The following is a 55285-nucleotide window of genomic DNA, read 5'->3' as shown; positions in this document are numbered from 1 at the left end:
TAGCCATGGTTCTTCGCCGCCGAACGCACCATGGACGGGCCGCCGATATCAATATTCTCGATGATCTCGGGCCGCTCGGCCCCCTTCGCCACGGTCTGCTGGAAGGGGTAGAGGTTGACGACGACCAGGTCGATCGCGCCGATGCCATGCTCGGTCATCGCGGCGGCATGGGCGGGATCGTCGCGCACCGCGAGCAGGCCACCATGGACCATCGGGTGCAGCGTCTTGACCCGGCCGTCCATCATCTCGGGGAAGTTCGTGACCTCCGAGATGTCGCGCACCGGCAGCCCGGCCTCGCGGATCGCCTTGGCGGTGCCGCCGGTCGAGACGAGGTCGACCCCGCGCTCCGCCAGCGCACGGGCCAGTTCGATGACGCCGGTCTTGTCGGATACCGACAACAGCGCGCGGCGGACCGGCACGGTATCGACGGAGGGAGCGGTGGGAAGCGAAACGGCCATCGGTGCAGCGGTCCTGAAACTGGGAGAAGAGTTCGCCGCCCCGATAGACTCCGATTCGCCGAAGCGCAAAATGTGATTCGGACAGGCCCGCTCCCCAAAGGGGAGAAGCGGAGGTCAGTTCGCCACCGCCACGGGTCCGCGTGGCGGGCCGGCGGCATCGGCGACCGCCGCCGCGACATTCTGGATCAGCAACTGGCGCTTGCGGATATCCTCGGTCGTGTCGCCGATCATCACCGCGATCGCGAAGCGGCGGCCATCGGGGGCGGTCAGCAGGCCGACATCGTTGAAGCCCGCATTGCGACGGCCGAGATCCTGCCCCGTGCCGGTCTTGTGCGCGATCTGCCAGCCCGAGGGCACCGCGGCGCGCAGGCGGGCATGGCCGGTGCGCGAGGCCTGCATCGTATCGATCAGGATGCGGGTCGAGGTTTCCGACAGCAACTCCCCGCGCGCCAGCCGGGCGAGCGCATCGGCGATGGCGATCGGCGCGGCGCCGTCGGGTGGATCGCCGACATAGGCATCGAGCGCCGCCGTCCGCGCCGCCGGGTCGAGCCGTGCCCGCGCCGCCTGGAACGCGCCCGCCATGGCGAAGGCCGGTTGCCAGCTCAGCCCGGCGGTCTTCGCCTGGAGCAGCCGCTCGCCCGGGCCGAAGCGGATATCGCCCAGCCGCTTGTTCGCGATCATCGCGCGCACCGCCGGCGGCCCGCCGACATAGGTCAACAGCCGGTCGTTCGCGGTATTGTCGCTCTGGGTCAGCGCCCGGGTGAGGAGTTCGCCGACCGTGGTGTGGTATCCGTCGCCCTTGACCAGCATCGCGATCGGCTGATGGAACAGAGTCAGGTCCTCGCGGCGGACGACGATCGGTTCGTCGAGGCGCGCGCGCCCCTGGTCGCGCAGGTCGAGCAGGGTGATCGCGACCCATAGTTTCGACACCGATTGCTGGGGCAGGCGCTGGCGCCCCCCGACCTCGACCGTCCAGCCGTCATCGACCGCGCGGACCGCGATGCCCTTCTTGCCGGAAAAACCGGCGGACAGGTTGTTGATCGCGCTGACGAGCCCGGCGGGTGCGGCCGGCGCGCGGCTGGGGCGGGGTGGGGGGAGCGGCATCGACACGGCGATCTGGGGTTCGGGCGCGCTGGGCACGCGGGCGGTGGACCCCGGCCGCGTATCGGCCCCGCAAGCCGCCAGGGCCACGAGAAGAAAACCAGCCGACAGAATACGCAGCCCGCCGCTCGATACCCGTTTCGTCACCGCCATACCCCGCTCAACCCGGATATCCTTACGCGTTGACCTCATGGGGGAAATCCCCCCCAACATGCCTTGCGACGAAAGGTCGCAAGGGCACGATAAAACGCGAAACCCTTTACGGGATCAAGATCGTATCGGCCGCCTCGGCCAGCGTGTCGGGATAGTCGAGCGTATAATGGAGCCCCCGGCTCTCCTTGCGATGGAGGGCGCAGCGGACGATCAGTTCGGCGGTCTGGAGCAGGTTGCGCAGCTCGATCAGGTCGGGCGTGACGCGGAAATGGCCGTAATAGTCGTTGATCTCCTCGGTCAGCATGCGGATGCGGTGCTGCGCGCGTTCCAGCCGCTTGGTGGTGCGCACGATGCCGACATAATTCCACATGAAGCGGCGGATTTCGGTCCAGTTCTGCTTGATGACCACCTCTTCGTCCGAATCGGTGACGCGGCTTTCGTCCCAGGGGCGGATCGCGGGGGGCGGGGGCAGTTCGTCCCAATGCGCCTTGATATGGTTGGCGCACGCCTCGCCATAGACGAAGCATTCCAGCAGCGAGTTGGAGGCGAGGCGGTTGGCACCGTGCAGTCCCGACTGGGACACCTCTCCCGCCGCATAGAGGCCGGGCAGGTCGGTGCGCCCGTCGCGGTCCACGATGACGCCGCCACAGGTATAATGCTGCGCGGGCACGACCGGGATCGGCTGCACCGTCATGTCGATGCCCAGGCTCAGCAGCTTTTCGTGGATGTTGGGAAAATGCTCGCGGATGAAGGCGGGCGGCTGGTGGCTGATGTCGAGATGGACATAATCCAGGCCCAGCCGCTTGATCTCATGGTCGATCGCGCGCGCCACGATGTCGCGCGGCGCCAGTTCGGCGCGGGGGTCGAGGTCGGGCATGAAGCGATGGCCGGTCTCCGGGATCTTCAGATGCCCGCCTTCGCCGCGAACCGCCTCGGTGATCAGGAAATTCTTGACCTGGGTGTTGTAGAGGCAGGTCGGGTGGAATTGCATGAACTCCATGTTCGACACCCGCGCGCCCGCGCGCCACGCCATCGCGATGCCGTCCCCCGTCGCCCCCTTGGGCGCGGTGGAGAATTGATAGGTGCGGCCCGCGCCGCCCGTCGCCAGGATCGTCGCGCGCGCCGTGTGCACGACAACGCGCCCCGTCCGCCGGTTGACCGCATAGATGCCCCAGACATGGCCCGCGCCCGAATAGCGCATTTCGTGGCGGCTGGTGGCCAGATCGATCGCGACCTGATCGGGGACCAGGGTGATGTTGGGATGCGCCTCCGCCGCGCGCAGCAGCGCGTCGAGCACGGCCCAGCCGGTCGCGTCGGCGACATGCACGATCCGGCGATGCGAATGCCCGCCCTCGCGCGTCAGATGGAGCATATTGCCCTCGGTCGCGAAGGGGACGCCCAGCTTTTGCAGCCGCTCGATCGCGGCGGGGGCGTTCTCGACCACGAACTCGACGGTGGCGCGGTCGTTCAGGCCCGCGCCCGCGACCATCGTATCCTCGATATGGCTCTCGAACGTATCGCCGGGTTCGAGCACGGCGGCGATCCCGCCCTGCGCCCACGCGGTCGAGCCTTCGTTCAGCTTGCCCTTGGCCAGCACCGTCACCTTGAACCGGTCGGCCAGGTTGAGCGCCGCGGTCAGCCCGGCCGCGCCCGATCCGACGATCAGGATATCGGATTCGGTCATGCGCGGACTCCTTCGGGCGCGGTGGCGGGATACATTGCGCACCCTGTGGCACGGACGGCGTGCGGGGGACAGGGGGTAAGCGTCTTGCCTTGGATAAGCGGGCTTCCCACCTCTGGGCGATGACGTTGGCCCGGCCCGATTGGCGCGACCGTCTTCGCGCCGCGATCCCCACGGGGCTGATCGTGGGCGGCCTGGGCTATGCGCTCATCCTGGGGCTGGGCTTCGCGCCGAGCCTGCCGGTCCCGTCGCCGGCGCTCGACAGCTTCGACGTGGTGCCCCCGGCCCCGCCGCCACCGCCCCGGATCCAGCCCAGAAAGGTCCAAACCCACCGCCCGCGCGGCGCCGCCGCGCCGCCCAATATCCGGTCGCAGGCGACCGAGGTCGTCGCCCCCCCGCCGGTGGTCGTCCTGCCGCCCGTCTCGCCCGTCATCGCCGCGCCCGTCGCCGGGACGGGCGCGGACCCCAGTCAGGGCGCCTCCGACAAGCCCGGCCCCGGTACCGGCGCGGGCGGGATCGGCAATGGCACGGGCAGCGGCGGTTCGGGCGACGGCGACGGTTATGGCGAGGAAACCCCGCCGCGCCGGATCAAGGGGCGCATCAAGGACTCCGACTATCCCGAGGCCGCCGCCGATGCGGGGGCGAGCGGGACGGTGCAGGTGCGCTACTTTGTCAATGTCGATGGCCGGGTCAGCGGTTGCGTCGTCACGCGCAGCAGCGGCAATGCCGCGCTCGACGAGACGACCTGCCGGTTGATCGAGCAGCGTTACCGCTACGACCCCTCGCGCGACGCCGATGGGCGGCCGGTGCGATCGATCATCGTGGTCAACCAGGACTGGGTGCTGGAGCGGATTCCCGCCGAGCGATGAGGGTGGGGCCGGGGGCACGATGCCGCTTCCACTTCCACGCATCTGACATCCCTGCGTCCTCCGCGCCTCCGCGCGAACCACTTTCTTCTGACCCTATGCCTCGTTCCGCCCGCGCGCAGCCGAAGGAGAAAGCTAGGCCTCCACGCTCCGCGTCAGCGACAGGAACACGTCTTCCAGATCGGCTTCCTTGGTCGAGACATCGACGATCCCGAATCCGTCCGCCTGCACCGCCGCGAGGACCTGGCCCGCATTCACCTTGTCCTTGGCATAGGTGATTTCCAGCGTGCGGCTGCCCTTCAGGACGATCTTGCCGAAGCTGGCATGGTCGGGCACCGAGGCGACATCGCGATCGACCGTCACCGCGACCACTTTCTCCTGCGCCTTACCGACCAGCTCGCGGGTCGGTTCGTTGGCGACCAGGCGACCATGGTTGATGATCGCGATCCGGTCGCACAGCTCCTCGGCCTCTTCGAGATAATGGGTGGTCAGCACCACCGTCACGCCCTGCTCATTCAACTGGCGGACATAGGCCCAGAGCTGCTGGCGTAGTTCGATGTCCACGCCCGCCGTCGGTTCGTCGAGGACGAGGACGGGCGGCGAATGGACCATGGCTTTCGCGACCATCAGGCGGCGCTTCATGCCGCCCGACAAGGTGCGGGAATAGGCGTTCGCCTTGTCCTCCAGATGCACCGCGCGCAGCAGCTCCATCGATCGCCGCTCGGCCTTGGGGACGCCGTAAAGCCCGCCCTGGATCTCCAGCGTCTCGAGCGGCGTGAAGAACGGGTCGAACAGGATCTCCTGGTTGACGATGCCGATCGACGCCTTGGCGTTGCGCGGATGCCTGTCGATGTCGAAGCCCCAGATCGACGCCGACCCTTCGGTCTTCATGACCAGGCCGGCCAGGATGTTGATCAGCGTCGACTTGCCCGCGCCATTGGGGCCGAGCAGCCCGAAGATCTGCCCCCTCGGCACATCGAAGCTGACCCCGTCGAGCGCGCGCTTGCCGCCCTGATAGGTCTTGGCGATGCCCTGGATCGAAATGGCGGCTTCGGAGGATACGGTCATGGGGCCAGCGATAGGCGCGCGGGGCGGACAGGCCAAGCCGGTTTCGCCCGTGTTTCGGCAATTGCACGCACGCACGCGCCTTGCTATCGCGAGGGCATTATGTTGCCGCCGCCCGAAACCACCCGCGTCACCCAGACCCGCGTCGCTTGCGACGGTGCCACCGACATTCCGGGCGGCGCCGCGCTCGGCCATCCGCGCGTCTGGTTGCAGATCGACGAGACCGGTTATGTCGATTGCGGCTATTGCGACCGTCGCTTCGTGCTGATCGGCGGTCCGGCGGACGGTGCGGACCAGTCGAAGCTGGTCGACCATGGGGATGGCGCCGGCCGCTGAGCCGCCTATATCGGTGGCATGACCTCCGCCACCGATCCCCGCTCGTTCCTCTATCGTGACACGCTCGATCCCGAAGCGGCGCTGCGGCTGACCGCCAACGCGCTGTCGCGCGCCGATGATGGCGAGCTGTATCTGCAATATAAGCGGTCGGAGGCGTTCGGCTTCGACGACGGGCGGCTGAAGACGGCCAGTTACGACACGCATTCGGGTTTCGGCCTGCGCGCGGTGTCGGGCGAAATGACCGCCTTTGCCCACGCCAATGAACTGTCCGAGGCCGCGATCAAGCGCGCCGCCGAGACGATGGCGCTGATCGATCCCGCCAAGGGCGCCGCCGCGCCGCCGCCACAGGGCACCAATCGCCACCTTTATACCGCGACCGATCCGCTGGACCTGATCCCCTTCGCCGAGAAGGTGTCGCTGTGCCAGACGATCGACGCCGCCGCCCGTGCGCGCGATCCCCGCGTCGTACAGGTGTCGGTCGGCCTGTCGGGAAGCTGGAGCGTGGTCGAGCTCGTCCGCGCCGACGGCTTCGTCGCCACCGATGTCCGGCCGCTGGTGCGGCTCAACATCTCGGTCGTGGTCGAACAGAATGGACGACGCGAGACGGGCGGTTTCGGGATCGGCGGACGCTATCTTTATGACCGGCTGGTCGCGCGCGAGACCTGGGAGCGGGGCATCGACGTCGCGCTGACCCAGGCGCTCGTCAATCTCGATTCGGTGGCCGCCCCGGCGGGCGAGATGACGGTGCTGCTCGGGCCGGGCTGGCCGGGCGTGTTGTTGCACGAGGCGATCGGGCATGGGCTGGAGGGCGACTTCAACCGCAAGGGCACCTCGGCCTTTTCGGGACGGATCGGCGAGCGGGTCGCGGCGCCGGGCGTCACCGTGGTCGATGACGGGAGCCTCGCCGACCGGCGCGGCTCGCTGTCGATCGATGACGAGGGCACGCCCACGCGCGAGGTCGTTCTGATCGAGGACGGCATCCTGAAGGGCTATATGCAGGACCGGCTCAACGCGCGCCTGATGGGGGTTGCGCCGACCGGCAATGGCCGTCGCGAGAGCTTCGCCCATGCGCCGATGCCGCGCATGACCAACACCTTCATGAAGGGTGGGCAGGACGATCCCGCCGAACTGCTGTCGCGGGTGAAGAACGGCATCTTCGCCAAGTCGTTCGGCGGCGGACAGGTCGATATCGTGTCGGGCAAGTTCGTCTTCTCCTGCACCGAGGCGTACCGGATCGAAAACGGCCGCCTAGGTGCGCCGATCAAGGGTGCGACGCTGATCGGCGACGGGCCGAGCGTGCTGACCAAGGTGACGGGCATCGGCAACGACTTCGCACTGGACGAAGGGATTGGCGTCTGCGGCAAGGGCGGGCAGAGCGTTCCCGCGGGCGTGGGGCAGCCGACGCTGCTGGTCGAGGGATTGACCGTCGGCGGCACCGCCCTGGCGGCGTAACCGGCTTTCCGGCCATGAGGGGCTGCCTAAAATTCGGGCAGTTCGGGGTGGTTGCTTAAATTTTGACCGAAGCTGGCGTGCCATTGCCCCCGGTGGCACGCCATTTCCCCAACAAAAGTCACAAAACGTAAACTGGCACACCCCTTGCTAGGCTTGGCCCAGGAAACGCTAAAGGGGGCGCAGGTGAAGCTGATCATCGCTATCATCAAGCCGTTCAAGCTCGACGAGGTGCGCGAGGCGCTCACGACTCTGGGCGTGGCTGGCATGACGGTGACCGAGGTGAAGGGGTTCGGGCGGCAGAAGGGCCAGACCGAAATCTATCGGGGGGCCGAGTACAGCACCAACATGGTGCCCAAGATCAAGGTAGAGGTCGTCTGCGCGTCCGAGATCGCCGACCGCGTCGTCGAAGCGATCCAGTCCGCCGCCAACACCGGCGCGATCGGTGATGGCAAGATCTTCATGCTCGATGTCGGCCAGGCCGTGCGCATCCGCACCGGCGAAACCGACGAATCGGCACTCTGAGCGAGGGGGGGATTTCGATGAAGCATGTCACCAAATTGGCGACCGGCGCGGCGGGCCTCGGCCTGACGCTCTTCGCCGCTCTGCCCGCCTGGGCCCAGGACGTCGCCGCGCTCCAGTCGCCGGCCACCGCCGCGCCGGCGGCGACCGTGAACAAGGGCGACACCGCCTGGATGCTCACCTCGACCGTGCTGGTCATGATGATGATCCTGCCGGGCCTGGCGCTGTTCTATGGCGGTCTGACCCGCGCCAAGAACATGCTGTCGACCATGACCCAGATCGGCGCGGCTGCCTGTCTCGCGATGCTGATCTGGGTGATGTACGGCTATAGCCTGGCCTTCGGGCCGGACGTGTCGGGGGGCGCGTCCAACTTCATCTCCGGGCTCGGCAAGGCGTTCCTGAAGGGCGTCACGCCCGCCAGCCAGGCCGCGACCTTCACCGCGGGCGTCGAAATCCCCGAATATGTCTTCATCTGTTTCCAGATGACCTTCGCCGCGATCACCGCCGCGCTGGTGCTGGGCTCGGTCGTCGAGCGGATGAAGTTCTCGGCGGTCATGGCGTTTACCGCGGTGTGGCTGACCATTGTCTACTTCCCGATCGCGCATATGGTGTGGGCATCGTCGGGCCTGTTCTTCAAGGCGGGCGCGCTCGATTTCGCGGGCGGTACGGTGGTGCACATCAACGCCGGTGTCTCGGCGCTGGTCGCCGCGCTGATCCTGGGCAAGCGCATGGGCTATCCGACGACCCCGATGCCGCCGCACTCGCTGACGCTGACGGGTGTCGGCACCGGCCTGCTGTGGGTCGGCTGGTTCGGGTTCAACGCCGGGTCCGCGCTTGAGGCCAATGGTTCGGCCGGTCTGGCGATGATCAACACCTTCGTCGCGACCGCTTCGGGTGGCCTGTTCTGGATGCTCGCCGAGCGTCTGGCGGGGCATAAGGGTTCGGCGCTGGGCTTCTGCTCGGGCATCGTCGCCGGTCTGGTCGCGGTGACGCCGGCGGCGGGCAACTCGGGCCCGTTCGGCGCGATCGTGCTGGGCGCCATCGCCAGCGTGGTCTGCTTCTACGCCGTGTCGGTCCTGAAGCCCAAGCTCGGCTATGACGACGCGCTCGACGCCTTCGGCGTGCACGGCATCGGCGGCATGATCGGCGCGATCGGTACCGCCGTGGTCTATGCCCCGTCGCTCGGCGGTCCGGGTGCGGCAGATTACGTCATGAGCTCGAAGCTGCTGGTCCAGCTCGGCGCGGTCGCCACGACCATCGTCTGGGCCACCATCGGCACCGTCATCGCCATGTACATCGCCAAGGCGGTCACTGGCCTGCGTGTCTCGAAGGAAGTCGAGCAGGAAGGCCTCGACCTCGGCGAACACGGCGAGCGCGCCTACAACTGATCGGGAGCGGGGGCGACAGACCCCCGCACCCCACGACGTTCCTCCTGCGGACGACCTAAGCCCGGTGCGGCAACGCACCGGGCCTTTTTTGTGTCTGTTGCTGAGGCGGGACTGCATCACGTCCGCGAAGGCGGGGAGGCGATCCGTTTGAGCAGGCTCGCACAGGCGATCGAGCTTCGCCAGAGCGGGAGGAGCAAGTCCCATCTTCCGTTCGCACGGAGTGAAGTAAATGCACCGGACTCGCCCGCGGACAAGGCGGGGCGAGGCTGTTGATTTCGTTCAGGCTGAACGGAGGCGAGTGGGGGGCGTTTACCGCCCCTTAGGCCCTGCCGCCGGGCCTGCCGGTTGCTGCGACCGTTGGGCCGCCTTGGCTGCCTCATATTCGTCGAAGGTCCGCGACAGCAGTGCCTGCGCCTCCTTTTCGGTTACCTTGCCGTCCTGGTTGGCATCCGCCTTCGCGAACCACAGATCCGCCAGGCGTCCGGCATGGACCGCGTCGATCTGCTTCTGGCCATTGCCCATGCGCATGATCGCGGCCTTGACCTCGGCCTTGGTCAGCACGCCGTCATGATTGGTGTCGCGCGCCTTGAACTCGCGCGAGAATTTGGCGGCGGCCGAGGCACGGGTATCCTGCGCCATGGCGGGCATGGCGAGGGTCGCGGCGACCAGGCCGGTGACGAGGAAACGGGTCATGGCGCAAACTCCTGAACGGGACATCATCGCCGCTCCTGACGGCCTCTGGCTGTCGCCGCAATGAACAAGAGGGGGAACGACCCCAACCGAAGGTTGCGTGAGGGGCGTCGAGCGCATAGGGGCCGGGGCAAATCCATCCCCTCTTCCGAAGGACTTTGCCGTGAGCGAAGATATCAAGCGCGTCGTCCTCGCCTATTCGGGCGGCCTCGACACCAGCGTCATCCTCAAGTGGCTGCAGCAGCATTATGGCTGCGAGGTCGTGACCTTCACCGCCGATCTGGGCCAGGGCGAAGAGCTGGAGCCCGCGCGCAAGAAGGCGGAGATGGCGGGCGTGAAGCCCGAGCACATTTTCATCGACGATCTGCGCGAGGAGTTCGTCAAGGATTATGTCTTCCCGATGATGCGCGCCAATGCGCTCTATGAGGGGCTGTACCTGCTCGGCACCTCGATCGCGCGGCCGCTGATCGCCAAGCGCCAGATCGAGATCGCCAAGATGGTCAATGCCGACGCGGTCAGCCATGGCGCGACCGGCAAGGGCAACGACCAGGTCCGTTTCGAGCTGGGCTATTATGCGCTGAACCCCGACATCAAGGTCATCGCGCCGTGGCGCGAATGGGACCTGACCAGCCGCACCAAGCTGATCGAATTCGCCGAGGCGCATCAGATCCCGGTGTCGAAGGACAAGCGCGGCGAAGCGCCCTTCTCGACCGACGCGAACCTGCTGCACACCTCGTCCGAGGGCAAGGTGCTGGAGGATCCGTGGGATGAGGTCCCCGATTATGTCTATTCGCGCACCGTTAACCCGGAGGACGCGCCCGACGTCCCCGAGACGATCACCATCGATTTCGAACGTGGCGACGGCGTCGCGCTGAACGGCGAGGCGTGCTCGCCCGCGACGCTGCTGACCAAGTTGAACGATCTGGGCCGCAAGCACGGCATCGGTCGCCTCGACCTGGTCGAGAACCGCTTCGTCGGCATGAAGAGCCGCGGCATGTACGAGACGCCGGGCGGCACCATCTATGCGCTCGCACACCGCGGCATCGAGCAGATCACGCTCGACCGGGGTGCCGCGCACCTGAAGGACGAACTGGCGCCGCGCTATGCCGAGCTGGTCTATAACGGCTTCTGGTTCTCGCCCGAGCGCGAGATGCTGCAGGCCGCGGTCAACCACAGCCAGGAGAAGGTGACCGGCACCGTCCGCCTGAAGCTGTACAAGGGCCAGGCGATCGTCACCGGCCGCAAGTCGCCCTACAGCCTGTATTCGGAAAAGGTCGTCACCTTCGAGGACGACCAGGGCGCCTATGACCAGCGCGACGCGGCGGGCTTCATCAAGCTCAACGCGCTGCGCCTGCGCCTGCTGGGCCGCCGCGACCGGATCTGATCTGGGTTCGGTACGGAATGTCGAAAGGGCGGATGGGGAAACCTGTCCGCCTTTTTTCATGGGTAAGGTCCTGAGGCTAGGCAAAGGCCGCCCGCTCGCGGCGATCTTCCCCGCCGGGCCCCTCCGAACATGGGTGAGCCTGTCACCGCCGCCCCAACAACTTGCCGCACCGCACCAAGGCGGATGCTTGTCCAATCCCCCTTCGATCCGCTAGGCCGGACGGCATGAATGGGGGAAATCTCAACTGGTGGCAGACGCGATGGTTCGTGGCGGCCATGGCACTGCTCGCCGCCCTGCCGCTGATCTGGCCGACCGTGCCGCCGCTGGTCGACCTGCCGGGCCATATGGGGCGCTACCGCGTCCAGCTTGAATATGCCCATCAGCCCTGGCTGGCGAACTGGTATCATTTCGAATGGCAGTTGATCGGCAATCTCGGCATTGACCTGCTGATCGAGCCGCTGGCCCCGATCTTCGGGCTGGAACTGGCGGTCAAGCTGATCGTCATCGCGATTCCCGTACTGACCGTCACCGGCCTGCTCTGGATCGCGCGCGAGGTGCAGGGACGGATCCCCGCCACCGCACTGTTCGCGCTGCCGCTGGCCTATAGCTATCCCATCCAGTTCGGCTTCGTGAACTTCGCGCTGTCCATGGCGCTGGCGCTGAACCTGTTCGCGTTGTGGCTGCGCATGGGGCGGCTGGGCGCGGTCAGGCTGCGCGCGGGGCTTTTCGTGCCGCTGTCCTGCATCCTGTGGGTCGCGCATACCTTTGGCTGGGGCGTGCTGGGCGTGCTGGCCTTCTCGGCCGAGCTGATCCGCCAGCATGATATCCGCCGCGCCAAGGGGGCTCGGGGCGTCAAGGGCTGGGCGGAAGCCGCCTTCCGGGCCGGGATCGGCTGTATCCCGCTCGCGCTGCCGATGGTGATGATGGTGCTGTGGCGCTCGGGCGATCATGTCACCGGCCAGACCACCGACTGGTTCAACTGGCGGTGGAAGATCAACTGGGTGACGATGGTGCTGCGTGATCGCTGGATGGCGTTCGACCTCGCCTCGGTCACGGTGCTGTTCCTCGTGCTGCTGAAGGGCGTGCGCGACGAGCGGGTCGAATATTCGCGCAATCTGGTGCTGACGGCGGCGTTCCTGGCGGTCGTCTATCTGCTGTTGCCGCGCATCGTGTTCGGATCGGCCTATGCCGATATGCGGCTGGCGCCCTATGTGCTGGCCATCGCGCTGATCGCGCTCCGTCCTCGCCGTGGGTTGTCGCTGCGTGGCGCGTCGACGCTGGCGGTGGTCGGGCTGCTCTTCTTCGTCGTGCGCATCGGCGTGACGACGGTCAGCTTCGTGATGTACAGCAATGATTATGACCGGGTGCTGGCCGCGCTGGATCATGTGCCGCCGCGCGCGCGGTTGCTGACCTTTGTCGGCCGTCCCTATTGCGCCGATGTCTGGCCCTCCAGCCGGCTGGAGCATGTCGCCGGCCTCGCGCTGGAGCGCAAGCTCGCCTATGCCAATGACCAATGGTCGATGGCCGGTGGCCAGTTGCTGACCGCCCGCTACGCCCCTGCCAAGCGTTTCGCGCATGATCCCTCGGAGATCGTGACCCCGCGACGCTGCCGGGGCCAGTGGTGGCGGCCGATCGACACCGCGCTGAAGCTGTTGCCGCGCGATGCCTTCGACTATGTCTGGCTGGTCCATCCGCCGCGCTATGACGAGGCGTTGACGCGGGGCATGACGCCGATCTGGCGATCGGGTCGCGATGTGCTCTACCGGATCGACGATCGCCGCCCGATCATCGACCCGGCCGCCTATGAACTGCTGAGCCGCCCGCTGCCCAGCGACGATCTGCGGCCGCCCCCCGCGCGGCGCAGCACCCCGCCCGACAAGGACGGGAATTAAGAACCCATCCTTGTCTGAAACCCGCTCGTTCGCGGGTTTCCGACAGGGCCCCTAACCCCGGCGGAACGGGGTCAGCTCACCCAGATGGTCGCTCTCCGCCGCGATCGCCGCCCGCTCGCGGGTCAGGAATTCCGCCACGGCGCGGCGAAAGGCGGGGTGGGGGATGTAATGCGCCGAGAAGGTCGGCACGGGCGCATAGCCGCGCGCCAGCTTGTGCTCGCCCTGCGCCCCGGCCTCCACGGTGGAGAGGCCGCGCGCGATGGCGGCATCGATCGCCTGATAGTAACAGAGTTCGAAATGGAGGAACGGCACCTCCTCGATCGCCCCCCAATAGCGGCCATAGAGCGTGTCCGCACCGATCAGGTTGAGCGCGCCCGCGATCGGCACGCCGTCGCGCTCGGCGAGGATCAGGAGGACCTTGTCGCCCAGTCGCTCGCCGATCCGGTCGAACGCCGCGCGGGTCAGATAGGGTTGGCCCCATTTGCGGCTGCCGGTGTCCTGGTAGAAGATCCAGAAGGCGTCCCAATGCGCTGGCCGGATGTCGGCGCCGCTCAGGTGGCGGATGGTCAGCCCCTCCACGGCGGCGGCGCGTTCCTTGCGGATCGCCTTGCGCTTGCGGCTGGCAAGCGCGGCCAGGAAATCGTCGAAGCTGCGATAGCCGTCATTGCGCCAGTGGAACTGCACCCCCTCGCGGATCAGCCAGCCCGCCGCCTCGAAATGCGTGAGCTGGTCGGGCGCGACGAAGGTGACGTGCGCGGAGGACAATTCATTCTGGTCGGTCACCGCCTCGATCGCGCCGATCAGCGCGGGGGCAAGGGCCGGGTCGCGCAGCAACAGGCGCGGCCCCGGCACCGGCGAGAAGGGGGAGGCGATCTGGAGCTTGGGATAATAACGCCCGCCCGCCCGTTCCCAGGCATCGGCCCAGCCATGGTCGAAGACATATTCGCCCTGGCTATGCGCCTTGAGATAGGCGGGGGCGATCGCCGCGGGCTGGCCGTCCGGGCCGTCGATGACGATCGGGGCGGGGGTCCAGCCCGATCGGCCGCCGACGCTGTGGGATTCCTCCAGCGCGGTCAGGAAAGCATGGCCGACAAAGGGATTGGCGGTGCCCGCGCACGCATCCCACGCTTCGGGGGACAGCGCGGCGACGCCGGACAGGATACGCGCGACGGCGGTTGTCATCGCCGACCGATATGCGGTTTGAAGCAGAGCGGAACAAGGGCTCCATTGCATTCCCGCCCTGCAAGGGGAGGGGGACGATGCGAAGCATGGTGGAGGGGTGCCGGTGGCGGGTTTCGACGGACCTCGCCAATCGGGCCACCCCTCCGTCAGGCGCTTGGCCTGCCACCTCCCCAAAGACAGGAGGAGGAAAGAAAGGTCAGGCCAGGGCGATTATCGCGTCGACCTCGACCGCCGCGCCCAGCGGCAGCACCGGCACGCCGACCGCCGAACGGGCATGGCGGCCCGCATCGCCGAACAGCGACACCATCAGCTCGGAGGCGCCGTTGGCGACCTTGGGCTGGTCGGTGAAGTCGGCGGCGGAGTTGACGAACACGCCCAGCTTCACGATGCGCTTCACCTGTGAAAGGTCGCCGTTCAGATATTTCTTGATCTGGGCGACCAGCATCAGGCCACAGGCCTGCGCGGCCTTCTGTCCGTCCTCCAGCGAGACGCCTTCGCCCAGCCGCCCGGTGACGAGCTGGCCGTCGATAAAGGGGAGCTGCCCCGAAATATGGAGCAGCCCGCCCGCCTCGACGACGGGGACATAGGCGGCGACGGGGGCGGCAGCCTCCGGCAGGGTGAGGCCGAGCTGCTCGAGCGCGCGATCGATATGGGTGGTCATGGTCGAGAGACATGGCGCGAGGCCGCCCGCCGGGTCAAGAGGGGGCTCAGGCGTCCGCCGGGCGTCCCTCGGCGAATCGCGCGGCGATCCAGCGTTCCGCCTGCCGCCAGTCGTCGATCCGGGCATGGGCGTGCGGCGCCGGGGCGACGTGCGGGGCCATTTCCGGCTCCGACACCATGTGCAGCCGGTGCACCCCCGGCGCATGCTGTGCCACCGACTCATGATGCTGGGGCAGGTCGTCGACGAAGACGGTGACGGGGTCGCCATGCTCGGCGACCAGCCTGGCCACCGGCTCGCCCTTGCCGCCATTGTTGCACTGGACCCGGTGGACGATGCCGAAGCGGGCGAGCTGCTCGATACGCGGCTGGCGGCATTCCTCGACCAGATTGGTCAGGATGACGATATCGGCGGTCTTCGCCAGTTCGGCCAGCGCCTCGGCCGCATGCGGCACCAGGGTCTGGCGGTCCATCTGGCCGGGGAAGAAGCCGTGGAGCAGATCCCAGGCTTCGCCCTGGCTCGGGGCCGGGCCACCATTTCGTCGCGTCATCGCGCCGAAGAAATCATGGCGGTCGAGCGCGAAGTCGATGTCATGCGCCTCGTCCAGCCAGCTGCGGAAATGGCGCACCATATGGACCAGCACTTCGTCGCAATCGCAGATCAGCAGCGGCTTCATGCGCCCTCCAGCATCCGGCGAGCGGCGACCAGCGATTCGGGGCGCTCGCCCAGATTCTCGGCACAGGTGACCAGATCGGCCTCATGCCCCTCCAGGAAGGACAGGATTGCCGCCAGCATCCCGGGTTCGCCCGCGCCGCCGCGCAGTTCCTCGACCGACAGGCCGGTCAGCGCGAGCAGCCGTTCGGCCCGCTGCGGGCTTTGCAGCGTCCAGACCAACGCCTGAAGCGCCAGTGCCATGGCGGGTGCGATCCGTTCTGGGTTCCGTTCGGGTCTGATTGTATCCGGTCCGGGCATTGCCTATCGTCAACCTTGGTAATGGTGGAGCGGGCGTGACAAGAAAGGTGCTCGTTGTCGAGGACAACGAACTCAATCTGAAACTCTTCTGCGACCTGCTGCGCGCACACGGCTTCACGGCGGAGCCGGTGCGCGACGGGCGCGAGGCGGTGGCGCGCGCGCGCGAGGTCGAACCCGACCTGATCATCATGGACATCCAGATGCCGCACGTCACCGGCTATGAACTGATCCTGGAGCTGAAGGCCGACGAGGAGCTGTGCCGCATCCCGGTCATGGCGGTGACCGCCTATGCGGGGCGCGACGACGAGGATCGCATCCGTGCCGCGGGGGCGGACGCCTATGTCTCCAAGCCGATCAGCCTGATGCGCTTCATGGAAGCGGTGAACGGGTTGGTGTGAGGACATCCCATCCTCCGCCACGTGCTGCAACGGAGGGAGCGTAAAGGGTTTCTGGTTCGCGCAGAGGCGCGGAGGACGCAGAGGATGCCGTCCTCCGGGCTGGCGCCTCGCGAAACAAGTCTCGGGGGAGACAGGCTGTCTTCCGACCCAAGCGGGTCCCCTCTGCGTCCTCTGCGCCTCCGCGCGAACCCACTGATCGCCTGTAGCGCGCTCAGTCTTCCGAATCGTCCGCGACCGGCGCGGCCTTCCGCCCCTTGAACCCCTGCGCCACCACGAACCATTCCACCGACCCCTTGCGGCTGGACGGCGGCTTGGCGTGTTTCACGGTGGCGAAGTGGCGCTTCATTTCGGCGACGAGCTGCGAATCGGCGCCGCCCGCGAACACCTTCGACACGAACACTCCGCCCGGCGACAGCACGTCGCAGGCAAAGGCGAAGGCCGTCTCGACCAGGCCCATGGTGCGCAGCGCGTCGGTCTGCGGATGGCCGACGGTGTTGGCCGCCATGTCCGACATGACGAGGTCGGGCGCGCCGCCCAGCGCCTCCATCAGCCTGTCCGGCGCGGCATCGTCCATGAAGTCCATCTCAAAGATGGTGACGCCGTCGATCGGGTCGACCGGCAACAGGTCGATGCCGACCACGCTCGCATTCGGCAGCTTGCGCCGCACGACCTGGCTCCAGCCGCCCGGTGCGATGCCGAGATCGATGATCCGCTTCTTGCCGCGCAGGAAACCGAACCGCTCGTCCAGCTCGATCAGCTTATAGGCCGCGCGGCTGCGATACCCTTCCGCCTTGGCGCGGCGGACATAGGGATCGTTCAACTGGCGCTCCAGCCAGCGGGTCGATTGCGCGGTGCGGTTCCGGGCGGTGCGCACGCGCTGGTGCAGCCCCGAATTTCCTCTGCTCACGGTCTGGCGATTCCCATCAAACGGCGCAGGATCCCCTCGCGAATCCCACGGTCTGCGATCCCTAGCCGCTCGGCGGGCCAAAGGTCCAATATCGTCTCCAGGATCGCGCAGCCCGCGACCACCAGATCGGCGCGCTCCGGCCCGATGCACGCCACCTTGCCGCGCGCGGCCAGGCTCTTGCGCGACAGCTCGGTGCTGATCGATCGCATCGCCGCGGTCGGCACGATCAGCCCGTCGACCGCCGCGCGGTCATATTGGCTGAGGCCCAGATGGACGCTGCCCAGGGTCGTCACCGTCCCGCTGGTGCCGAGCAGCCGGGGACGCTTCAGGTTCCGGGGAAGACGGGCGGCGAAGGGGGCGACGCTGTCGGCCACGATCTCGCGCATCCGGGCATAGGCGGCCAGCCGCCCCGCCTCACCCTCGCCGCCGCCCGCGCTTTCGGTCAGCGAGACGACGCCCCAGGGCGCGGAATGCCAGTCGAGGATGCGGGGGCTGGGGCCGCGCGTGTCGACCAGCACGAGTTCGGTCGACCCGCCGCCAATGTCGAAGACCAGCGCCGGGTCCTCCCCCGGCTCGATCAGCGCGTGGCAGCCGAGCACGGCAAGCCGCGCCTCTTCCTCGGCCGAGATGATGTCCAGGTGGATGCCGGTTTCGGCAAGGGCGCGTGCGATGAAGGCGGGGCCGTTGGCCGCCCGCCTGCACGCCTCGGTCGCGACCGCGCGGGACAGGGTGACGTTGCGGCGCCTCAGCTTGTCGGCGCAGACCCGAAGCGCCGCGATGGTGCGGTCGATCGCCGCGTCGGACAGGCGGCCGGTCGTCGCGAGTCCTTCGCCCAGCCGGACGATGCGCGAAAAGGCGTCGATGACCGCAAAGCCGCCGCCATGGGGCCGCGCGATCAGCAAGCGGCAATTGTTGGTGCCCAGGTCGAGCGCGGCATAGGCCTGCGCATCGGACCACCGGCCACGCGGGGGCCGGGGGGGCGCCGGACGGGCAGGGGACTTGGCCTGCCGGTACGGCCGTCGGGTGGGTGGTTCCCCCATCGCCGTATCTCGCTTTATTCTGTTCTATCCGTCACGGACATGAGCGTCCGCCGGTGCTTGATCTCAAAGGTAGCGAGTCGTCACGCGGGCTACAAGACGTTGCGCCGCAATGCCCCCCCCAAAGTCTGTTGACAAGACCGGGCGACCCGCCTAGAGGCACGCCCCTGCCTGATGCCCCGTCGTCTAAAGGTAAGACCACGGACTCTGACTCCGTTAATTGAGGTTCGAATCCTCACGGGGCATCCAGATTTCCAACATCTGCCGGGATAATCGGTCCGTTGCGGTATGTCGCATGGTCCCTGATCCCTTGCTTATGGCGTGACTCGGCCGTTCGCACGCGCAGGGCCGTGCATCGGGCTGGACCGCGAATCCACAACTCGACACCGCCGGAACCATCAGGTCTGACAGGATGACCCCGTCGCAGAGGACGCGGCGGGCCACCTCGCGGCGTTCTTCACGACCGTCCTGGTGAAGGCCTTTGCGCAAACAGCTTGCATCAAAAGTCCATTGACACCATCATCAATATATACATATTAGGATGCGTTCATATGTTGATGTTTGTATGACACCGGATGAGGGAGCGCAACTCGCAGACCTGTTCCGCCTTCTGGGCGAACCCAATCGGCTAAGGCTGGTGGTGGGATGTCTCGAAGGGCCGCGGACCGTGGGGGAACTGACGGAGGAGGTGGGCGTGAGCCAGAGCCTCGTCTCGCAGCACCTGCGCCTGTTGCGGGCGGGACGACTGCTCAAGCAGAGTCGACAGGGGCGAAACGTCCTCTACGAGCTGCCCGACTGCCACATACGGACCATGCTGACCAACATGATCGAACATGTGCTCGAACCCGATCATGTCCATGAGGAGTAAGTAAAATGGCCGTTACCGTCGAACAAGTGAAGTGCGCCTGCGCCGATTGCGTCTGCATCGTTCCCGTCGGCAGCGCGATCGAGGCCGAAGGCCGCAGCTTCTGCAGCGATTCCTGCGCGCAGCATCATGCGGGCGGCACCGGTTGCGACCACGCGGGCTGCACCTGCCACGGGTAACCGAATGGGAGCCGGACGCGACGCGCGTTCGGCTCCTTTAACGTGCCGGCGATCTTTTCGCATCTGCGCCCGGCACCGCTTCGCCGGGATGAAGTCCGGCACGAGCCCCTGTATCGCCTGGCGCGCCTTGTGGCCGCGACGATGACGAGGGGACCGGACGTCTCGTCACAAGGACGATTCCCCTATATCCCCGCCTACGACCGCTTTATCGCATGTCCGGTGACGGGGGGATAGGATGCGCATGGTTCGACGCGGCCATATGGTCTGGGCGGCGGTAATGCTGGGGCTGGTGTCGCTGGCGCTGGCCTGGGCGACCGGGGGGATCACCCGCAGTTTCCTGGGACCGGACGAATCGGCGCATTACGTCAACACGCTGTTCATCGCCGACTGGCTTTGCGCCGGGCTGCCCGATCCCATGCCGTTCGCGCGCGATTTCTATGCCCATTATCCCAAGCTCTCGATCGGGCATTGGCCGCCGGGCTGGTATGCGGTGCTGGCGCCCGGCTTCGCATTGCTCTGGCCATCGCCGTTCGCGGCGGCGCTGTGGAGTGCCTTCGTCGCGGGATTGCCCGCGGTGCTGGTGTTGTGGGCGCTGAACCGGGCGGGCGCGCCGCGCATGGGGCTGGCCGCGGCGGTCGCCATGCAGACCTTGCCGCTGGTGGTCGGCAGTGCGCAGTCCTTCCTGCTCGACCAGCCGGTGGCGCTGGTCGTGGGGCTGGGCGCGATCGCCTGGTTGCGGGCGGTGGAAGAACCTGGCTGGTGGCGGTTCGCGCTGTTCGGTATGCTGGCCGCGTTCGCGCCGCTGGTGAAGGGCAATGGCGCGCTGATCGCGCTGGTCCCGGCGATCGAGATCCTGCTCGCGCGGCGATGGGCCCTGTTGCGCGATCTTCGGCTATGGGTGGTCGGGGTGGCGGTGCTGCTCGTGGTCGCGCCCTGGTATTATGTCTCGTTCCGCATCTCGGCGGGGGGATTCAACTATGCGCCGGGGCTCGATTATGCCTGGCTGGCCCTGTCGACCAATGTCGGGGCGCTGATCGGCGACCTGGGATGGATCGCGTTGCCGCTGATGGCGATCGGCGCGGTGGCGGGCTGGCGTGACGAGCGGGCGCGGCCGGTGGTCCGGCTGGCGATCGCGGTCATCGTGGCGACGCTGACCCTCCAGTCGATCGTGCCCGCCGCGCTCGACCCGCGCTATATCCTTCCGCTGATCCCCTGGACGGTGATGCTGGTCGCGCTGGCGATCGTCCTGATCTGGCGATCCGGGACGCGGGCTGCGCGGGGGATCGCGGTCCTTGCCGGGGTGGCGGCGCTGGTGCTGCCGGTGGCCGCGCTGGTCCGGGCCGAGCCCAAGCGCGACATGGACGCACCCGCCGTCGTCGCCGTCATGCGCGCCGTGCCGGGCATCTGGATGGTCGATGGTCGCGCGGGCGGCGAGGGGGCGATCATCGCCGAAGCGGCCTGGCAGGATCGCGGCCGCCGCGCGCTGTGGACGGCGCGGGCGTCGCAATGGCTGTCGGGCAGCGACTTCATGGGGCGCGGCTATCACCTGATCGCCCGCACGCCGGGCGAGGCGGCGGCGATCCTGGCCCGGATCGGCGTGTCGGGCGCGGTGATCGTGCGCGACCGGATGCGCGACGCCTATCCGCACAGCGCGATCCTCACCCGCGCGGTGGAGGGCGGCGCGTATCAGGTCCGGCGACGCCCCTTCGCAAAAGGCGAGGGCGAGGTCGTCATCGCCACCCACAGGGGCGGCGTGACGCCGCATCCCGAGCTTTTGGCGCAGGGCGGCGGATCGGCCAATCTGGACGCGATGACCCGCTAGCCGCGGTCGAAGGGCCTTATGCCGGTTCCACCGCGTCGAGCAGGCCGGAGGGGGGCACGTCGCTGACCAGGCCTTGCAGCCCGAATGTGTCGAGCCCGATCGTCATCAGGGCGAGCGTCCCGCGCAGTTCCTCCGCGTCGATATCGCGGGTGATGAAGACCAGCCGCGTGCGGCGGTCGTCGGATGGCCACTCATCCAGCAGCACCGGCGGGTGGAAGATGTGCTGCACGCCGTGGATCACCACCGGCTTCGGCTCGTCCTCCAGATGGACGATGCCCTTGATGCGGAGGATGTCGGGGCCCTTGAACATGGTGAGGACGTCGAGCCAGCGCTCGAAGGCGTGCGCCTTCAACGGCTCGTCGAAGGTCAGGCAGGTTGCGCGGATGCGGTCGTCGTGCCGGTTCACGTCGTGATGGTGATGATGGCCGCCATGGTCATGACCGTGATGATGGCCATGATGCCCGTCCTGTTCATGATGCCCATGCTGTTCATGATGGTCGTGACCATGATGATGGGGGGCTTCATAGGCTTCGGCGTTCAGCCAGCGCCGGACATCGTTGCTCTTCGTCTCGGGATTGTAGAGACCGGCATCGAACAGCCTGTCGGGTGATACCGCGCCGTTGACCGCGACGATCAGCGGTGCGGAGGGGTTCAGCGTTCGCAGCCGTTCGGTCAGCGCCTGCCGATCCTCCGGCGACGCGAGGTCGGTCTTGGTCACGAGGATGCGGTCGGCGACGGCGGCCTGCTTGATCGCCTCTTCCTGCGCGTCGAGCGTGGCCATCCCGTTGACGGCATCGACCGTCGCGATCACGCCGTCGAGCCGGTAGAGGGTGCGCAGGCGATCGTCGGTCATCAACGTGTGGAGGATCGGCGCGGGGTCGGCGAGGCCCGTCGTCTCGATCACCACCCGGTCGAACCAGCACAGGCCGTCGCGCGCGAACCGCCAGGGTGCGTCGCGCAACGTGCGCGCCAGGTCGCCCCGGATCGTGCAGCACAGGCACCCGCCGATCATCTCCACCACCAGATCGTCATGCGATCGTGCGATGAGATCATGGTCCAGGCTGACCGCGCCGAATTCGTTGATGATGACGAGCGCCCGGCTCATCTGCGGCGCACGCACGAGCTGGTTGAGCAAGGTGGTCTTGCCGCTGCCGAGAAAGCCGGTCAGCACCGAAACCGGGATCAGCGCCTCCGGGCCGGAGAACAGGCGCCGCTGGTCGTCAGCCATGGGCGATCCATCCCTGCCGGCTGACCGCGCCGAAGAACTGGTCGACACGGTGTCGAGCGCCCATGGTCCGGGATTCCTTCACGAATGACCCCTTCATCGAAGGACGGCGCAGGCGATGCGCGCACCGGCGCCGCCGATGGGCTGGGTTTGGTAATCGTCTGGATTGGCATGAATGACGAGGGCGGCGCCATCGGCATCCTTCAGGGCGGGACGCCCCCCTGTGCCGGTCAGGGAAACCAGCGTCGAATGAAGCTCGACGGTGGCGCTGCCATCCGCCTGAACGAACAGGTTCGGCAGGTCGCCCGCGTCATTCGCGCCCGGGACGAGGAAGCCGTGCACGATCGGTTTGGTCGCATGGACATGGCCGCCCGCCGATGTGAACGCGGCGTCGGAACAGTCGCCCTTCTCGTGGAAATGAATGCCATGCCAGCCGGGCGGCAGGCCGGTCGCCTCGATCCGCAGCAGCACGCCCGAGGGGGTGTCCCGCACGCTGACGGTGCCGTGCCGCGTCGCGCCGGCGCCGAGGAGCGGGCTCGCCTCCGGTTCGGCGGCCTGAATCGGGGCCGCCAGCGTCAGCGCCAGGGTAAAGGACATCAAGCCAATACGCATTTTACGCATGGGAAACTCCATCAGCGAGGAAGGCGGGATCGCGCGCATGTCGCCCGATCCCAGGATCGCAGGGGTGCCGGGGTGGACGCGCGGGACGGCGGCACCCGGGGCCGGCATCGCCATGGTCATTCGGCCATTTCCAGCATCCGTTCGCCCCATGCCGGGAAGGGATCGCGCAGGCCCCGCCACAGATCCGGCGTAAAGGCCGCGACCGGCAAGAGGCAGGCATCGAGCCGGGCGCGGATATGCGCCTCGTCCATATCGATGCCGATGAACACCAGCTCCTGCCGCCGGTCGCCCCAGATCGCGTCCCAATGGCCTGAAACGAAGCGTTCGAAACGGTCATCGTCGGGCCATTGGTTCTTCGGGATGCTCGCCCACCAGCGGCCCAGCCGCGCGCTCATCGTCTGCGCGCCCGCCACCGCCAGCTCGCCGACCCAGTCGGGCCGGGTCGCCAGCCAGAAATGCCCCTTGGCGCGCACGACATGGTCCAGCCCGCCATCGGTCAGGAAGGCGTGGAACTTCGCCGGATCGAACGGTGCCCGCGCGCGGTAGACGAAGCTCTCGATCCCATATTCCTCGGTTTCGGGAACATGGCTGGCATAGCCGTACAATTCCTTCGCCCAGAGCGGGTGCCGCGCCGCCTTCTCCTCGTCGAACAGGCCGGTATCGAGAATGGCGTCGAGCGGCACCTTCGCGTGGTCGCAGGCGATGATGCGCGCATCGGCATTGAGGCTGGCGACCAGCTTCTTCACGACTGCAAGCTGCTCGGGGGACACCGAGGACGCCTTGTTGACCACCACCACATCGGCGAACTCGATCTGCTCGACCAGCAGGCCGACCAGGCTGCGCGTGTCATCCTCGCCCATCGACTCGCCGCGATCGGCCAGGAAATCCTGGCTCGAATAATCCTTGAGCAGGTTGATGGCGTCGACCACCGTCACCATCGTATCGAGCCGCGCGACATCGCCCAGTGACACGCCCGCCTCGTCGCGAAAGGAGAAGGTGGAGGCGACCGGCAGCGGTTCCGAAATGCCGGTGCTTTCGATCACCAGATAATCGAACCGCCCGGCCTGCGCGAGCGTGCGCACCTCCTGCAACAGGTCGTCGCGCAGCGTGCAGCAGATGCAGCCATTGGTCATCTCGACCAGAGTCTCCTCGCTGCGGGACAGCGCGGCATCGCCACCCCGCACCAGATCGGCGTCGATATTCACCTCGGACATGTCGTTGACGATGACCGCCACGCGCCGCCCTTCACGATTGGCGAGAATGTGATTGAGCAGCGTGGTCTTCCCCGCCCCCAGAAAGCCCGAGAGCACGGTGACCGGCAGGCGCGACGGGCCGGTGTCGACGATCGAAAAAACATTGTCCATTCGGAGACCTACGAATCATGATACAGTGTATCATTACTCCGCATTGGACGAGGAAGTCAAAGAGGGTGGCTAGGGTCCGGTGACATGCGCAGGTCGCGCAAGCCGGGGCGGACGGCTTTGCCCCGGCTGTCCGGGGTCCGGTCCCCTAATCCTTCGCCCAGGTCGCATGATGAGCATCAGGCAGTTGGCAGCGGCTGGTTTAAATGATATTGAGAGTCGTTCTCAATGATGGGGCGCTTGCTATGTACGGACTTTCAAGGCCATCCGCCTTCAGCCTGACGCCTCTGATGTTCGAGACCTTCACATGCTCGATGGCGATGATGACCTTTGCGAGCCTGGCCGGGCCGATCGCGCGGATCACCGGCATGGTCCCGTGGCAGATGGGTATCGTCGTGACCCTGGCCGGCGTCGCCTGGATGCTGACGGCGCGGATATGGGGGCGGCTGAGCGACCGCCATGGGCGGCGGCCGGTCATTCTGATCGGTGTCGCGGGGTTCGCCGTCTCCTATCTGGCGCTGGGCGTGTTCGTGCATGTCGCCGTGGTGAAGGCGCTGTCCCCCGTCATCGTCTTTGCCGGGCTGTTGGTGACGCGTGGGCTGGCAGGGGTCTTCTATGCCGCCGTGCCCGCCACCAGCGCGGCGCTGGTGGCGGATCATGTTCCCATCGCGCAACGCCCGAAAGCCATGGCGACGCTGGGGGCGGCAGGGGCGCTCGGCATCGTGATCGGGCCGGCGTCGGTCGGGTTGCTCGTCGAGGGCGGGCTGGTGCCGCCCTTGCTTCTGGTCGCTGTCCTGCCGATGATCGGATGGCTCATCTTGTGGCGCGTATTGCCGGCCCATGAACGTCATGCCCCGTCCGGGCAATCGACGCTGGGCCTGCTCGATCCCCGACTCCGTCACGCCATGGTCACCGCGTTCCTGTCCATGTGCGGCGTCACGATCGCGCAGGTCATCGTGGGCTTCTATGCGATCGATCGCCTCATGCTGTCGCCCACGGACGGCGCCCGCATCGCCGGTATGGCGCTGGCCTGTGTCGGGATCGCATTGATCGTGGCGCAGCTCGTGATGCGACGGCTCGACTGGCCGACGTCGCGCCTGATGGGGATCGGCATGCTGGTGGGGGCGGCCGGTTTCGCGGGAGCGGGACTGGCGGCATCCGCCGTGCAGCTTTGCCTGGGATATGCGATCGCCGCCTTCGGCATGGGCTGGGTCTTCCCATCGGTCACCGCGCTGGCGACGAGTGTCGTCCCGGCCGAAGAACAGGGCGCGGCGGCCGGCACCGTCTCCGCCGCGCAGGGCATGGCGGTGGTGATCGGCCCGCTCCTCGGCACCGCCGTCTATGCCATCGACCCCCGCGCGCCCTTCGCGCTGATCGCGATCACGTTCGCGACGGCCATGATCGGCACCATGCGCCGGTCCCCCATCATGACGAGCTTCACCGCATGACCGACCCCATGACCGGCCCCATGACGGATGAAGCCGATCTGCGCACCATCTATGCCGAACCGGCCAAGGCCGTGCGCGACAAATGCTTCCCTCACCTCGACCCGCATAGTCGGCGCTATATCGCGCTTTCTCCCTTTCTGTGCATCGGATCGTCCCGGCCCGACGGATTGGCCGATGTCTCGCCGCGCGGGGGCGAGCCGGGGTTCGTCCATATCCTCGACGACCATCATCTTGCCCTTCCAGACCGGCCGGGCAACAACCGCCTGGATACGCTGACGAACATTGTCCACCATCCTGCGGTGGGCCTGCTGTTCTTCCTGCCGGGGGTGGAGGACATGCTGCGCGTCAACGGCATCGCCTCGATCACCGCGCAGGCCGACCTGATGGAGCGCTTCCGCCACGACGGCAAGCTGCCGCGCAGCGTGATCGTGATCGAAACGCGCGAGGTGTATTTCCACTGCTCGAAGGCGTTGCGTCGCTCCGATCTGTGGAATCCCGAAAAGCGGCTGGCCAAGGGCGTCTTTCCGACGCTGGGGCAGATCGCGCGCGACCAGTTCCGGCTGCGGCTGCCCGCCAAGCTGATCGACATGGCCCTCAACCACGATGCGAAGAAAAATCTTTATTAGGAGAACGGCAATGGCGCGCATCGAACGCGTGATCGCACCTGCCGGCCATGGTCGATCGGCCGTGATCCGATTGCTCCGGCACTATTGCGCGATGCGCGGCAAGGGCGTCGGCGGCGCAAGGCTGTCGCGCCTCGTCGCCTTTGGCCAGAGCCTGTGCCTGCGGCCGACGGGCACCGTCGCGCTGAGCAGCGTCTTCCAGTTGACCGAGGCGGTGCTGAAGCGGCATCTGGTGGCCGAAACGCGCGACGCACGCCGCCTGAGCGATGACGAACGCACGATCCTGCGCCTCCTCGAAAATCCGGTGGCGATCGTTCCCGGGACCGCCATGGCCGACATTCCTCCCGGACTGCCCGGCGCTCTGGCGTCGGCCGTGCTCAGCGTTCGTCGGCTATGCGGCGATGTCATTCCATCGCGGGCACAAGACGGGATGGCCGCGTGGAGCCGTCCTTCGTTCGTCCAGCCTGTCGCGAGCTGACCGATGATGCCCGGCCCTTACGACTATTTCGATCGTCCGGTGGTCGAACTGCTGCAGGACGACGTCTTCACCCTGTCCGCGGTCAGGACCTGGGTTTCCGCGGCCCGTTCCGGTCGCTGCGCGCATGCGTCGCTGCGCGGCGGCTTTGCCGCGCGTCAGGTCGATGACGCGCTGTTCGCCTTCCTCTGCGCCATGACCCTTGTCGACCGGCATGGCTATGGCACGATGCGGTTCGCGCCCCTTTGCTACTGCAAGGTGAGCGACGACGAGGCGAGGATCCTCACCCTGTTCGCGGCGGCACGGACGGAAAGCCCGCGCCTGATCCGCATCGCGGCCTCGCTCGTCGATGACGACATGGCCGCCCAACTGGCCGGTGCGGCCACGCGATTCGGTTCCGCACTGCGACTGCGTACCTGACCGTCGAGCGAGGTGATATGAAACACGATCCCCGACCTTTTGCCCCCGTACCTCCCCATGTTCCGAACCATCCGGTCGTCGGGGACATGCGTCGTGAACGGGGTCTCGACCATGCGCTGCGTGCCCGGATGCTGGACGACTGGCTGCTGGGTCAGTTGAGCCTGCCGGGGTGAAGGCCGGCACTCACCAATATTTGGAAATCGCGCGGAACTGCTCGACGGCACGCCTTGTCCCTTCGCCTTCCTCGGCGTGTACGAGGCAATGGTCGATATGGTCGTTGATCAGCGCACGCTTGGCGCTGGCGATTGCATTCTCGACCGCCTGAAGCTGTTGCGCGATGTCCACGCAGGGGCGTTCCTCGCCGATCATGTCGACGATGCTGCGCAGATGGCCAGCCGCCCGGTTGAGCCGTTTGACGATCGCGGGGTGGTTGGCATGGGGACCGTGGGACATGCCCAGGATGTAGGCGACCGACCCGTCGCTGTCGAGTATCCCCCTGGGGGGGATGGACGAGAACCCCCCGGGGGGATAAGAGGCGATATGTTCTCGGTTCTCGCCAACCGCACCTATCGTCACCTGTTCCTTGCCCAGGTCATCGCGTTGATCGGGACGGGGCTGGCGACGGTCGCCCTGGGGCTGCTCGCCTATGACATGGCGGGGGGCGATGCCGGGGCGGTGCTGGGAACCGCGCTGGCCATCAAGATGATCGCCTATATCGGCGTCGCGCCGATCGCCGGTGCGTTCGCGAACCGGGTGCCGCGCCGCGCGCTGCTGGTCGGCATGGACGGGATCCGCGCCGCCGTCGCCGTCTGCCTGCCCTTCGTGAACCAGATCTGGCAGGTCTATGTCCTGATCTTCGTCCTCCAGTCGGCCTCGGCGGCGTTCACGCCGACCTTCCAGGCGACGATTCCCGACGTGCTGCCCGATGAGCGCGACTATACGCGCGCGCTGTCCCTCTCGCGCCTCGCCTATGACATGGAGAGTTTGACCAGCCCGATCCTCGCGGCCGGGTTGCTGACCCTGATGAGCTATCATTGGCTCTTCTCGGGAACCGCGATCGGCTTCGTCGCCTCCGCGCTGCTCGTCGTCTCGACGATTTTGCCGCGTCCGACACCGAGCGCGGAGGGGCAGGCGGGCATCTATGGCAAGACGACGCGCGGCACGAGGATCTACCTCAAGACGCCCCGGCTTCGCGGGCTGCTTGCGCTGACGCTGAGCGCGGCGGCCGCGAGCGCGATGGTCATCGTCAACACGGTCGTCATCGTGCGCGGCATGGGACTGACCCAGCGCGATGTCGCCCTGACGCTCGGCGCATTCGGAGGCGGTTCGATCCTCGCGGCGCTGACGCTTCCCCGCGTCCTCGATCGCGTGGCGGATCGCACCGTGATGATCGTCGGCGCACTGGTGCTGACGCTGGCGCTTGCCGCACTTGCGGTAGCCTCGTCGGTGATGGCGCCGGGGCCGGCCTATTGGCATGTCCTTCTCTTCGGGTGGCTGGTGATGGGAATCGCCTATTCGTCGAACGTCACCCCCTCCGGCAGGCTGTTGCGGCGCTCGGCACAGGCCGAGGATCGACCGGCGCTGTTCGCGGCGCAGTTCGCCCTGAGCCATGTCTGCTGGCTGATCTGCTATCCGCTCGTCGGGCAGCTTGGGGCGCGCATCGGCATGGCCGCCGCCTTTGCCGGCATGGCGGCCCTCGCCGCGATCGGCCTCGTGGCGGCGCTCCGCCTGTGGCCCGCCGATGATTCGGACGCGATCGATCGCCGCCAACCGGCATGGGCGAGCAAGTGACCGTCTTGCCGCAGGGGCATGGGCCGCGTAGCGTAAGGCCGATGTCCCTGTGTCAGACCCGATCCACATTGCTCGGTGCTGTGCTGGCGCTTGTCGCCATGCTCGGCCTCGTCGCGCTGTCCGGTTGGCACAGTGCGGTCGTCCATGACGACGATCCCGTGCATGTCGCATCGGTCGAGCATGTCCATGGCTCGTCCCAGCAGGCCGATCCCGACGGCCCGATCCATGTCCTGGCCCATGCGATGGGGCAGTGGATCGCGCTGGCCGGCCCCTCCGCCACGCCCATGCGATTCGCGCTGGTGAACCGGGTCTGGCCGATCGCGCTTTACGATCTTCGGGCCGGTATCGATCCTTCCGAGCTGTTGCGCCCTCCACGCGGCTGAGCGGTCCGCGGCGCGCAGCGCCGACAGGCTCACCTCCCGGAGGAAACAGGATCATGAACGGCAATTCCTGCCGGCAGCGCATGGTTGCGCTGACCGGCCTGCTCGCAGGGCTGTGCCCGGCGGGCCAGGCGTGGGCGCAGAGTGCGCCCCCCTTTGCACAGCTTCTCGAACAGGCGCGGACCGCGTCCCGCATGGCCGTGCTCGATGCGGATGTGGCGCGCGCGCAGGGCCTCGCCGAACAGGCACGGGCGCGCCCCAATCCCGTCGTCAACGTCTATGCCGAGAATTTCAACGGCGACCTGATCCGCAACGCGCGCGATCAGCAGCAGATCACCGCCCAGATCGATTGGCCGATCGAACTGGGGGGCAAGCGCTCTGCCCGGATCGCGGCGGGCGACGCGGGGATCGTCGCGGCGCAGGCCCGCAATCGCGACGGCCGGCTCCTTTACGCCACCGAACTGGCGCGCGCCTATGCGGCGGCCGAGATCGCCGATCGTCGCATCGGCCTGGCCGAGGACGAGGTCGAGGAAGCCACCGACGACCTGAAGGCGGCGCGCGCGCTGGTCGGCGCGGGCAAGGAGGCGCGGCTGCGACAGCTCCAGGCGGAAACCGAATTGAGCACGCTGGAGGCTGATCTCGAGACGGCCAAGGCGCAGAAGGTCGCCGCGCTGGCGCGCCTGTCGGCGCTGGTGGGGTCGTCGGTATCCTTTACCGGCGTTTCGGAGTCGTTGCTCGACCGGATGAACGCCAGGCCGCTGTCGGGGCCGGTCGATCCCCTTCAGGCGACCACCGTGAAAGTCGCCGAGGCCGAGCGGGAGGCCGCCGCCAGGACGGTCACGGCCCAGCAGCGCCTTGCCATTCCCAACGTCACCGCGATCGTCGGCGTGCGCCAGCTCCGCGTCGCGAGCGGCCCGGCGATCGTCGCGGGGGTGGGGATCCCGCTGCCCCTGTTCGATCGCAATCGTGGCAATATCGCCGCGGCCAGGGCCGAGCTGCAAGGCGCGGCGGCGCGCGCGGCGATCGCCCGGCTGGATGCCGAGGCCGGGAGCCGTGCCGCGCTGGCGCTGGTCGAGGCGGCCGACCGCCGGGCCGAGGCCGCCCGGCGCACGATGGAGACCGCCGAGGAGGGCTATCGCCTCGCGCGCATCGCCTATCAGGCGGGCAAGTCGCCGCTGATCGAGCTTCTGGCGGTCCGCCACAATCTGGGGGTCGCGCGCGGCGTCATTCTCGATGCCGATGCCGCCCGCCTGGACGCCCGCGCCAATCTCGCCCGCCTGCAGGGCGTCACCATCACCGGAGAACCGGTTCAATGACCGACAAGAATCGCCTCTATGCCGGGGCCGCCATCGGCCTCCTCGCCGCAGCCGGGATCGGCTATGGTGCCGCGCGCCTGACCCAGGCGCCCGCTCCGGCCCCCGTATCGACCCAGGCCCCGGCCCCCGAGGGGCCCACCGACGCGCTCGCGATCAGCCCCCAGGCCATCGCCATGTCGCAGATCACCGTCGCACCGGCTGGCTCGGGCGAACTGGACGCGGCGATCCTCGCCTCCGCCACGGTCGAGGCGGCACCCGATGCCGAGGCGGTCCTGACCGCACGCGCGCCGGGCACCGTCAGCCGGATCATGGTGCGGATCGGCGATCCCGTCCGCGCCGGCCAGACGCTGGCGCTGGTCGAGAGCCGCGATGCCTCGCAGATCGCGGCGGACCGTGCCTCCGCGTCCGCCAGGGTGTCGCTCGCCGCCAGGCAGCTCGCCCGCGAACGCGGCCTGTTCGCGCAAGGGGTGAGCCCCCGCGCCGATTTCGAAACCGCTGAAGCGAATCTGGCGGTCGCCCAGGCCGATGCCCGGCGCGCCAGTGCGGCGGCCGGGGCCGCCCGCGTCACCGCCGATGGGCGTTCCGTCGCGATCGTCAGCCCCATTTCGGGGCGCGTCACCAGCGCGCTCGCCAATCTTGGCCAGTTCGTCGCGGCGGAAACCGAGCTGTTTCGTGTTGCCGATCCCCACCGGCTCCAGATCACCGCCAACGTCCCCCCGGCCGATGCGCCGCGGGTGCGTGCGGGCGACCGGGTGGAACTGACGACCAGCGATGGCCGCTCGATCGAGGGCCGTGTCCGCGCGGCAACCGGCGTCGTTGATCCGCAGTCGCGCACCGCGACCATCGTCATCACGCCCAGCGCAGGCGGCAGCACGCTTGCGCCCGGCCAGCTTGTCCAGGCGCGCATCGCGGCCAGTGGCGGCGCCACCCGGCAAGGTGTCCTGGTGCCGCAGGATGCGGTGCAGACGCTGGGCGAGCGGAGCGTGGTGTTCGTTCGCACCGCGCGGGGGTTCCAGGCCCGCACGGTGCGCGTCGCCAGCCGTTCGGGCGGCATGGCGGCGATCGCCGATGGCCTGGCCGCCGGCACGCCGATCGCCACCACCAACGCCTTCCTCATCAAGGCCGAACTCGAGAAGAACGAGGGGGGCGACGAATGATCGGCCATATCCTCCAGACGTCGGTCCGCTACCGCTGGCTGGTCGCGTTCCTGACCCTGGTCGTCATCGGCTTCGGCGCGTGGCAGATCACCCGATTGCCGATCGACGCCGTGCCCGACGTCACCAATCGCCAGGTGCAGATCAGCGCCTTCGTCCCCACGCTCGGCCCGGTCGATATCGAGAAGCAGGTCACCTTCCCGGTCGAGACGGCGCTTGCCGGTATCCCCGGCCTGGAGATGACGCGCTCGCTGTCGCGCAACGGGTTCAGCCAGGTGACGGCGGTCTTCACCGACGCCACCGACATCTATTTCGCGCGCCAGCAGGTCACCGAGCGTCTGGCGCAGGCGAAGGACAGCCTGCCCGCCGGTGTCCAGCCCAATCTCGGCCCGCTCAGCACCGGGCTGGGCGAGATCTTCTTCTACTCGATCGCCTATCGCCATCCCGACGGCAAGGGCGGCACCGAGCATGCCGATGGCAAGCCGGGCTGGCAGAGCGACGGCAGCTATCTCACCCCCGAGGGCGAAAGGCTGACCACCGAACTGGCCAAGGCCGCCTATCTGCGCACGGTGCAGGACTGGATCATCCGGCCGCAGATGCGGACGGTGAAGGGCGTCGCGGGCGTCGATTCCAATGGCGGTTACGTCAAACAATATCTGATCGAACCGAATCTGAACGCACTGGCCTCCTATGGCCTGTCGATCACCGACCTGGCCGATGCGATGATGCGGGCGAACCTGTCGGCGGGGTCCAACTATGTCCGGCGGGCGGGCGAGAGCTTCCTGGTCCGGGCGGATGCGCGATTGAAGTCGATCGACGATATCCGCGACGCGGTGGTCGCCACCCGCGCGGGCGTGCCGGTGCGCGTCCGGGATGTCGGCGAGGTCGTCATCGGCGGCGCGGTCCGCACCGGATCGGGCAGCCGCATGGGGTCGGAGGCGGTCATCTCGACCGTGCTGATGCAGGTCGGCGACAACAGCCGCGTGGTGTCCACCGCGGTCGCGGACAAGCTGGTGCAGATCAACAAGAGCCTGCCGCCCGACGTGTTCGCCGAGCCGGTCTATAATCGGTCCAAGCTGGTCAACGCGACCATCGCCACGGTCGAGAAGAACCTGACCGAAGGCGCACTGCTGGTCATCGTCATCCTGTTCCTGCTGCTCGGCAACGTCCGGGCCGCGCTGATCACCGCGATGGTCATCCCGATCACGATGCTGATGACCGCGGCGGGGATGAACGGGCTGGGCGTGTCGGGCAATCTGATGAGCCTGGGCGCGCTCGACTTCGGCCTGATCGTCGACGGGGCCGTCATCATCGTCGAGAATGCGCTGCGTCACCTGGCCGAGCGACAGCAGGAGGAAGGGCGGCTGCTCACGCGGGCGGAGCGCCTGGGAACCACGGCCGCATCCGCGCGGGAGATGATCCGGCCGACCGTTTACGGCCAGCTCATCATCTTCCTGGTCTTCGTGCCGCTGCTCAGCTTTCAGGGCGTCGAGGGCAAGACCTTCGCACCGATGGCGATCACGCTGATGATCGCCCTGGCCTGCGCCTTCGTCCTGTCGCTGACCTTCGTGCCCGCGATGATCGCGATCCTCATCACGGGGCGGGTCAGCGAGACGGAGGTCCGGCCGATCCGCTGGTTCAAGGCGCGCTATGCGCCCGTGCTGGCAAGGGCGATCGCCCGGCCGCTGCCCTTCATCCTGGGCGGCGCGGGCGTGTTCGCGGCGGCGGTGTTCTGCTTCGGCTTTCTCGGTGAGGAGTTCATGCCGCAGCTCGACGAGAAGGACATCACCGTCACCAACTTCCGCGTCCCTTCGGCATCGATCGACCAGTCGACCCAGATGCAGATGCATCTGGAGAACGCGCTGAAGACCCTGCCCGAGGTGGCGCTGGTCTTCTCCAAGAACGGCAATGCCGATCTGGGCACCGACCCGATGCCGCCCAACGCCTCGGACACCTATGTCATCCCCAAGCCGGAGAGCGAGTGGCCCGCCGAGGTGCGGAGCAAGGCGGACATCATCCGCCGGATCGAGGAGAAGATGAAGCCGATCATCGGCAACCGCACGGAAATCCAGCAGCCGATCCAGATGCGCTTCAACGAACTGATCGCGGGCGTCCGCGCCGATGTCGCGATCAAGCTCTATGGCGACGATCTGGAGGCCATGAACGTCCAGGCCCGCAAGATCGCCGATGCGGTGCGCACCATAGCGGGGGCCGGTGACGTCAGCGTCGAGCAGACGTCCGGCGCACCGACCTTCGACGTACAGATCGATCGGCAGGCGGCGGCGCGCTATGGCCTGTCGGTGCAGCAGGTGGCGGACACCGTGTCGACGGCGCTGAGCGGTCGCGCGGCCGGTCTGGTGTTCGAGGGCGATCGCCGGTTCGACATCGTCGTGCGCCTGCCCGACGTGCAGCGCGACGATCTCGACACGCTGGGCGCGATCCCGGTCATGCTCCCGGCGGCGGAGGGGCAGGCGGCGCGTGCCATCCCGCTGCGCGAGGTCGCCCGGTTCCGCTATACGGAGGGGCTGAACCAGATCAGCCGCGAGAATGGCAAGCGGATGGTGACGGTGCAGGTCAATGTGCGTGGGCGCGACCTGGGCGGCTTCGTCGCCGATGCGCAGGCCCGGATCGCGGCGATGCCGCTGCCGACCGGCATGTACACCGATTGGGGCGGCACCTTTCAGAGCCTGCGCTCCGCGCGGCTGCGCCTCGCCATCGTGGTGCCGATCTGCTTCGTCGCGATCTATGCCCTGCTCTATCTGGCGCTGGGCGGGTTCGTGCGGGCGCTGATCGTCTTCTCGGCGGTGCCGATGGCGCTGGCGGGGGGCGTGTTCGCGCTCGTCCTGCGCGGTATCCCCTTCTCGATCACCGCCGCGGTCGGGTTCATCGCGCTGTCGGGCGTCGCGGTGCTGAACGGGCTGGTGATGATGAGCGCGATCGCCAAGCATCGGAGCGACGGGGCGGATGAGGACCGCGCGATCGCCGATGGCGCGATGGAGCGCGTGCGGCCGGTGCTGATGACCGCGCTGGTGGCGTCGCTGGGCTTCGTGCCGATGGCGCTTGCGACCGGCACGGGCGCGGAGGTGCAGCGCCCGCTCGCCACCGTCGTCATCGGCGGCCTTGTCACCTCGACGGTGCTGACCCTGCTGGTGCTGCCCGCGATCACCGCATGGGTGGCGCGCCTGCGGGGGAATGCGATGAGCCGCTGACAGCGACATGATGATCCTTCGCCATGCCGGACGGGCTCCGGCATGGCGATCGGATTTAGATGCCGCCGGTCGGCGGCTCCAGCGTCCCCAGCCAGGCGACCAGCGCCAGGATCGCGATGGCGCAGGCGGTTTCGATGGCGAGGCTGCGGCGCAGCGCATGAAGCGCGATGCGAGGCTCGGTCGCGTCCGGCAGCGCGGGCGTCAGGCGGAAGCGATTGAGCGCCGCCAGACCCAGCATCGCGCCGAACAGCGCCAGCTTGGCGAGCAGAAGCTGGCCATAGAGCGTCACCGGCACGGCGCCCAGGCCGCCGATGCCGATCAGCATCGCGCCGTTGATGATGCCGGTCGCCAGGATCGTGCCGACCAGCACCGTTCCCATCGATGCGAAACCATGCAAGGCGCGATGGGTGAGCGCGACATGGGTGGAATCGACCCGGTTCCCCGATCGCGCGACGAGCAGGCCCAGGCCGATAAGCGCGCCCATCCATCCGCCCGCCGCGAGCAGATGGAGGATGTCGGCGCCCAGATGCACCCATCCCCGGCCGCCTTCATCCATCGCGCCATGCCCCGTCCAGGCCAGCGTGGCGAGCGCGACGCCACTGCCGAGCATCACCCCGTGCACGGCGAACCGGCGGCGCGGCACCATCATCGCGGCGAGCGAAGCCAGGATCAGCGCGATCATTCGCACCAGCCAGGCCGTCCCCGTCGCCGATCCCGACAGCAGCATCGCGATCGCCTCCCGATCGATCGGCCATGCGGGCGCCCCCACCATCGCGGCCGCGAGCAGCGCCAGCGCGATGCAGGACAACAGCGCCGCAGCGACCCCGCCGCCGACCAGCCATGGTCGCAGCGGAAGGACGCTGCGGCGTTCCCCGTCGTTCAGCGATGACAGTGCGAAGGCCGACAGGCCGAACAGCCCGCTCAACGTGCCGTACAGCGCAAAGCGGACCGCGATCAGCGGCCAGTCGGCCGTCACCTTATCGAACCGTGAAGGCGACGCTGCCGGTGATCCGGTGCGTATCGCTCGACACGACATGCCAGGTCACGGTGTACTGCCCCGGCATCAGGGCGGACTTCGGCGTCAGGACCAGCGTCCGCCCGTCGGCGTCGACCGCGCTGGTGGCCGCGACCGGCATCGATCCGTGCGCCATGCCCGCATGGCCGGTCATGGCCACCTCCGCGCCGGAGAATTTGGCGATCAGCGCCTCGCTGAAGCGCAGGGTGATGCGGGCGGGCGCGGCGACCGTCGCGTTGGCGGCCGGCGAAGCCGACAGCAGCTTCGGATGCGCATAAGCCGGGGCGGCCAGAGCGGACAGGGCGACGGCGGCGGATAGCAGGATGGAACGCATGTCTCTGGACTCCTCAGGAATGACCCGTCTCTTACGCGGCGTTTCGCGTCATCCCTCACCGGGCATGCGCGGTCGCGCCGTGCGGGGTGTATCGGCATCCTCTACGCCTTTGCCGGTGCCGAACGGCATGATCGGTGTATCGAACGGTGTATTTCGGCGACTGGATAGCGTGATCGACCGCTAAGGTGGCATGGGATCGGCCCAGCCGACGCCCAGCCGACGCACAGGGTCCGACGAAGGGAATGGAAGTGACCGGACAAACCGCAACCGGCTTTTACATCGATGGGGCCTGGACGAATCCTTCCGACCGGGCGAGCATCTCTGTCATCCAGCCGTCGACCGAGACGCAGATCGGGACCATCGCCGCGGGAACGGTGGCGGACGTCGATCGGGCCGTGGCGGCGGCCCGGCGTGCCTTCCCGGCCTTTGCCGCCTTGCCGGTCGCGGCGCGGCGCGCGATGCTGGTGCGGATCGCCGACCTGATCGAGGCGCGTGCCGAGGACTTCGCCCAGGCGCTGTCGCGCGAGATGGGGGCCGCGATCGGCTTTGCCCGCACGTCGCACGTGCCCCTCGCGGTCGCGCATGTCCGCGCGCAGGTGGACGTGCTCGACCACTATCGCTTCGTGCGCGAAGAGGCCGGGTTCGCGGTGCTCAAGGAGCCGATCGGCGTCTGTGCGCTCATCACCCCGTGGAACTGGCCGCTCTACCAGGTCACCGCGAAGGTCGCCCCCGCGATCGCGGCGGGCTGCACGATGGTTTTGAAGCCCAGCGAATTGTCGCCGTTCAGCGCGCTGCTGTTCGCGCAGGTGATGCAGGACGCGGGCGTGCCGCCGGGCGTCTTCAATCTGGTGAACGGCACCGGCGAGGTGGTCGGCGCCGCGTTGTCGGCGCATCCCCAGGTCGACATGATCTCGATCACCGGATCGACCCGCGCGGGCGTGCTGGTGGCGCAGGCCGCCGCCGTGACCGTCAAGCGCGTCGTGCAGGAACTGGGCGGCAAGTCGCCCAACCTGTTCCTCGACGATGCCGATTTCGCCGCCGCCGTGCCCCGGGGTGTCCTGTCGGCGATGCGCAATGTCGGCCAGTCGTGCAGCGCGCCGACCCGGATGCTGGTGCCCGCCGACCGGCTGGTCGAGGTCGAGGCGCTGGCCGTCGAGGCGGCGCGGTCCTGGCAGGTCGGCGATCCGCTGGACGAGGCGACGACGATGGGGCCGATCGCCAACGCCGCCCAGTTCGCGCGGGTCCAGGCGATGATCGAAGCGGGCATCGCGGACGGCGCCCGCTTGCTGTGCGGCGGCGTCGGGCGGCCGGATGGTCTGGACACGGGCTATTTCGTGCGCCCGACGATCTTCTCCGGCGTCACCGCCGACATGCGGATCGCGCGCGAGGAGATTTTCGGACCCGTGCTGTGCATCATGCCCTATCGCGACGAGGAAGAGGGCATCGCGCTGGCCAATGACACGGTCTATGGCCTGGGCGCGCATGTCCAGTCGGGCGACATCGCCCGCGCGCGGCGCGCGGCGGCGCGCATCCGGGCCGGACAGGTGCTGATCAACGGCCCCGCCTGGACCCCGCACGCACCATTTGGCGGCTACAAGCAATCGGGCAATGGCCGCGAATATGGCGTGCACGGGTTCGAGGAATATCTCGAAACCAAATCGGTGCTGGGATACTGACCGCGATGATCTCCATCCGGTCGCCCTATTTTCTCTTTCCTGGTCGGAGTTGACTGACATGCCTGCACCCTTGGACGCCGTGACGGCATCGGCGGACATCCCGGCAGAGGCCGATGTCGTGGTGATCGGCGCCGGGATCATCGGCGTCTTCACCGCCTATTATCTCGCCAGGCGCGGTCTGAAGGTCGCGCTGATCGAAAAGGGGCGGGTCGGTGCCGAACAGTCGAGCCGCAACTGGGGCTGGTGCCGCCAGCAGAACCGCGACGCGCGCGAGCTGCCGATGGCGACCAGGTCGCTCGACCTGTGGGAATCCTTCGCGGCGGAGACGGGCGAGGAAACGGGTTTCCGGCGGTGCGGTCTCCTCTATCTCAGCAACGACGAACAGGAACTGGCGGGCTGGGCGCGCTGGGGCGAGTTTGCGCGGGGCGTCGGGGTCGAGACCCATATGCTGACCGCCGCGCAGGCCGCCGATCATGGTCGCGCGACCACCCGTAGCTGGAAGGGCGGGGTGTTCTCGCCCACCGATGGCACCGCCGATCCCGCGCGCGCCGCCCCCGCCGTGGCCCGAGCCTTTGCGCGGCTGGGCGGCGTGCTGGTGCAGGATTGCGCGGTGCGCGGTCTGGAGACGCAGGGTGGTCGCCTGTGCTCGGTGGTGACCGAGCGGGGCACGATCCGCACCAAGACCGCCGTGCTGGCGGCGGGGGCATGGGCGTCGTCCTTCTGTCGGCAATATGGGCTGCGCTTTCCGCAGGCGACGGTCCGCCAGACCGCGCTGGCGACCGCGCCCGGCGCGGCGGACGTGCCGCCGGCGCTGCATACCGCCGATGTCTCGATGACCCGGCGCGGCGATGGCGGCTATACCCTGTCGATCAGCGGGCGCGGGCGGGTCGATCCGACGGCGCAGTTCCTGCGCTTCTCGCCGCAATTCCTCCCCATGTTCCTCCGCCGGTGGCGCAAGCTGCTGCCCGGCGGGGTCGAGGGTATCCGCTCGGGGCATGAGACGCTGACGCGGTGGCGGCTGGACCGGCCGACCCCGATGGAGCGGATGCGGATCCTCGACCCGGCGGCCGACCCGCGCGCGGTCGCGGCGACCCATCGGCGCGCGACCGAACTCGTCCCCGCCCTGCGTGGGATTCCCGTCACCGCCGCCTGGGCGGGGTATGTCGACAGCACGCCCGATGGCGTGCCGGGGATCGGCGAGTTCGAGGGGCTGCCCGGTCTGGTGCTGGCGGCGGGCTTCAGCGGGCATGGCTTCGGGATCGGGCCGGGGGCGGGGCATCTGATCGCCGACATCGTCACCGGCGATACGCCGATCGTCGATCCGCGCCCTTATCACCCCAGCCGTTTCCAGGCGTCGGCATGGGGCAAGGTCGCCGAATTCTGACGTCCGGGCACATGGCCCGGTACAGGGCCGGACACGGGGCCCGCGCCGGTTTTCGGGCACGGAATTTTATACCGTCGATGGCGCGTCCGCCGATGCCGGACAGCGGCACGAACACGAAAAAGAGCCATTAAGTTCGCCATCGCTCCCTAGGCTCGGTTCCATCGGAACGGATCAGGAGCAAATGGCATGCGGCATCTCAAATCCCTGTTCATCGGCGCGGCGGTCCTCGCGCTCGGCGCCAGCGCGGTCGATGCGCATGGCATCTGGTTCGCCCAGCGGGCGCGGCAGACGGCGATGATCTATGGCATCGGTGCCGACGATCTCGACATGGTCAAGCGCCTGCCTCTGGTCGAAAGCGTCAGCGCCTTCAACGCGGGCTACAAGCCGGTGCCGGTCAAGTTGCGCATCGCCGGACCGATCGTGCTGGTCGATGCCGACGAACAGCCGACGCTGCTCGCCGCCGTTCTCCAGAACGGAATCTGGTCGCGACGCGGCAAGGACGAGTTCGAGAAAAAGGGGCGGGACGAGATGCCCGACGCCACCCTGTCGGAGAAGACGGTGAAATATGCCGTCTCGATCCAGGGTCCGCTCGACAAGCCGATCCCGGCGCTGCCGACCCAGATCCTGCAGATCGTGCCCGACGGCCCGCTGCCGACGACGCTGGGACAGCCGCTGCGATACCGCGTCCTGTTCCATGGCAAGCCGGTCGGCGGGGTCCGCATGATCAATGACATGGTCAACGACCCCGATGCGAAGGAGGTGCTGACGGGGGCGGACGGGACGGTGACGATGCCGGTCCGCAACCAGGGGCTCAACGTGATCCGCGCGGTCTATAACGGGCCGACCGACGACCCCAGGAAATATGACCATATCGAGCACACCGCGACCCTCGCCTACACGCTGGCGCACGCGCCGGAATGATCCGCCCCGCAATGGAGGTTTCCATGAAGACGATCCTTCTGATTCCCGCCCTGGCCGCCGGCCTTCTGGCAAGCGCGCCCGCTCTGGCCCATGGCAATATGAAGCCGCAGCATGGCGGCGTCGTGCAAATGGCTGGGGAGACGTTGTTCGAACTGGTCCGCTCGCCCGCGGGCGTGTCGATCTACGTCACCGATGACGACGAACCGCTGGCGTCGAGCGCGGCGAGCGGCAAGATCGCGGTGACGACGGCCGGCAAGACGCAGGACATTGTATTGCGTCCCGGCCCCGCCAATCGCTTCGACGCGCCCGGCCTGAAGCTCGCGCCCGGCGCGCGGCTGGCGGTGCAGGTCGTCGAGAAGGCGACGCAGGCGCGGCTCGGCACCACCTTCCTCGTCCCATGACCGGGGCTGGCGGTCATCTCCGGCGCGTCGCCCTGGTGGTGGCCGCCTGCGCGCTGCTCGCCGAACCGGCGCTGGCGCATGGCGTGGCGGAAAGCGACAAGGCCTATATCCAGTCGCATCCCGGCATCCACGTCATTCCGTTCCTGTATCTGGGGGCCAAGCATATGGTCACCGGATACGACCATCTGCTGTTCCTGTTCGGCGTCATCTTCTTCCTGTACCGGCTGAAGGACATCTGGACCTATGTGACGCTGTTCGCGCTGGGTCATTCGGCCACGCTGCTGCTGGGCGTGATGGCGAACATCCATGCCAACCCCTTCGTCGTCGATGCGATCATCGGCCTGTCGGTGGTGTACAAGGCGATGGACAATCTCGGCGCCTTCCGCACCTGGTTCGGGTGGGAGCCCAATCCGAAGGCGGCGGTGCTGATCTTCGGCTTCTTCCACGGTTTCGGCCTGGCCACCAAGTTGCAGGATCTGGTGGTGTCGCGCGACGGGCTGTTCGCCAATCTCGTCAGCTTCAACATCGGGGTCGAGACCGGGCAGTTCCTGGCGCTGTGCGTGATCCTGATCGGCATGACGCTGTGGCGGCGCACCGCCAACTTCGGCCGCAGCGTCGTGGTCGCCAACACGCTGCTCGCGACCGCCGGGATCGTGCTGATCGGCTTTCAACTCACCGGCTATGCGATGGAGCGTCTTGCATGATGGCCACCACGGTTCCCTATCAGGCGTCGCCCCGGACGCTGGCGCGCGCATCGCTCGCGGCGCTGTCCGGTGCTGCGGCGATCCTCGTGCTGTTCGTGCTGCCCGCCGAATATGGCATCGATCCGACCGGAATCGGCCGCGCCATCGGTCTCACCGCGCTGAACGCGCCGGTCGAGGAAGAGGACGCCCCTGCCGCCCCGGCCCCGGCGGGGGCGGCCCCGGTGGCTGTCGCGCCGCAGACCCAGGCGTCGATCGACAAGACGACGCCGTGGCGCAGCGACGAGCGCACGGTCACCATCGCCCCGCATCAGGGCGTCGAACTGAAGGCCCAGATGAAGGCCGGGGACACATTCCAGTTCCGCTGGACCGCGACCGGACCGGTCAAGATGGACATGCACGGCGAGACGTCGATGACCGCCGACAGCTTCACGACCTATTGGAAGCAGAAGGGGATGCGGAGCGCGCAAGGCAGCTTCACCGCCCCCTTTGCGGGCATCCATGGCTGGTACTGGCGCAATCAGGGAGAGGCGCCGGTGACGCTGACCCTGAAGACCGACGGCTTCTACGCCAGGCTTTTCCAACCCCAATCCTGACAGAGGTGCGATCCATGGCACTCAAGCCCAAATACATCACTTTCGACTGCTACGGTACGCTGATCTATTTCGAGATGGCGCCCGTCGCCCGGCGGCTTTACGCCGATCGCGTCGCGGCGGCCGATATGGACCGCTTCGTCGCGGACTTCTCCGCCTATCGGCTGGACGAGGTGCTGGGCGCCTGGAAGCCCTATCGCGACGTGGTCGAGGGATCGCTCCGGCGGCTCTGCGCCAAATGGGGCATCGAATATCGCGATGGCGACACCGCCGACGTCTATGCCGCTGTGCCGACCTGGGGCCCGCACCCGGACGTGGTCGAGCCGCTGAAGCGGGTGGCGAAGGAGTTTCCGCTCGTCATCCTCTCCAACGCGATGGTCGACGTGATCCCGGCCAATGTCGAGAAGCTGGAGGCGCCGTTCCACGCCGTCTACACCGCCGAGGAGGCGCAGGCGTACAAGCCGCGGATGCAGGCGTTCGAATATATGTTCGATCGCCTGGGTTGCGGGCCGGAGGACGTGCTGCACTGTTCGTCCAGCTTCCGCTACGACCTGATGACCGCCTATGACATGGGCATCACCATGAAGGCGTTCGTCAATCGCGGGCACGAGCCGCTGAACCCCTATTATCAGGTCCATGAGATTCCCGATATCGGCGGTCTGCCGGGCCTGCTCGGCCTGTGAGCGGCACGGTGACGGTGGCGTCCTTCGTCGATCTGCGGACCTTTGCCGAGGGGGTGACGGTGACGCCGGGCGATTATCCCGGCGCGCGGACCGCGCTTCCGCTTCCCCCCGGTCCGGTGTCGGTCGAGGCGATCCGGCTGGCGGCCGGAAGCGGCACGGCTTCATCGGCGGCCGACGAGTTCGTCATCGTGCTGGCCGGACGCCTGACGCTGAACGGCCTGGTGCTGTCACCGGGAGAGAGCGCGGTGGTGCCGGGGAATGTCGCCACGGCGTGGCAGGCGGAAGCGGGCACCCTCGCGCTGGCGATGCGCTGTGCGAGCGGCCCGGCGGGGGCGGACAACATCGTCGCCATCGACGAGGGCGCCGAGCTGGCGCCGTCGGGCGCCCCGCTCGCGGCGCTGCTGGTCGGGGAGACGCCCTCCTGCCGCAACCATACGGACTATCGTTCGGCCAATGGCGAGTTCCTGTGCGGCACCTGGGATTCGACGCCCTATCACCGCCTGCCGATGCGCTATCGCCATTATGAGCTGATGCATCTGCTGGAGGGGACGGTGTCGTTCCGCGACGAGGCGGGGCGCACGGGCACTTTCACGCAAGGCGATGTCTTCCTGGTCGAGCAGGGGGCGGAATGCTCCTGGTTGAGCACGACCCAGGTCAAGAAGGTCTATGCCATCTATCGCCCCGCCGAATAGCGCGAGGTGATGCGGATCGGCCGAAACGGCGACGCGGCTGGCGGGCTGCGTCGCCGTTTTCGTTTGCCCGTTCGGCAGGTCGCAGCCGGGGGGCGGGGCCGCATCGGGCCTGGAGCGGCCGATGGTTTCCGCTCCAACGCAATCGGCCCGGCCACCCTGCGGGGGTGACCGGGCCGATCATCGATCATGCGCCTGGGATCAGAGGTACTTCAACCACCCAATGTCCTTGCGGCGCTTCTTCAGGTTCGAGAACCAGCGGGTGGGAAGATAGAGCGGCACGATCAATGCGGCGTACCAGACCCAGACCCAGGCCAGATTGTCGACGCCGAAGACCTGCCCCTTGTTCGGCCCCCAGATCGCCAGCGCGCCGAGATAAAAGGCCTTCAGCACATAGAGATGGAGCAGGTAGAAGAACATCGGCGCCCCGCCCATGACCGCCAGCCAGCCCGAGATCCGGCCACCTTCCAGCTTCTCGAACTGCGCCAGCAGGATCAGGCCGATGCCGAGCGTCAGCAGCAGGAAGAGCAGCGACGGCGGATATTTGGTCAGCGCCAGGAAGCTCATCAGCGTGCGCAGACCCTCGCCGGGCACCACGAACCACGGCTTGTCGCCATAGATGTTGAGCCCCCGGATCGCGAAGAACGCGACGAGCATCGCGACCCCGAATGTCGTCAGCAGGCGCCGGCGTTCGGCCCCATTCCCGTCTTCATCCTTCGCGAACCACGGCCCGATCGCATAGCCCAGCGCGATGACGCCGATCCAGGGCAGCACCGGATAGGTGGTCTTCACGGTGATCCCCAGCACGTCGAAGGCGGCGCGCTGGTGCAGCATCGCCCAGGGTACATAGCCCGCATCGCCCGGCGCCAGGACGATCCCGTCGAGCAGATTGTGGCCACAGACGATCGCCGCGCCGATCGCGACGATCGCGCCGCGCGGCAGGTGGATCAGCGCCGCCAGCACCAGCATGCATACGCCGATCGCCCAGATCACCTGGAGCCATAGCGTCTGCGGCGGAAATTTCGCCGACCAGGCGAAGCCGACAAAGGTCAGTTCCAGCAGCATCAGGAACAGCCCGCGCTTGACCAGGAAGATCGAGGTTTCGGCGCGGCTGTGCTTCTGCGCATACAGCCATGCCGACAGCCCGGTCAGACCGACGAAGACCGGCGCGCACAGCGTGCTGAGCAGCCGGGTGAAGAACAGCGCGGGCATGATCGTGCGCGCATTCATCGGATCGGTGACCTGCAAGTGCAGGAACCATGTCTCGCGAACATGGTCCAGCAGCATGATGACCATCACGAACCCGCGCAGGGCATCGATGCTCATCAACCGCGTACCGGCCGCGGGCGTCGCCACCGGGCGAGCGCGTGGCGCGATGGCGGGGTGTCTTCCTAACGAAGTCGCCATGATCCGATCCTCAATTTTGTGCCCATCCAGTAAAGCATGATGCGGGGACAGAAACTGCGGTTATGGCCGGACCCGGTGTCTGATCGTTGCGTTCGACGGGCGCGCGCCGCAACAAGCTGCGGTGCCGCGCTGATCCGGCTATGCTGGATCAGGCCCTAACGCCCCGCGCAGGCCTCCTCCAGCCAGCCCCGGCGCAGTTCGGGAACCGAGCGCATGAGCCGTTGGGTATAGGGATGGGCCGGGGCCGCGAACAGGGCGGCGGCGGACGATCGCTCGACCACGCATCCTCGTTGCAGAACCACCACGTCATCGGCGATCGCCCGGACGATGTTCAGGTCGTGCGTGATGAACATGTAACTGACGCCCAGTTCGCGGCGCAGCTCGACCAGCAGGTCCAGCACCGCCTCCGCAACGACCGGGTCGAGCGCGGACGTCACCTCGTCGCACAGGATCAGGTCCGGTCGCGCGGCCAGGGCGCGCGCCAGGTTGACCCGCTGCTTCTGGCCGCCCGACAATTCGCCCGGCAGCCGCTGCGCCACGTCGGCGGGCAGGTGCACGAGATCGAGCAGCCGCCGGACCTCCTGCGTCAGTGCCGCGCCCCGCAGATCGTGGAACAGCGTCAGCGGGCGGCCCAGCGCGCGTCCGACCGGAACCGAGGGGTTGAGCGCGGTGTCGGCGCTCTGGAAGACGAGCTGGACGCGGCGGAGATCCTCCCGCGTGCGGTCCGCGATGCGCGGCGGCAACGACCGGCCGGACAGGCGGACGCTGCCCCCGCTCGGCGCGTGCAACCCGGCGACGACGCGCGCGATGGTGCTCTTGCCCGATCCCGATTCGCCGATGACGCCGATCACGCGGCCCGGCGGCACCGCGAAGCTGACCCGGTCGACGATCGTGGTCGCGCCATAGCCGGCGACCACCTCCTCCAGCTCCAGCAGCGGGGGGCCGTCGGTCGCGGCTGCAAGCGCCACGGGCGGCGGGGAACGGGGCACGGCGGCGGCGAGCAGCGCCCGGCTGTAATCGTGCGCGGGGGCGTCGATCATCTGGTCGGTCGCGCCCACCTCCTGCACGGCGCCCTGGCGCAGCACGACGATGCGGTCGGCGATCTGCGCGACCACCGCCAGATCGTGGCTGACATAGACCGCGGTGGTACCCAGGTCGCGGACGACGGCCTTGAAGACGCGCAGCACCTCGATCTGCGTCGTCACGTCGAGCGCGGTGGTCGGCTCGTCGAAGATCACCAGTTGCGGATCGGTGATCAGCGCCATCGCCGCCATCAGCCGCTGCAACTGCCCGCCCGACACCTGATGCGGATAACGGTCGCCCACTCCGTCGGGATCGGGCAGGCCCAGCGCGCGGAACAGCTCGCGCGCCTTCGCCTCGGCGGCGGGGCGGGTCAGGACGCCGTGGATCAGGGCGGGTTCGATTACCTGCCGCATGATTGGCAGCGCGGGGTTGAAGGCAGCGGCGGCGCTCTGCGCGACATAGGCGACCGTCCGTCCCCGAACCTGGCGCAGCGTGGCCGCGTCGGCCCCGTCCAGCCGCACGCCCGCCACCTCGATCCGTCCGCCCGCGATGCGGCAACCCGCGCGCGCATAGCCCAGCAGGGTCAGCGCGATCGTCGTCTTGCCCGACCCCGATTCGCCGATCAGCGCCACCACCTCGCCCGGTGCGACGTCGAGCGAGACGTCGTGGACGATCGGCACCTCGCGCCCGTCGTCGCCGCGCGCGACGACGCGGAGATTCTCCACCCTGACCAACGGCGCGCTCATCGACGCCGCCGTCCGGGCAGCGAGTCGATCAGCAGGTTCACCCCGATCGTCATCGAGGCGATGGCGAAGGCGGGGACGGTCACCGCCGCCGCGCCAAAGGCCAGCCCGGCGACATTCTCGCGCACCAGCGCGCCCAGGTCCGCTTCCGGCGGCTGGACCCCCAGGCCCAGGAAGCTGAGGCCGCTGAGCATCAGCACGACGAAGACGAAGCGCAGCCCGAAATCGGCCGCGAGCGGCCCGCTGACATTGGGCAATATCTCGCGCGCCACCAGATGCGGCAGGCGCTCGCCGCGGGCCCGTGCGACGGTGACGTAATCCAGCGCGCTCACCCCCATCGCCAGCGCGCGGGCGGTTCGGAACGCGCCGGGCGTATAGACCACCGCCAGCGTCCCGATCAGCACGGGGATCGACGCCCCCAGCGCCGCGATCACCACCAGCCCGAACATCAGGCTGGGGATCGCGATGATCGTGTCGAACAGCCGCGACAGGAGCAGGTCGAGCCGGGGATCGGCCGCCGCCGCGATCCCGAGCAGGATGCCGGTGCCCGCCGCGATGATCGTCGCGACCAGCGCGATCCCCACCGTATAGCGCGCCGCCATCAGGATGCGGCTGAGCATGTCGCGGCCCAGATAGTCGGTGCCCAGCGGGAAGGTCCGGCTGACCGGCCCGAACACGTCGAGGTCGACCACCGTGCCCACGCCGTGCGGGGCCAGCATCGGACCGAACAGCGCGACGCCGATCCAGAAGACGATCACGGCCAGCCCCAGCACGCCGCCCGCGCCGATCCGCCATCCGCGGTGTGATATGGAGAAAGAGGTCATCGGTGGCGCAGCCTCGGGTTGGAGAGGATCGCGATCACGTCGGCCGTCGTGACCAGCACGAGATAGGCGGCGCTGAAGATCATCGCGATGGTCAGCACCAGCGGCATGTCGCGGGTCGCCACCGCGTCGACCATCAGCCGTGCGATACCGGGATAGTTGAAGATCACCTCGATCACGATCACCCCGCCGAGCAGCACCGACAGGCTGAGCGCGATGGCGTTGGCGATCGGCCCGATCGCATTGGGCAGGGCGTGGCGCAGCACCAGCCGGGTCGGCCCCACCCCTTTCAGGACGGCGGCCTCGGCATAGGAACTGTCCAGCGCATCGATCACCGCCGCGCGGGTCATCCGCACCATCTGGGCGATGACCACGCATGACAGGCTCAGCACCGGCAACACGAACACCCGCGCCAGCGCGCCCAGCGAATCGATGTCGCGGGTGGAGGACAGCGAGGGCAGCCAGTGAAAGGTGACCGAAAACAGCAGGACCGCCATGGTGGCGATCAGGAATTCGGGCACCGACAAGATCGCGATCGTCGACAGGCTGATCGCCCGGTCGAACGCCGTGCCGCGCTTCATCGCCGCGACGATCCCCAGCGTGAGCGCGACCGGCACCGAGACGAGCGCGGTCAGCCCCGCGAGCGCCAGCGAATTGCCGAGGCGCGATCCGATCATCGCCGTCACCGACGCGCCGGTCACCAGCGACTGCCCCGGATCGCCGTGCATCATCCCCACGACCCAGGACAGGTAACGCCGCCATGCCGGTTGATCGAGATGCATGGCGGCGCGCAGCCCCGCGACCGCCTCGGGCGTCGCGCTCTGGCCCAGGATCGCCTCCGCGACATCCCCCTCGATCAGCAGCGAGGTGGCGAACACGGTGAGCGACACGAGGAACAGCGTCAGCAGGGCCAGCCCGACGCGCTTCAGGATCAGGCCGCCGATCGATCGTCCGGCCATCATGCCTCCTCCAGCCAGACATGCTGCGCGAAGTCATACCCCATCATGCCCCCGGTCGCGCGGGCCTCCAGCCCTTTCACGCGGGGGCTGTAGGCATCGAGGACGCTGAGGAACAGCGGGATGCCGATCCCCGCCTGGTCGTGCACCATGAACTGAAGCTCGCGATAGATCGCCTTGCGCAGTGCCTCGTCGGTGCTGCCGCGTGCCTCGACCAGCAGGCGGTCGAAGCGTGGATTGTGCCAGCCGCTCTCGTTCCACGGCGCGCGCGACGAGAAGAACTGCGTGAAGATGATGTCCGCCGTCGGGCGCGGATTGACGTTGCCGAAGCCGACCGGGACCTTCATCCAGCTATTGGTCCAATAGCCGTCGGCGGGCACCCGCCGCAGCGTCAGGTGCAGGCCGGCGCGCGACGCGGCATCCTGCATCAGCACGCCGATATCGTCGGACTTCTCCGCCACCGAAGATACGACCATCGGCACGCGCGCGCCCAGCATGCCGGCACGACGGAAGTGGAAGCGCGCGCGTTCGGGATCGAAGGCGCGTTGCGGCAGGTCGGCGGCGTAATAGGGATCGGTCGGCGCGATCGGCTGGTCGTTGGCGATGGTGGCATAGCCGCGGAAGATCGCGCGCTTCATCGTCTCACGGTCGAGCAGCGCCTTCATCCCGCGCACGAAATCGGGATTGTCGCCGGGCGCGCGGTCGAGCCGGATGATGAGGTCGGTATAGCCGCTGGTGCGCGTGTTGAGGATGGGAAAGCCCGCCTCGATCAGGCGCCGGGTGATCCTGGGATTGATCGATCCGATCAGGTCGACATCGCCCGACAGCAGTGCGTTGATCCGCGCGCTTTCGTCCGCGATCGAGAAGAGTTCGCACTCACCCAGCCGTACCGGACCGCGCCAATAGTCCGCGTTGCGCGCCGCGACCGAGCGCACCCCCGGCTGGAACTCGGTGCAGCGGAACGGCCCGGTGCCGTTGGCGGTGGCGAAGTTCGTCGTGCCCGCCCGGATGATCTGGAATTGCGAAATGCCCAGGATCACCGGCAGGTCGGCATTCGCGCCCTTCAGCTCGATCCGCACCGCATCGGTGCCAAGCGCGCGGATGTCCGCGAACTGCTCGGCAAAGACCCGCGCCTTCGATCCCACCGCCGGGTCGAGATGGCGGCGCAGCGAGAAGACGACGTCGGCGGCGGTCAGCGGGCGGCCATCGTGGAAGCGCACCCCGTCGCGTAGCCGGATCGTCCAGGTCCGCGCGTCGCGCGTGTCGAACGCCTCGGCCAGCGCCATCTCCGCGCGGAAATGCGCATCGAGCCGGGTCAGCCCGTTATAGAACATATTGCCCCGGGAATAGTCGATGGCGGTCGACTGTTTGGCGGGGTCGAGCGTGTCGGCGGTCGAACTGGCGGCGGTCGCGACGCGCAGCCGCCCGCCCTCGACCGGCTCGCGTCGGGGCGAAAACCCGCATCCGGCCAGGCCGAGGCCACCCAGCGCCAGCGCGCCCAGAGCTTCGCGCCGCCGCATCAGTGCCGCCAGTCCTGATAGCGGTAATAGGCGCCGACAAGGGGCAGGAACCAGGGCGGCCCCCAATGCCCCGGGATGGCGGGCCAGTCGATGCCGTGGAAGGGATTCTCGTCCGCGTCGCGCGCGCCCGCGATGATCCGTGCCATGCGCTGCCCCATCAGGACCGACATCTGCGTGCCATGCCCGCTGAACCCGGTCGCATAATGGATGCCGTCGCGGATGCCGGCGCGGGGCAGGCGGTCGGCGGTCATGTCGACGATTCCGCCCCAGGTGTAATCGACCGGAGCCGCACCCAGCGCGGGAAAGACGCGGCGCATCGCGTCCTGCAGGATCGCGCCGCTCCTGGCGTCGCTGCGCGGGTTGGACAGCGCAAAGCGCGCGCGTCCGCCGAAGATCAGCCGGTCGTCGGCGGTCAGGCGGAAATAATTGCCGATATTGCGGGTCGTGGTGCAGTTGCGCCGTCCCGGCATGATCTGCCGCGCGAGGTCGCCGAGCGGTGCGGTGGCGATGATGAAGCTGCCGATCGGCACGATCCTGCGTCGCAGCCAGCCGAACGGACCGTTCATCGACGCCCCCGTCGCCAGCAGCACCTGTCGCGCCTCGATCGTCCCGGCGCGCGTGATCAGGCGATGCCGCCCGCCGGAGCCGCGCTCGATCCGTATCAGCGGGGTGTGTTCGTACAGCCGGGCGCCATGCCGGACGGCCGCCGCCGCCAGGCCGGTCGCGAACCGGCCCATGTGGAGCGAGGCGCTGCGCGGGAAGATCGCGCCGCCGTGAAAGGCCGATGAGCCGATCTCGGCCGCCAGTTCGCCGGGGGCGAGCAGGCGGATATCGGGTTCGACATGACGCGCCAGCAGGTCCGCCGCGCGGGCGATCTTGTCGTAATGGGCGGGCTTGTCGGCCAGCTTGAGCTTGCCGTTGCGCACGAAGTCGCACGCGATCGCCTCCTCGGCGGCGATCGCCTCGACCAGATCGACGCCCGCGTCGAACGCGCGGTAGATGGCAGTGGCGCGGTCGAGGCCGAAGCGGGCGGCCAGCGCGCCGAAATCACCCGCAATGCCGTTGTTGCACTGGCCGCCATTGCGACCGGAGGCTTCGCCCGCGACATGCGCCGCCTCCAGAAGGACGACCTCGGCCCCCGCCATGGCCAGGCTCCGCGCCGCCGACAGGCCGGTAAAGCCTCCGCCGACGACGACCACATCGGCCGTGTCGGGCAGGCGCGCGCGGGCGGCGTCGGCGAAACGCGAACTCGTATCCGTCCAGTATGATTCGAGCGTCATCGCGCGGCCGAATGCTCCATCGGGCGTGACTGCCCCTTGCGGCATATCGTGCTCCGTCCGGCCGGCAATGTAACGCTGGATTGGCTCCCCATGGCGGCGCATCGTGCCGATCACGGCGGCATGTACCGCACGCAATATCGTGCCGCCCCTTCAGGACAGCCTGCCGCGAACCGCCCGCCGTCTGCCGCCCGCCGTCTGCCGCCCGATCACGCTGCTGCCATGCTCGAACGGCAGGAACTACTGGAAGAGTCGCGTTTTCCCCATTGCGACCGCCCCAATGTGATCATCGCAGCATGAGATGCTGCGATGCCATGTTAAAATCGGGCAAGCCCTTTCAATGGAGACTGCGGGCATGGCTGTAATGCTCGATAATCGACTGACACTGCGCAGGATGACGCCCGACGACGTGGCCGCCGTCCACCGATTGTCGAAGGCCGAGCAATGGCCTCATCGCGAAGAGGATCTGGCCGACATGCTGGCGGTCGGCCAGGGCATCGTCATGGAGATGTCCGGTGAGATCGTCGGCAGCACCATGTGGTGGAAAGCCGGCGAAACGGTGACGACGCTGGGCATGGTGATCGTCTCGCGCCAGCATCGTGGCGGGGGCTTCGGCCGCATCGTCATGGAGGCCGCGCTCGACGCGATCGGGGACGGCACCATCATGCTGAACGCCACCGAGGATGGGCTGCCGCTCTATCGCAGGCTGGGCTTCAACGGCATCGCCGAGATCCTGCAACATCAGGGGACGGCGTTCCACGCGCCGCTGGTGCCGCTCAACCGGGACGAGCGGATCCGGCCGCTGGGCGGCGCGGATCCGGCGATCGTCGAGGGGATGGTCGAGGCGGCGACCGGGCTAACGCGCCCCGCGATCATGACGCTGCTGCTCGACAAGGCGCATGGAATCGTCCTCGACCGGGGCGGCACCGTCACCGGCTGCGCGCTGTTCCGCCGGTTCGGGCGCGGTTATGTCGTGGGGCCGGTCGTCGCGCCCGATGTGCTGCGCGCCAAGGCGCTGATCGCCCAGTGGCTGGGATCGCGGAGCGGCGAGTTCATCCGCCTCGACATTCCGGGCGAATGCCATCTCAGCGGCTGGCTGGAGGAACTGGGCCTGGTGCAGGTCGGTCGCGTCGTCACGATGGTCCGCGGGCCGGTGCCGCCGGTCGCCGCGCCCGGCCAGTCCTTCGCGATCATCAGCCAGGCGCTCTGCTGATGGCCGCGCTTGATCTTCAGGAACCCGGCCTGTTCGTCGAACGCGCGCTGATCGACGGCGAATGGATCGCCGCCCGCTCGGGCGCGACGCTGGACGTGACCGATCCGGCGACCGGCGCGACGATCGGCACCGTGCCGGCATGCGATGCCGACGATACCGAACGCGCGATCGCCGCCGCCGCCGCCGCCTTGCCCGGCTGGCGCCGGCGCACCGCCGACGACCGTGCCGCGCTGCTGGAGCGCTGGCATGCCCTGATCCTGGCGCATGCCGAGGATCTGGCGCGGATCATGACCGCCGAACAGGGCAAGCCCCTGGCGGAGGCGCGCGGCGAGGTCGCCTATGCCGCCAGCTTCGTCAAATGGTTCGCCGGGGAAGGGCGGCGGATCGAGGGGCATATGATCCCCGCGCCCACCGCCGACCGGCGCATCCTGGCGCTGCGCGAGCCGGTCGGGGTGTGCGCGGCGATCACGCCGTGGAATTTCCCGGCGGCGATGATCACCCGCAAGATCGCCCCGGCGCTGGCGGCGGGCTGCACCGCGGTCGTCAAGCCGTCCGAACTCACGCCCTACACGGCGCTGGCATTGGGGGTGCTGGCCGAGCGGGCGGGGCTTCCCGGCGGGGTGCTCAATATCGTCACCGGCCTGCCCGACGGGATCGGGGCGGCGATCACGGCCTCGGCCGTCGTGCGCAAGCTGTCCTTCACCGGATCGACCCGCGTCGGCGCGCTGCTGATGCGCCAGTCGTCCGACACGCTGAAGCGGCTGAGCCTGGAGCTGGGCGGCAACGCGCCGTTCATCGTGTTCGACGACGCGGATATCGATCTGGCGGTGGCGGGCGCGATGGCGAGCAAGTTCCGCAATGCCGGCCAGACCTGTGTCTGCGCCAACCGCATCCTGGTGCAGGAGGGCATTCATGACCGCTTCGTCGCCGCGCTGGGCGAGGCGGTCGCCGCGCTGAAGGTCGGTGACGGGCGCGCCGAGGGCGTGACTATCGGCCCGCTCATCAACGCCGCCGCCACCGCCAAGGTGGCGGCGCATGTCGCCGACGCGCTGGCCAAGGGCGGGCGCATCGCCGCCGCGCCCGACGGCGCGCGCGAGGACGCGCGGTTCGCGCGGCCCGTGCTGTTGACCGGCGCGACGCCCGACATGCGGCTGGCGAGCGAGGAGACGTTCGGTCCGGTCGCCCCGATCTTCCGCTTCGGCCGCGAGGAAGAGGCGGTCGCGCTCGCCAATGCGACGCCGTTCGGCCTGGCCAGCTATTTCTACACCGACGACCTGCACCGGGCATGGCGCGTCGCGGAGGCGCTGGAGTTCGGCATGGTCGGACTCAATACCGGCGGCCTTGCCATGGAGATGGCGCCGTTCGGCGGGATCAAGGCGTCGGGGCTGGGCCGTGAGGGTGGCCGCGAAGGCATCGACGAATATCTGGAAACTAAGGCATTTCATTGGGGCGGGCTGAAGGGACTATGAGCGACAGGCAGTATCGGATCGCCGTCATTCCCGGCGACGGTATCGGCAGGGAAGTGGTGCCCGAGGGTATCCGCGCGCTGGAGGCCGCCGCCGCGGCGCATGGCTTTGCGATCGAACAGCAATGGCATGATTTCGCCTGCTGCGACTATTATGCGCGGCACGGCATGATGATGCCGGAGGACTGGAAGGCGCGGATCGGCGATGTCGATGCGATCTTCTTCGGTGCGGTCGGCTGGCCGGACACGGTGCCCGATCACGTCTCGCTCTGGGGCTCGCTGATCCAGTTCCGCCGCGAATATGACCAATATGTCAATCTGCGCCCCGCCCGGCTGATGCCCGGTGTCCCATGCCCGCTTGCCGGGCGGCAGCCGGGCGATATCGACATGATGATCGTGCGCGAGAATACCGAAGGGGAATATAGCGCGATCGGCGGCACCGCCTTTCCCGGCACCGCGCGCGAGGTGGTGTTGCAGGAAACGGTGATGACCCGCTTCGGTACCGACCGCATCCTCCGCTACGCCTTCGACCTGGCGCGGACGCGGCCGGCCCGCCATCTGACCAGCGCGACCAAGTCGAACGGCATCGCCATCACCATGCCGTGGTGGGACGCGCGCGTGGAGGAGATGGCGGCGCATTATCCCGAGGTGCGCACCGACAAATATCATATCGACATCCTCGCCGCGCAATTCGTGATGAACCCCGATCGGTTCGACGTGGTCGTCGCCTCCAACCTGTTCGGCGACATCCTGTCCGATCTCGGCCCTGCCTGCACCGGCACGATCGGCATCGCGCCGTGCGGCAACATCAACCCCGACCGCTCGGTGCCGTCGCTGTTCGAGCCGGTGCATGGCTCCGCGCCCGACATCGCCGGGCAGGGCGTCGCCAATCCGGTCGGCCAGATCTGGTGCGGCGCGATGATGCTGGACCATCTGGGCGAAACCGCCGCCGCCGCGTCGATGGTGCGGGCGATCGAGGATGTGCTGGCCAGCGAGAACGGGCGCACCCGCGACCTGAAGGGCGGGGCGGATACGGTCACGTGCGGCAAGGCCATCGCCGCCGCGATCGGCTGACCGCCGCAGATTATGCCGTAGCGTGCGGCAGAACGGCAGCGCGCATCGCCGATCACGGTCGCTTCGATCAAGGTCGCGGGGGAAGGGGCCTTATCCTGCCCCTCGCGTTTCCAAGGGACTTTTGCCGCACATGCTCTCCAATTCGCTGATCGAGGCCGACCGCCGCCACCTCATCCATCCGGTGAGCGCCTATCGCAGCCATGAGGCGCGCGGGGCGACGGTGCTGGCGTCGGGCGACGGCATGTACCTGACCGACATGGACGGCAACCGCCTGCTCGACGCGTTCGCCGGGCTGTGGTGCGTCAATGTCGGCTATGGGCAGGAGACGATCGTCGAGGCGGCGGCCGAGCAGATGCGGCGG

General features: G+C 68.1%; 57 protein-coding genes and 1 tRNA gene (1 of these 58 cut by a window edge). 35 read left to right on the top strand and 23 right to left on the bottom strand.

Translation table 11 applies throughout. The features are described 5' to 3' along the window. The 3 genes from purH to nadB all read right to left on the bottom strand — a co-directional run. Positions 1-458: the beginning of a bifunctional phosphoribosylaminoimidazolecarboxamide formyltransferase/IMP cyclohydrolase gene (purH, locus tag ABDV78_RS05315; RefSeq protein ID WP_343526233.1), read on the bottom strand. It extends 1162 nt beyond the left edge of the window; 458 of the gene's 1620 nt are visible here — the first part of the coding sequence; it begins with the start codon at positions 456-458; its stop codon lies beyond the left edge, outside the window. A gap of 114 nt (positions 459-572) precedes the next feature. Continuing rightward, positions 573-1751 carry a serine hydrolase gene (locus ABDV78_RS05310; protein WP_343526232.1) on the bottom strand — a complete coding sequence of 393 codons (1179 nt, stop codon included), beginning with the start codon at positions 1749-1751 and terminating at the stop codon, positions 573-575. A gap of 67 nt (positions 1752-1818) precedes the next feature. Next, a complete protein-coding gene (gene nadB, locus ABDV78_RS05305; RefSeq protein WP_343526231.1) occupies positions 1819-3396 on the bottom strand; it encodes an L-aspartate oxidase in 1578 nt (525 codons plus the stop codon). A 119-nt stretch (positions 3397-3515) separates the two neighbouring features. Here nadB and ABDV78_RS05300 point away from each other — a divergent pair, with 119 nt between their 5' ends. Continuing rightward, positions 3516-4262 carry an energy transducer TonB gene (locus ABDV78_RS05300; protein ID WP_343526230.1) on the top strand — a complete coding sequence of 249 codons (747 nt, stop codon included), beginning with the start codon at positions 3516-3518 and terminating at the stop codon, positions 4260-4262. A gap of 132 nt (positions 4263-4394) precedes the next feature. Here ABDV78_RS05300 and ABDV78_RS05295 read toward each other — a convergent pair whose 3' ends face one another. Then, the gene (locus ABDV78_RS05295; protein WP_343526229.1) at positions 4395-5327 is read right to left on the bottom strand and encodes an ABC transporter ATP-binding protein; all 933 of its coding nucleotides are present in this window, start codon (positions 5325-5327) and stop codon (positions 4395-4397) included. Between the two features lie 99 nt (positions 5328-5426). On the opposite strand from ABDV78_RS05295, the gene ABDV78_RS05290 reads away from it, so the two are divergent. The 4 genes from ABDV78_RS05290 (at position 5427) to ABDV78_RS05275 (ending at position 9019) form a co-directional block, all read left to right on the top strand. Next, on the top strand, positions 5427-5660 hold the full coding sequence (locus ABDV78_RS05290) for a zinc-finger domain-containing protein (RefSeq protein WP_343526228.1): 234 nt from the start codon (positions 5427-5429) through the stop codon (positions 5658-5660). An 18-nt stretch (positions 5661-5678) separates the two neighbouring features. After that, positions 5679-7112, top strand: a complete 1434-nt coding sequence (gene tldD / locus ABDV78_RS05285) for a metalloprotease TldD (RefSeq protein WP_343526227.1) — start codon at positions 5679-5681, stop codon at positions 7110-7112. 183 nt (positions 7113-7295) lie between these two features. Beyond that, positions 7296-7634 carry a P-II family nitrogen regulator gene (locus ABDV78_RS05280; protein ID WP_343526226.1) on the top strand — a complete coding sequence of 113 codons (339 nt, stop codon included), beginning with the start codon at positions 7296-7298 and terminating at the stop codon, positions 7632-7634. Between the two features lie 17 nt (positions 7635-7651). After that, positions 7652-9019 (top strand): ammonium transporter, encoded by a 1368-nt coding sequence (locus tag ABDV78_RS05275; RefSeq protein ID WP_343526225.1) that lies wholly within the window; start codon positions 7652-7654, stop codon positions 9017-9019. Between the two features lie 309 nt (positions 9020-9328). Here the strand turns inward: ABDV78_RS05275 and ABDV78_RS05270 are convergent, their stop codons facing one another. After that, positions 9329-9712, bottom strand: a complete 384-nt coding sequence (locus ABDV78_RS05270; RefSeq protein WP_343526224.1) for an EF-hand domain-containing protein — start codon at positions 9710-9712, stop codon at positions 9329-9331. 160 nt (positions 9713-9872) lie between these two features. Between ABDV78_RS05270 and ABDV78_RS05265 the strand changes: the two genes are divergently transcribed. Together ABDV78_RS05265 and ABDV78_RS05260 are read left to right on the top strand one after the other, a co-directional pair. Beyond that, positions 9873-11093: an argininosuccinate synthase gene (locus ABDV78_RS05265; RefSeq protein ID WP_343526223.1), complete on the top strand. Its 1221-nt coding sequence runs from the start codon at positions 9873-9875 to the stop codon at positions 11091-11093. 224 nt (positions 11094-11317) lie between these two features. Continuing rightward, positions 11318-12985, top strand: a complete 1668-nt coding sequence (locus ABDV78_RS05260) for a hypothetical protein (RefSeq protein WP_343526221.1) — start codon at positions 11318-11320, stop codon at positions 12983-12985. A gap of 51 nt (positions 12986-13036) precedes the next feature. Here the strand turns inward: ABDV78_RS05260 and ABDV78_RS05255 are convergent, their stop codons facing one another. From ABDV78_RS05255 to ABDV78_RS05240, 4 genes are all read right to left on the bottom strand, one after another. Next, positions 13037-14167: a GNAT family N-acetyltransferase gene (locus tag ABDV78_RS05255; protein WP_343526220.1), complete on the bottom strand. Its 1131-nt coding sequence runs from the start codon at positions 14165-14167 to the stop codon at positions 13037-13039. A 196-nt stretch (positions 14168-14363) separates the two neighbouring features. Beyond that, a complete protein-coding gene (locus ABDV78_RS05250; protein ID WP_343526219.1) occupies positions 14364-14828 on the bottom strand; it encodes a RidA family protein in 465 nt (154 codons plus the stop codon). A 46-nt stretch (positions 14829-14874) separates the two neighbouring features. Then, positions 14875-15501, bottom strand: a complete 627-nt coding sequence (locus tag ABDV78_RS05245) for an HAD family hydrolase (RefSeq protein ID WP_343526218.1) — start codon at positions 15499-15501, stop codon at positions 14875-14877. Beyond that, positions 15498-15740 carry a DUF3572 domain-containing protein gene (locus tag ABDV78_RS05240; RefSeq protein ID WP_343526217.1) on the bottom strand — a complete coding sequence of 81 codons (243 nt, stop codon included), beginning with the start codon at positions 15738-15740 and terminating at the stop codon, positions 15498-15500. The genes ABDV78_RS05245 and ABDV78_RS05240 overlap by 4 nt, the downstream gene beginning before the upstream one ends. 92 nt (positions 15741-15832) lie before the next feature. On the opposite strand from ABDV78_RS05240, the gene ABDV78_RS05235 reads away from it, so the two are divergent. Continuing rightward, a complete protein-coding gene (locus ABDV78_RS05235; RefSeq protein ID WP_343526216.1) occupies positions 15833-16195 on the top strand; it encodes a response regulator in 363 nt (120 codons plus the stop codon). Between the two features lie 211 nt (positions 16196-16406). Here the strand turns inward: ABDV78_RS05235 and ABDV78_RS05230 are convergent, their stop codons facing one another. Then, the gene (locus ABDV78_RS05230) at positions 16407-17102 is read right to left on the bottom strand and encodes an RlmE family RNA methyltransferase (RefSeq protein ID WP_343526214.1); all 696 of its coding nucleotides are present in this window, start codon (positions 17100-17102) and stop codon (positions 16407-16409) included. Further along, positions 17099-18142, bottom strand: a complete 1044-nt coding sequence (locus tag ABDV78_RS05225; protein WP_343526213.1) for a Ppx/GppA phosphatase family protein — start codon at positions 18140-18142, stop codon at positions 17099-17101. Before ABDV78_RS05225 ends, ABDV78_RS05230 begins: the two co-directional genes overlap by 4 nt. 172 nt (positions 18143-18314) lie before the next feature. Here ABDV78_RS05225 and ABDV78_RS05220 point away from each other — a divergent pair. The 4 genes from ABDV78_RS05220 (at position 18315) to ABDV78_RS05205 (ending at position 21005) form a co-directional block, all read left to right on the top strand. Continuing rightward, positions 18315-18388 (top strand) — tRNA-Gln (locus ABDV78_RS05220). Positions 18389-18680: 292 nt separating this feature from the next. Next, a complete protein-coding gene (locus ABDV78_RS05215; RefSeq protein WP_343526212.1) occupies positions 18681-19007 on the top strand; it encodes a metalloregulator ArsR/SmtB family transcription factor in 327 nt (108 codons plus the stop codon). A 5-nt stretch (positions 19008-19012) separates the two neighbouring features. Beyond that, positions 19013-19183 (top strand): metallothionein, encoded by a 171-nt coding sequence (locus ABDV78_RS05210; RefSeq protein ID WP_343526211.1) that lies wholly within the window; start codon positions 19013-19015, stop codon positions 19181-19183. A gap of 235 nt (positions 19184-19418) precedes the next feature. Then, positions 19419-21005: a glycosyltransferase family 39 protein gene (locus ABDV78_RS05205; RefSeq protein ID WP_343526210.1), complete on the top strand. Its 1587-nt coding sequence runs from the start codon at positions 19419-19421 to the stop codon at positions 21003-21005. Positions 21006-21021: 16 nt separating this feature from the next. Here the strand turns inward: ABDV78_RS05205 and ABDV78_RS05200 are convergent, their stop codons facing one another. The 3 genes from ABDV78_RS05200 to ABDV78_RS05190 all read right to left on the bottom strand — a co-directional run bounded on the left by ABDV78_RS05200 (position 21022) and on the right by ABDV78_RS05190 (position 24215). Further along, positions 21022-22233 (bottom strand): GTP-binding protein, encoded by a 1212-nt coding sequence (locus ABDV78_RS05200; protein ID WP_343526209.1) that lies wholly within the window; start codon positions 22231-22233, stop codon positions 21022-21024. Between the two features lie 93 nt (positions 22234-22326). Next, complete coding sequence (locus ABDV78_RS05195) at positions 22327-22971, bottom strand: superoxide dismutase family protein (protein ID WP_343526208.1); 645 nt, start codon at positions 22969-22971, stop codon at positions 22327-22329. Then, the gene (locus ABDV78_RS05190) at positions 22968-24215 is read right to left on the bottom strand and encodes a GTP-binding protein (RefSeq protein WP_343526207.1); all 1248 of its coding nucleotides are present in this window, start codon (positions 24213-24215) and stop codon (positions 22968-22970) included. The genes ABDV78_RS05195 and ABDV78_RS05190 overlap by 4 nt, the downstream gene beginning before the upstream one ends. A gap of 287 nt (positions 24216-24502) precedes the next feature. Between ABDV78_RS05190 and ABDV78_RS05185 the strand changes: the two genes are divergently transcribed. Genes ABDV78_RS05185 through ABDV78_RS05165 form a run of 5 tightly spaced genes read left to right on the top strand, consistent with a single transcriptional unit; the run spans position 24503 to position 27351 of the window. After that, on the top strand, positions 24503-25660 hold the full coding sequence (locus ABDV78_RS05185) for an MFS transporter (protein ID WP_343526206.1): 1158 nt from the start codon (positions 24503-24505) through the stop codon (positions 25658-25660). Next, the gene (locus ABDV78_RS05180; protein ID WP_343526205.1) at positions 25657-26286 is read left to right on the top strand and encodes a pyridoxamine 5'-phosphate oxidase family protein; all 630 of its coding nucleotides are present in this window, start codon (positions 25657-25659) and stop codon (positions 26284-26286) included. The genes ABDV78_RS05185 and ABDV78_RS05180 overlap by 4 nt, the downstream gene beginning before the upstream one ends. 10 nt (positions 26287-26296) lie before the next feature. Beyond that, positions 26297-26761 (top strand): hypothetical protein, encoded by a 465-nt coding sequence (locus ABDV78_RS05175; RefSeq protein ID WP_343526204.1) that lies wholly within the window; start codon positions 26297-26299, stop codon positions 26759-26761. Positions 26762-26764: 3 nt separating this feature from the next. Then, positions 26765-27178, top strand: a complete 414-nt coding sequence (locus ABDV78_RS05170; protein WP_343526202.1) for a hypothetical protein — start codon at positions 26765-26767, stop codon at positions 27176-27178. A 17-nt stretch (positions 27179-27195) separates the two neighbouring features. Beyond that, positions 27196-27351: a hypothetical protein gene (locus ABDV78_RS05165; RefSeq protein WP_343526201.1), complete on the top strand. Its 156-nt coding sequence runs from the start codon at positions 27196-27198 to the stop codon at positions 27349-27351. 10 nt (positions 27352-27361) lie between these two features. Here the strand turns inward: ABDV78_RS05165 and ABDV78_RS05160 are convergent, their stop codons facing one another. Continuing rightward, positions 27362-27631: a metal-sensing transcriptional repressor gene (locus ABDV78_RS05160; RefSeq protein ID WP_343526199.1), complete on the bottom strand. Its 270-nt coding sequence runs from the start codon at positions 27629-27631 to the stop codon at positions 27362-27364. 87 nt (positions 27632-27718) lie between these two features. Here ABDV78_RS05160 and ABDV78_RS05155 point away from each other — a divergent pair, with 87 nt between their 5' ends. Genes ABDV78_RS05155 through ABDV78_RS05135 form a run of 5 tightly spaced genes read left to right on the top strand, consistent with a single transcriptional unit; the run spans position 27719 to position 35028 of the window. Next, the gene (locus ABDV78_RS05155; protein ID WP_343526198.1) at positions 27719-28969 is read left to right on the top strand and encodes an MFS transporter; all 1251 of its coding nucleotides are present in this window, start codon (positions 27719-27721) and stop codon (positions 28967-28969) included. A 41-nt stretch (positions 28970-29010) separates the two neighbouring features. Next, a complete protein-coding gene (locus ABDV78_RS05150) occupies positions 29011-29352 on the top strand; it encodes a hypothetical protein (protein ID WP_343526197.1) in 342 nt (113 codons plus the stop codon). Positions 29353-29405: 53 nt separating this feature from the next. After that, on the top strand, positions 29406-30665 hold the full coding sequence (locus tag ABDV78_RS05145) for a TolC family protein (RefSeq protein ID WP_343526196.1): 1260 nt from the start codon (positions 29406-29408) through the stop codon (positions 30663-30665). After that, the gene (locus tag ABDV78_RS05140) at positions 30662-31822 is read left to right on the top strand and encodes an efflux RND transporter periplasmic adaptor subunit (RefSeq protein ID WP_343526195.1); all 1161 of its coding nucleotides are present in this window, start codon (positions 30662-30664) and stop codon (positions 31820-31822) included. The genes ABDV78_RS05145 and ABDV78_RS05140 overlap by 4 nt, the downstream gene beginning before the upstream one ends. Next, positions 31819-35028 carry a CusA/CzcA family heavy metal efflux RND transporter gene (locus tag ABDV78_RS05135; RefSeq protein WP_343526194.1) on the top strand — a complete coding sequence of 1070 codons (3210 nt, stop codon included), beginning with the start codon at positions 31819-31821 and terminating at the stop codon, positions 35026-35028. Before ABDV78_RS05140 ends, ABDV78_RS05135 begins: the two co-directional genes overlap by 4 nt. 55 nt (positions 35029-35083) lie before the next feature. Here the strand turns inward: ABDV78_RS05135 and copD are convergent, their stop codons facing one another. Both copD and copC read right to left on the bottom strand, forming a co-directional pair. Next, a complete protein-coding gene (gene copD, locus ABDV78_RS05130) occupies positions 35084-36004 on the bottom strand; it encodes a copper homeostasis membrane protein CopD (RefSeq protein WP_343526193.1) in 921 nt (306 codons plus the stop codon). A gap of 1 nt (position 36005) precedes the next feature. Next, the gene (gene copC / locus ABDV78_RS05125) at positions 36006-36377 is read right to left on the bottom strand and encodes a copper homeostasis periplasmic binding protein CopC (protein WP_343526192.1); all 372 of its coding nucleotides are present in this window, start codon (positions 36375-36377) and stop codon (positions 36006-36008) included. 278 nt (positions 36378-36655) lie between these two features. On the opposite strand from copC, the gene ABDV78_RS05120 reads away from it, so the two are divergent. The 8 genes from ABDV78_RS05120 (at position 36656) to ABDV78_RS05085 (ending at position 43428) form a co-directional block, all read left to right on the top strand. Further along, positions 36656-38053: an aldehyde dehydrogenase family protein gene (locus ABDV78_RS05120; protein ID WP_343526323.1), complete on the top strand. Its 1398-nt coding sequence runs from the start codon at positions 36656-36658 to the stop codon at positions 38051-38053. A gap of 58 nt (positions 38054-38111) precedes the next feature. Next, positions 38112-39437, top strand: a complete 1326-nt coding sequence (locus ABDV78_RS05115) for an FAD-binding oxidoreductase (protein WP_343526191.1) — start codon at positions 38112-38114, stop codon at positions 39435-39437. A 186-nt stretch (positions 39438-39623) separates the two neighbouring features. Beyond that, positions 39624-40358 carry a DUF4198 domain-containing protein gene (locus ABDV78_RS05110; protein WP_343526190.1) on the top strand — a complete coding sequence of 245 codons (735 nt, stop codon included), beginning with the start codon at positions 39624-39626 and terminating at the stop codon, positions 40356-40358. Between the two features lie 23 nt (positions 40359-40381). After that, positions 40382-40759, top strand: coding sequence for a hypothetical protein (locus ABDV78_RS05105; protein ID WP_343526189.1), 378 nt, complete (start codon positions 40382-40384; stop codon positions 40757-40759). Then, on the top strand, positions 40756-41463 hold the full coding sequence (locus ABDV78_RS05100; RefSeq protein WP_343526188.1) for a HupE/UreJ family protein: 708 nt from the start codon (positions 40756-40758) through the stop codon (positions 41461-41463). Before ABDV78_RS05105 ends, ABDV78_RS05100 begins: the two co-directional genes overlap by 4 nt. Beyond that, entirely contained in the window at positions 41460-42056 is a 597-nt protein-coding gene (locus ABDV78_RS05095) for a hypothetical protein (protein ID WP_343526187.1), read from the top strand. Before ABDV78_RS05100 ends, ABDV78_RS05095 begins: the two co-directional genes overlap by 4 nt. Before the next feature lie 14 nt (positions 42057-42070). Next, a complete protein-coding gene (locus tag ABDV78_RS05090) occupies positions 42071-42736 on the top strand; it encodes a haloacid dehalogenase type II (protein WP_343526185.1) in 666 nt (221 codons plus the stop codon). Continuing rightward, positions 42733-43428 carry a cupin domain-containing protein gene (locus tag ABDV78_RS05085; RefSeq protein WP_343526184.1) on the top strand — a complete coding sequence of 232 codons (696 nt, stop codon included), beginning with the start codon at positions 42733-42735 and terminating at the stop codon, positions 43426-43428. The genes ABDV78_RS05090 and ABDV78_RS05085 overlap by 4 nt, the downstream gene beginning before the upstream one ends. Positions 43429-43626: 198 nt before the next feature. Here the strand turns inward: ABDV78_RS05085 and ABDV78_RS05080 are convergent, their stop codons facing one another. From ABDV78_RS05080 to ABDV78_RS05055, 6 genes are all read right to left on the bottom strand, one after another. Then, positions 43627-44781, bottom strand: coding sequence for a heparan-alpha-glucosaminide N-acetyltransferase domain-containing protein (locus tag ABDV78_RS05080; RefSeq protein ID WP_343526183.1), 1155 nt, complete (start codon positions 44779-44781; stop codon positions 43627-43629). 206 nt (positions 44782-44987) lie between these two features. Then, a complete protein-coding gene (locus tag ABDV78_RS05075) occupies positions 44988-46601 on the bottom strand; it encodes an ABC transporter ATP-binding protein (RefSeq protein ID WP_343526182.1) in 1614 nt (537 codons plus the stop codon). Next, positions 46598-47422 (bottom strand): ABC transporter permease, encoded by an 825-nt coding sequence (locus ABDV78_RS05070; RefSeq protein ID WP_343526181.1) that lies wholly within the window; start codon positions 47420-47422, stop codon positions 46598-46600. Before ABDV78_RS05070 ends, ABDV78_RS05075 begins: the two co-directional genes overlap by 4 nt. Continuing rightward, on the bottom strand, positions 47419-48381 hold the full coding sequence (locus tag ABDV78_RS05065) for an ABC transporter permease (protein WP_343526180.1): 963 nt from the start codon (positions 48379-48381) through the stop codon (positions 47419-47421). Before ABDV78_RS05065 ends, ABDV78_RS05070 begins: the two co-directional genes overlap by 4 nt. Then, positions 48378-49895 (bottom strand): ABC transporter substrate-binding protein, encoded by a 1518-nt coding sequence (locus ABDV78_RS05060; protein ID WP_343526179.1) that lies wholly within the window; start codon positions 49893-49895, stop codon positions 48378-48380. The genes ABDV78_RS05065 and ABDV78_RS05060 overlap by 4 nt, the downstream gene beginning before the upstream one ends. Continuing rightward, positions 49895-51175: an FAD-binding oxidoreductase gene (locus ABDV78_RS05055; protein WP_343526178.1), complete on the bottom strand. Its 1281-nt coding sequence runs from the start codon at positions 51173-51175 to the stop codon at positions 49895-49897. The genes ABDV78_RS05060 and ABDV78_RS05055 overlap by 1 nt, the downstream gene beginning before the upstream one ends. A gap of 90 nt (positions 51176-51265) precedes the next feature. Here ABDV78_RS05055 and ABDV78_RS05050 point away from each other — a divergent pair, with 90 nt between their 5' ends. The 5 genes from ABDV78_RS05050 to ABDV78_RS05030 form a co-directional block, all read left to right on the top strand. Next, a complete protein-coding gene (locus ABDV78_RS05050; RefSeq protein ID WP_343526177.1) occupies positions 51266-51472 on the top strand; it encodes a hypothetical protein in 207 nt (68 codons plus the stop codon). Positions 51473-51527: 55 nt separating this feature from the next. Continuing rightward, positions 51528-52385, top strand: coding sequence for a GNAT family N-acetyltransferase (locus ABDV78_RS05045; RefSeq protein ID WP_343526176.1), 858 nt, complete (start codon positions 51528-51530; stop codon positions 52383-52385). After that, positions 52385-53854, top strand: coding sequence for an NAD-dependent succinate-semialdehyde dehydrogenase (locus tag ABDV78_RS05040; RefSeq protein WP_343526175.1), 1470 nt, complete (start codon positions 52385-52387; stop codon positions 53852-53854). Before ABDV78_RS05045 ends, ABDV78_RS05040 begins: the two co-directional genes overlap by 1 nt. Further along, positions 53851-54924, top strand: coding sequence for a tartrate dehydrogenase (locus ABDV78_RS05035; RefSeq protein ID WP_343526174.1), 1074 nt, complete (start codon positions 53851-53853; stop codon positions 54922-54924). The genes ABDV78_RS05040 and ABDV78_RS05035 overlap by 4 nt, the downstream gene beginning before the upstream one ends. Before the next feature lie 130 nt (positions 54925-55054). Next, positions 55055-55285 (top strand): aminotransferase class III-fold pyridoxal phosphate-dependent enzyme (locus tag ABDV78_RS05030; protein ID WP_343526173.1); only part of this gene is annotated, 231 nt, incomplete at its 3' end.

Origin of the sequence: Sphingomonas sp., assembly GCF_039594485.1 — a bacterium.
Lineage (GTDB): Bacteria > Pseudomonadota > Alphaproteobacteria > Sphingomonadales > Sphingomonadaceae > Sphingomonas.
This window is presented reverse-complemented; position numbering and strand designations above follow the sequence as displayed.

Excerpts from the sequence above, each read along its gene's own strand:
- ABDV78_RS05215 (WP_343526212.1), top strand. The coding sequence starts at position 18,681 with ATGCGTTCATATGTTGATGTTTGTATGACACCGGATGAGGGAGCGCAA.
- ABDV78_RS05150 (WP_343526197.1), top strand. The coding sequence starts at position 29,011 with ATGTCCCTGTGTCAGACCCGATCCACATTGCTCGGTGCTGTGCTGGCG.
- ABDV78_RS05225 (WP_343526213.1), bottom strand. The coding sequence starts at position 18,142 with ATGGGGGAACCACCCACCCGACGGCCGTACCGGCAGGCCAAGTCCCCT.
- ABDV78_RS05205 (WP_343526210.1), top strand. The coding sequence starts at position 19,419 with ATGCGCATGGTTCGACGCGGCCATATGGTCTGGGCGGCGGTAATGCTG.
- ABDV78_RS05145 (WP_343526196.1), top strand. The coding sequence starts at position 29,406 with ATGAACGGCAATTCCTGCCGGCAGCGCATGGTTGCGCTGACCGGCCTG.
- ABDV78_RS05245 (WP_343526218.1), bottom strand. The coding sequence starts at position 15,501 with ATGAAGCCGCTGCTGATCTGCGATTGCGACGAAGTGCTGGTCCATATG.
- ABDV78_RS05035 (WP_343526174.1), top strand. The coding sequence starts at position 53,851 with ATGAGCGACAGGCAGTATCGGATCGCCGTCATTCCCGGCGACGGTATC.
- ABDV78_RS05075 (WP_343526182.1), bottom strand. The coding sequence starts at position 46,601 with ATGAGCGCGCCGTTGGTCAGGGTGGAGAATCTCCGCGTCGTCGCGCGC.
- ABDV78_RS05175 (WP_343526204.1), top strand. The coding sequence starts at position 26,297 with ATGGCGCGCATCGAACGCGTGATCGCACCTGCCGGCCATGGTCGATCG.
- ABDV78_RS05110 (WP_343526190.1), top strand. The coding sequence starts at position 39,624 with ATGCGGCATCTCAAATCCCTGTTCATCGGCGCGGCGGTCCTCGCGCTC.
- ABDV78_RS05195 (WP_343526208.1), bottom strand. The coding sequence starts at position 22,971 with ATGACCATGGCGATGCCGGCCCCGGGTGCCGCCGTCCCGCGCGTCCAC.
- ABDV78_RS05180 (WP_343526205.1), top strand. The coding sequence starts at position 25,657 with ATGACCGACCCCATGACCGGCCCCATGACGGATGAAGCCGATCTGCGC.
- ABDV78_RS05055 (WP_343526178.1), bottom strand. The coding sequence starts at position 51,175 with ATGACGCTCGAATCATACTGGACGGATACGAGTTCGCGTTTCGCCGAC.
- ABDV78_RS05200 (WP_343526209.1), bottom strand. The coding sequence starts at position 22,233 with ATGGCTGACGACCAGCGGCGCCTGTTCTCCGGCCCGGAGGCGCTGATC.
- nadB (WP_343526231.1), bottom strand. The coding sequence starts at position 3,396 with ATGACCGAATCCGATATCCTGATCGTCGGATCGGGCGCGGCCGGGCTG.
- ABDV78_RS05290 (WP_343526228.1), top strand. The coding sequence starts at position 5,427 with ATGTTGCCGCCGCCCGAAACCACCCGCGTCACCCAGACCCGCGTCGCT.
- ABDV78_RS05115 (WP_343526191.1), top strand. The coding sequence starts at position 38,112 with ATGCCTGCACCCTTGGACGCCGTGACGGCATCGGCGGACATCCCGGCA.
- ABDV78_RS05295 (WP_343526229.1), bottom strand. The coding sequence starts at position 5,327 with ATGACCGTATCCTCCGAAGCCGCCATTTCGATCCAGGGCATCGCCAAG.
- ABDV78_RS05190 (WP_343526207.1), bottom strand. The coding sequence starts at position 24,215 with ATGGACAATGTTTTTTCGATCGTCGACACCGGCCCGTCGCGCCTGCCG.
- ABDV78_RS05095 (WP_343526187.1), top strand. The coding sequence starts at position 41,460 with ATGATGGCCACCACGGTTCCCTATCAGGCGTCGCCCCGGACGCTGGCG.
- ABDV78_RS05105 (WP_343526189.1), top strand. The coding sequence starts at position 40,382 with ATGAAGACGATCCTTCTGATTCCCGCCCTGGCCGCCGGCCTTCTGGCA.
- ABDV78_RS05255 (WP_343526220.1), bottom strand. The coding sequence starts at position 14,167 with ATGACAACCGCCGTCGCGCGTATCCTGTCCGGCGTCGCCGCGCTGTCC.
- ABDV78_RS05275 (WP_343526225.1), top strand. The coding sequence starts at position 7,652 with ATGAAGCATGTCACCAAATTGGCGACCGGCGCGGCGGGCCTCGGCCTG.
- ABDV78_RS05310 (WP_343526232.1), bottom strand. The coding sequence starts at position 1,751 with ATGAGGTCAACGCGTAAGGATATCCGGGTTGAGCGGGGTATGGCGGTG.
- ABDV78_RS05140 (WP_343526195.1), top strand. The coding sequence starts at position 30,662 with ATGACCGACAAGAATCGCCTCTATGCCGGGGCCGCCATCGGCCTCCTC.
- ABDV78_RS05160 (WP_343526199.1), bottom strand. The coding sequence starts at position 27,631 with ATGTCCCACGGTCCCCATGCCAACCACCCCGCGATCGTCAAACGGCTC.
- ABDV78_RS05135 (WP_343526194.1), top strand. The coding sequence starts at position 31,819 with ATGATCGGCCATATCCTCCAGACGTCGGTCCGCTACCGCTGGCTGGTC.
- ABDV78_RS05165 (WP_343526201.1), top strand. The coding sequence starts at position 27,196 with ATGAAACACGATCCCCGACCTTTTGCCCCCGTACCTCCCCATGTTCCG.
- ABDV78_RS05210 (WP_343526211.1), top strand. The coding sequence starts at position 19,013 with ATGGCCGTTACCGTCGAACAAGTGAAGTGCGCCTGCGCCGATTGCGTC.
- ABDV78_RS05300 (WP_343526230.1), top strand. The coding sequence starts at position 3,516 with ATGACGTTGGCCCGGCCCGATTGGCGCGACCGTCTTCGCGCCGCGATC.
- ABDV78_RS05185 (WP_343526206.1), top strand. The coding sequence starts at position 24,503 with ATGTTCGAGACCTTCACATGCTCGATGGCGATGATGACCTTTGCGAGC.
- ABDV78_RS05090 (WP_343526185.1), top strand. The coding sequence starts at position 42,071 with ATGGCACTCAAGCCCAAATACATCACTTTCGACTGCTACGGTACGCTG.
- ABDV78_RS05270 (WP_343526224.1), bottom strand. The coding sequence starts at position 9,712 with ATGACCCGTTTCCTCGTCACCGGCCTGGTCGCCGCGACCCTCGCCATG.
- ABDV78_RS05240 (WP_343526217.1), bottom strand. The coding sequence starts at position 15,740 with ATGGCACTGGCGCTTCAGGCGTTGGTCTGGACGCTGCAAAGCCCGCAG.
- ABDV78_RS05045 (WP_343526176.1), top strand. The coding sequence starts at position 51,528 with ATGGCTGTAATGCTCGATAATCGACTGACACTGCGCAGGATGACGCCC.
- ABDV78_RS05050 (WP_343526177.1), top strand. The coding sequence starts at position 51,266 with ATGGCGGCGCATCGTGCCGATCACGGCGGCATGTACCGCACGCAATAT.
- copC (WP_343526192.1), bottom strand. The coding sequence starts at position 36,377 with ATGCGTTCCATCCTGCTATCCGCCGCCGTCGCCCTGTCCGCTCTGGCC.
- ABDV78_RS05100 (WP_343526188.1), top strand. The coding sequence starts at position 40,756 with ATGACCGGGGCTGGCGGTCATCTCCGGCGCGTCGCCCTGGTGGTGGCC.
- tldD (WP_343526227.1), top strand. The coding sequence starts at position 5,679 with ATGACCTCCGCCACCGATCCCCGCTCGTTCCTCTATCGTGACACGCTC.
- ABDV78_RS05040 (WP_343526175.1), top strand. The coding sequence starts at position 52,385 with ATGGCCGCGCTTGATCTTCAGGAACCCGGCCTGTTCGTCGAACGCGCG.
- ABDV78_RS05170 (WP_343526202.1), top strand. The coding sequence starts at position 26,765 with ATGATGCCCGGCCCTTACGACTATTTCGATCGTCCGGTGGTCGAACTG.
- ABDV78_RS05260 (WP_343526221.1), top strand. The coding sequence starts at position 11,318 with ATGAATGGGGGAAATCTCAACTGGTGGCAGACGCGATGGTTCGTGGCG.
- ABDV78_RS05155 (WP_343526198.1), top strand. The coding sequence starts at position 27,719 with ATGTTCTCGGTTCTCGCCAACCGCACCTATCGTCACCTGTTCCTTGCC.
- ABDV78_RS05070 (WP_343526181.1), bottom strand. The coding sequence starts at position 47,422 with ATGACCTCTTTCTCCATATCACACCGCGGATGGCGGATCGGCGCGGGC.
- ABDV78_RS05065 (WP_343526180.1), bottom strand. The coding sequence starts at position 48,381 with ATGATGGCCGGACGATCGATCGGCGGCCTGATCCTGAAGCGCGTCGGG.
- ABDV78_RS05250 (WP_343526219.1), bottom strand. The coding sequence starts at position 14,828 with ATGACCACCCATATCGATCGCGCGCTCGAGCAGCTCGGCCTCACCCTG.
- ABDV78_RS05060 (WP_343526179.1), bottom strand. The coding sequence starts at position 49,895 with ATGCGGCGGCGCGAAGCTCTGGGCGCGCTGGCGCTGGGTGGCCTCGGC.